Genomic DNA, 56691 nt, shown 5'->3' on the forward strand with positions numbered 1-56691 from the left:
GGCATGGCGGAGGCGATCAGCAGGCTCTTGAACGCCCCGGCGCTGAAGGCCGGAACGGTGCTGCGCGTCGGCCTTGAAGTGCGCGGCGACGTCGCCAAGGTCGTGCGCACCAGCGTCTACGACAAGACCACGCATATCGTCACCATCGCGCTCGACGATCGCGGCCAGTACGTGCCGGCGCAGGAACCGGAGCCCAATCCCGAGCTTTTGACGGCGTTCGACGATTCGCAACCCGTCGTGGTGCGCGGCAACCTGCCCAATGTCTATGACGGCATCTACCGGACCGCCTATTCCTACGGCATGTCGAAAGCGATGACGCAACAGCTGATCAAGCTGCTCGCCTCGGACGTCGATTTTCAGTCGCGGCTTTCGCCTTCCGACCGTCTCGAGGTGCTGTTCTCGCAGCCGGATGGCGACGACCAGACCTCCGACAATTCCGAGCTTCTCTACGTCTCGGCGACCTTCGGTGGGCAGACGCGCAATTTCTACCGCTTCCAGATGCAGGACGGCAGCACCGACTATTTCGACGAAAACGGCAGCAGCGCCAAGCAGTTCTTGCTGCGCAACCCGCTGCCAAATGGCCGTTTCACCTCCGGCTTCGGCGCCCGCAGGCACCCGATCCTCGGCTACGTCCGAATGCATACCGGCACCGACTGGGCCGCTCCAATCGGCACGCCGATCATTGCCGCCGGCAATGGCGTCGTCGAGAAGGCCGGCTGGGCCGGTGGCTACGGCAAGCAGATTATCCTGCGCCACGCCAATGGCTACGAGACCTCCTACAATCACCAGAGTGCATTCGCCAAAGGCATCGAGCCGGGCGTCCATGTCCGCCAGGGCCAGGTCATTGGCTATCTCGGCCAGACCGGTCTCTCGACCGGCCCGCATCTCCATTACGAGCTGATCGTCAACGGCACCAAGGTCGATTCAATGCGCGTGCGCCTGCCGGTCGGCAAGGTGCTCAAGGGCGACGACCTCGTCGCCTTCAAGCGCGAGCGCGAGCGCATCGACGATCTTTTGAAGCAGGAAGACGGCAACTCGCTGAAGGTTGCCAGCGCCAAGACTGAATCGCAGCTTCCGAACTGAGCAGTTGCCGGAAAGTTGCTCGGCGCCTTGGCCGTAACCTTCCGTCCGGAATTGCGTCAGAACCGCTCTAATCAATTGAATCATTTGACTGCCGCGGCCAAGGCGACGCCTGTCCGGGGACCGTAAACCACGCGATGGCCGACGACAGCAGGCAAAGCAGCGTCGTGACCGCCGCAACCGCGGCAAACGCCGAATCGCCTGCCGCAACTCTCGCCGCATCGACATCGGCGGCCAGTCCGGCCGGCGCCGGCTCGCCAAAACCGGGAACGCCTGACATGCCACCGGTCATGCGCGCATAGACGATCGCCGCGAGCGAACCCATCGCCGCCACAGCGATCAGGCCGCCGACGCGCGAGACCGCATTGTTGATGCCGGACGCGGCCCCGGTATCCTTGTCTTCCACGGAAGTCATGACCGCGGTCGACAGCGGCGACACGACCTGCGCCATGCCAAGCCCCATCACCGTCATCAGCGGAAAGGTCCCGATCCAGAAATCATGAATGCCGAAATGGGCAAGCAAGGCGAGGCCGGCGAAGGCGATGGCGACGACCATGCTGCCGCTGGCGATAGGGAAACGCGGACCGATCCGATCCGACCACTGGCCGGCCGGTCCGGATAAAAGCGCGATCGACGCCGACAGCGGCAGGAAGATGAAGCCGACCTCGGCCTCGCTCAGTCTCCAGCCGGCGATAAGAAGCATCGGCAGGTAGAACAGGTTGGCCGACAGCGCGAAATAGAGGAAGAACGTCGCCAGGTTGGCGCCGGCAAAGGCTCTGATCCGGAACAGGCCGAGATCGATCATCGGGTCGCGCCGCCGCCGCTCATAAAAGATGAAGACAAAAAGCAGGACCACGCCGGCGACGATCGCCGGGCCCGACATTGACCCGGCGCCTTCGGCATTCATCGCCGTCAACCCGTAGGCGAGCAAGCCGAAAGCAAGCGTCGCCAGCGCCGCACCCCCGAGATCGAGGCTGCGCTTTTCGGTCGGTTCGTCGGCCGGCACCTTGGCCAGCAGCATGTAGATCGAGATCAGCCCGAGCGGCAGGTTGATGGCGAAGATCGCGCGCCAGACCCCGTTGCCGAAAGTCGACAGGAAAAAGCCGCCCAGCACGGGCCCAAGCGCAGTGGTCAAGGCCGATGCGGCAGCCCAGATGCCGATCGCCCTGCCGCGTTCCTTCTTCGGATAGGCTTTGGCGATAATGGCGAGGCTGCCCGGCACCATGATTGCCGCACCGACGCCCTGGATGGCACGGAATGCAATCAGCACCGTAGGATCGGGCGCGACCGCGCAGGCCAGCGAAGCGGCGACGAACAGCGCGATCCCGGTGACGAAGGCGCGCCGCAGCCCGAACCGGTCGCCGGCAGCGCCGCCCGCCAGGATGAGCGCCGAGAGCGTCAGCGCATATGCATTGGAAATCCACTGCGCTTCCGCCAGGCTGGCGCCGAGATTCGCGCGCAGCGCCGGCATGGCTATCGCCAGGATCGAACCGTCGATGAAGCCGAGCGCCGAGGCAAGGATCGCCGCGACCAGCACGAATTTTCGCCGCGTCTGCGGACAGAACGTGCCGTTCGCGCGCGCGGGCGGATGCGAATCAGCAGTGGTTTCGTTCGCGGATGACATGGATCTCTGCTTAGCCCCCTGTCGTGGGCGCAACAACAAGCCAGAACATCGCTGTTCTTGACACCAGATGACAGAGCATGATGCCGAAAAGTGTGAAGCAGCTTTCGGACGACATCATGCTCTATCTTTGATTTAGAGGCGGATTCAGATTTCAGGTCGATTCGACCTGAAATCATCCGGCTCTAGCCGCATGGCGAGGTGGAGCACCAATCCTGATGCAAACCGCCAATCGCGTGCTAGGTTCCGCCATTATGCGTGAAGGGGGAAGCCATGAAGCGGCCGCTCGAACCGTCGGCGGAAGGACGCGGACGCATCGTCGGCATAACCGACGGCGTCTTCGCTATCGCCCTCACCTTGATCGTGCTGGAGATCAGGGTGCCGTCGCATGAAGCAGTGCATTCGGAAAGCGAATTGCTTGCCGCGATCCTGGCGCTTGCGCCACGATTCCTGACCTATGCGCTGAGCTTCCTGACGCTGACGATCTTCTGGTTCGGCCAGCAGGCGCAGCATGGCCTGATCGCAAAATCGGACCGCCGGCTCGCGACGCTCAACCTGTGCTTCCTTGCCTTCATCGCGCTGCTGCCCTTCTCCACCGACCTGCTTGCCGATTTTCTGGAATTCAGGGTCGCGGTGCTGGTCTATTGGCTGAACCTGCTGATGCTGGGCGCCACGCTGATTTCAAGCTGGTGGTATGCCGACAGGAACGGCATGATCGCCGAGGACGTCGATGCCGAGACACGCCGCACCGTCTACAATCGCATCGTCAAGGCGCAGATCCTCTGGGCGGTCGGCGCAGCGCTTTGCCTGATCGCGCCGCTGCTCAGCATCGTCTTCATCCTGCTGGTGCAGCTCATCTATGCCGCGGCGCCGCGCGCCTCACTGCTGCGTAAACTCATCGGTTGAGGTCCCGCCGACATCCGCGATTGTTGGTCCGCCGACGAACTCCACCGTGACGCCCGGCGACACCAGCTTGGCAAGCTCGCGCGCATCCCAGTTGGTCAAGCGCACGCAGCCATGGCTCTCGGTCTTGCCGATCTTGGAAGGGTCGGGCGTGCCGTGGATGCCGTAGGTCGGTTTGTCGAGCGCGATCCACACCGAGCCGACTGGGCCGTTCGGCCCCGGCGGGATGGTCAGGATCTTGTCGTTCTGGCCTTGCTTGAAATTGATGCTCGGGTTGTAGGTGTAGTTCGGGTCGAGCGCGATGCGCGACACCGTGTGGATGCCTGTCGGCGACGGCGTGTCGGCCGAGCCGATGGTGGCCGGATAGGCCGCGACCAGCTTGCCGCCGGCATCATAGGCAAAGACTTCCTTCCTGGTCTTGTCGGCGACGATGCGCGCCACCGGCGTCGACACCAGCTTGCCGAAATTGGCGACCTTGATGATCGTGCCGGGACGATTGAAGTCCACCCCCTTGTTGGTCGACTTTAGATAGTTCTCGTCCATATGGAAGCGCTCGGCCAGCGCCTCGGTGACCGAGGTGTAGCCCATGCGGTCGAGCCTGGCCTTCTGGCTATAGTCTTCCGGGATCGAGGCGACGTAAGGGCCGGCGACATCTTCCGGCGTGATCGTATAGGAGGCGAAGGCATCGCCGCCGGACTGGGCAAGTGCTGCCTGGATGCCGACCGCATCGGTCGACTTCAAATTGGTGCCGTTTATTTCGTTGTAGGCGGCCAGCGCCTTGTCGACATTCGAGCCGAAGCGGCCGTCGATGACGCCCGGCGAAGCGCCGCCGCGATCGAGCAGCACCTGCAGCGCCGCAACGTCCTGGCGCACCCCAAGCGACAGCGACGGATCGACGGTGGCCTTGCCTCCTGTGTTCGGCGGCAATGACGCCTGGGCGTCAGGATTGGTCTGCAGCAGTTCCCCCTGGCCAGGTTGCTCCGGATCGATCGACGCCTCGTCCAGCGGCTGGCGCTTGATGGTGTCCGACTTCGGCGCCTCCGGATAAGTGGTGGCGTAGCCTTCATCATTGTTGGGCACCGGCGGATAGGCATCGACGGAATTGCCGCCGTTGGGGTCATATTCGTCGACCGGCGGCGGGATGACCCGGCCGTTCTCCTCCAGCTGCCGCCGGCGGAAGCGAGCCATGTCTTCGGGATTGTCGAGATAATAGCGGTCGTCATTCTCAACCGGCGCGCGGCCGAGTTCCTGCATGCGCATCTGCCGGCGAAGCGCGCGGCGGTCCAGCCTGCTGCCCGGCGGCTGGATGGCGATGACCTTGCCGGTGTCGGCATCGACCAGCACGCGGTTGCCCCTGGCGTCGTAGTAGATATCGACATTGCCTTCCTGCGCCAGCATCAGCGCCCCGCGCTCGGCCGGGCGCGAACCCTGCCCGCCGTCCACGCCTGGCATGGCGAACGCACTGGAAGACACCAGCCCGGCCGCGAGTGCCGAAAGGGAGAAGATCAAGCGCAGCATGGGGGTCAAGCTCTCCGGTCGACTGGGCTTCTGGCGGGCGAATCTTTCGCCAGCAAACCAGTTACCCGGATTAAGGTTCCAACATGAAGCGGGCATGAAGATGGCGGCTTTCCGGTACCTTGGGAAATATCAGCTAATGCATGTCGCGCAAGTGTGCCGCGGTTTTGCGAGAACGACATGCATAAAATCCCTAAGACGCGGCAAGCCTCAATTCCTTGCGTGCCTGTTTGGTCAACTTCAGGACGACCAGGCGATGGCTCTCGCGCAGATAATCCTTGAGCGCCTCATCATCCACGCTTTGGCTTGTCTGGCGCTGGATCCATTTCATGCCGCGCGAGGCGAGATAGGGCGCCGGCCGGCAGCCGGGCTGATCCTTCAGTACGTCATAGCCCATCTCGGAACATTTGAATGTGACGAACAACTGACCGCCGTCGTTCCAGCCGCCAATGGCAAACACCTTGCCACCGACCTTCCAGACATGGGCGCCGCCCCACTGGACCACGTGGGTCGTCGCCGGCAGCGAAGCGCAGAAGCCGTTATAGTCGTCAAGCTCCATCGAGGCCCTCCCTTTCCCAGCCGTTCTGGATCAGCACCTGATTATGCGCGGCTACCAAGAATGGCAAAGCGCGCCGCACCTGTCCGATGCGACGCGCTTGCATTCATTCCAACATGCCCGTGGTCAGGCCGCGGCTTCCGTCGCCACCACGGTCGGCTTCGAGCGGAAGTTCAGCCGATCGGAGCCCGCCGTGACCTTGACGGTCGAACCGTCGAGGATTTCGCCGAGCAGGATCTTCTCCGCCAGCGGATCCTGCAGTTCCTTCTGCATCACCCGCTTCAGCGGCCTGGCGCCGTAGGCCGGATCGTAGCCCTTGGCCGCCAGCCACTCGATCGCGTCATGATCGAGCGATAACGTGATCTTGCGGTCGACAAGCAGGTTCTCCAGCCGCTTGAGCTGGATCTCGACGATGCGGTCCATGTCCTGCCGGCGCAGCCGGTGGAACAGGATCACCTCGTCGACGCGGTTGAGGAACTCCGGCCGGAACGAGGCCTTCACCACGCTCATCACCTCGTCGCGCACGGCATCGACATCCTGGTCGTCGCTGAGACCGACCAGATATTCGGCGCCGAGGTTGGACGTCATGATGATCAGCGTGTTGCGAAAGTCGACCGTGCGGCCCTGACCATCGGTCAGGCGGCCGTCGTCGAGCACCTGCAGCAGCACGTTGAACACATCCGGATGCGCCTTCTCGATCTCGTCGAACAGCACGACCTGGTAGGGCCGGCGCCGCACCGCTTCGGTCAGCGCGCCGCCTTCCTCATAGCCGACATAGCCGGGAGGCGCGCCGATCAGCCGGGCGACGGAGTGCTTCTCCATGAACTCCGACATGTCGATGCGCACCAGCGCCGTCTCGTCGTCGAACAGGAAGCTGGCCAGCGCCTTGGTGAGCTCGGTCTTGCCGACGCCGGTCGGCCCAAGGAACATGAACGAGCCGATCGGCCGGTTCGGATCCTGCAGCCCGGCGCGGGCGCGCCGCACGGCCTTGGATACCGCCTGCACCGCCTCGCCCTGGCCGACGACGCGCTTGCCGATCTCGTCTTCCATGCGCAGGAGCTTCTCGCGTTCGCCTTGCAGCATCTTGTCGACCGGGATGCCGGTCCAGCGCGAAACAATATGAGCGACATGGTCGGGCGTGACCACCTCTTCGACCATACCGACCTTGCCATCCTGGGCCTCGGACTCTTTCAGCTTCTTCTCCAGCTCCGGAATCTTGCCATAGGCAAGCTCGCCGGCGCGCTGGAATTCGCCCTTGCGCTGTGCGATCGCGAGCTCGTTGCGCGCCTCGTCAAGCTGCTTCTTAAGGTCGGCCGCCAAACCGAGTTTTTGCTTCTCGGCCTGCCATTTCGAAGTAATCTCGGTCGATTCCTCTTCGAGGCCGGAAAGTTCCTTCTCGAGGCGAGCCAGCCGGTCCTTCGATGCATCGTCGGTCTCGACCTTGAGCGCCTCGCGCTCGATCTTGAGCTGCATGATGCGGCGGTCGATCTCGTCCAGCGCTTCCGGCTTGGAATCGACCTGCATGCGCAGCCTGGACGCCGCCTCATCGACCAGGTCGATTGCCTTGTCCGGCAGGAAGCGGTCCGCGATGTAGCGGTTGGAAAGGGTCGCCGCCGACACCAGCGCGGAATCGGAGATGCGCACCTTGTGATGCTGCTCGTACTTCTCCTTCAGGCCGCGCAGGATCGAAACCGTGTCTTCCACCGTCGGCTCGTCGACGAAGACGGGCTGGAAACGGCGGGCAAGCGCGGCGTCCTTTTCGACATGCTTGCGGTATTCGTCGAGCGTGGTCGCGCCGACGCAGTGCAGCTCGCCGCGCGCCAGCGCGGGCTTCAACAGGTTCGACGCGTCCATCGCGCCATCCGCCTTGCCGGCGCCGACCAGCGTGTGCATCTCGTCGATGAACAGGATGATGTTGCCGCTGGCCGACGTGACTTCGTTGAGCACGGCCTTCAGCCGCTCCTCGAACTCGCCGCGATATTTGGCCCCGGCAATCAGCGCGCCCATGTCGAGCGCCATCAATTGCTTGTCCTTCAGCGATTCCGGCACGTCGCCATTGACGATGCGCAGCGCCAGGCCCTCGGCGATTGCCGTCTTGCCGACGCCCGGCTCGCCGATCAGCACCGGGTTGTTCTTGGTGCGCCGCGACAGCACCTGGATGGTGCGGCGGATCTCGTCGTCGCGGCCGATGACCGGATCGAGCTTGCCGGCGCGGGCATCGGCCGTGAGGTCGCGCGCATATTTCTTCAGCGCGTCATAGCCCTGCTCGGCGCTGGCCGAATCGGCGGTGCGGCCCTTGCGGATGTCGTTGATGGCCTGGTTGAGCGCCTGCGCGGTGACGCCTGCCTTGGACAGGATGTCGGCGGTCTTGGCCGATTTCTCCATGGCCAGCGCCTGCAGCAGCCGCTCGACGGTGACAAAGCTGTCGCCGGCCTTCTTGGCTAGGTCCTCGGCGGTCGAAAACACCTTGGCCAGCGGCTGGGCGAGATAGAGCTGGCCATTGCCGCCTTCGACCTTGGGCATGGCCTCGAGTGCCGTCTCGACGCCCAGCTTGACGTCGCGGACATTGCCGCCGGCACGCTCGATCAAGGACGCAGCCAAGCCCTCGTCATCGTCGACGAGCACCTTCAGCATATGTTCGGGGGTGAATTGCTGGTGGTTACGCGAGAGCGCCATGGTCTGCGCGGACTGGATGAAGCCGCGCACGCGCTCCGAGTATTTTTCAAGATTCATTCTTTGTCTCCTTCCATCACCGGCCCGCTTTGCGGCACCGGATCAGATTGCGGTGACGGGCCCGCTCAAAAGAGCCGGGCCCTGTTTCCTGGCGAGATATGGGGCGCGGGCGGCAGACCCTCAAGATGTCCGGCAAGAGCATGATGCCGAAAAAGTGCGAAGCGGTTTTCGGACGACATCATGCTCTGCTTCCGGTCTCAGCCGCATCATATTATTCCAACGCCGGCAAAAACGAAAACGGCGGAGAATGCTCTCCGCCGTCCGCAATGCCTGAAAGGGCGTCTGGATCAGTTGTTCGCGTCGGCAGCCACAGGCTCGCCGGGAGCCGCGGCTTCACTGGCGACCGGCGCCGGCTCGCTGGCGACCGGCTCGCTTACCGGGTTCGCCTCTTGGGCGGGCTTGGGCGCCACGTCATTGCTATCGTTCGCCGCGTTTCGCTCTTCGCCCGAATTTACGGTGCCTGAATTTTCGGAGCTTGAACCTTCGGGGCTCGCGCTCTGCGGCTGGTCGGCCTGCTCGCCATTGCTGCCGCGCGGGCGGCGCGGGCGGCGCGGGCGGCGACCGCCGCCATTGTCCATGGCGGCTTCGTTGAGCTCGGCCTGGGCGGCAAGCGCGGCCGGCGAGAAACTGTCGAACTGCGGCGCGGCCTGCTCGGCTTGGGGACCCGCCTCACCGGCGGCCTCGGGCTGTGCCGGTGCCTCATTGCGGCGGTTCTGGTCGAACTGCTGGCCGCCATGCTCGCCGCGCTGGCCGCTTTCGCCACGCGGACCGTTCTGGCCATAGCCGCCGTTGCGGCGGTCGCGATGCCGGTCGCGGCCATTGTTGTCGCGGTTGTCGCGCTGGCTATTGTCGCGCCGGTTGTTGTCGCGACCGCTTTCCTGGTTGTAGGCAAGTTCCGCCGGCGTGCCTTCGATCACCGGCTGAGGCCCCGAGCCGCTCGCCGCGGCAGGCGCCTCTGTGTTGCCGTTGTTGCTGCCGCCAGTATCGAACTCGTCACGATCCTCATCGAGATCGTCGTCGAAGTCGTCGCGGTTCTGCTGGGCGTTCTGGATCGGCATCTGCGCCTGCGCAGCGGCGATGATGCGATTGTAATGTTCGGCGTGCTGGAGATAGTTCTCCGCCATCACCCTGTCGCCGGAACTCTGCGCGTCACGGGCGAGTGTGGCATATTTTTCGGCGATCTGTTGAGCCGATCCGCGGATCTTCACGTCCGGGCCGTTGCTCTCGTAACTGCGGGTCAGGGGATTTGGTCCCTTGCGGTTGTTATTGTTGCCACCGCCGCCATTGTTGTTGCGACCGCGCATGCGCCTGTTCTGCTGTTGTGGCCTCATTAGACTCTCTTCATAGTGGATTTTCGAAAAACTCTTCACGAACGGAGGCGCTCATGCAGCCAGCCGTTTCGTCTCTTCACCGGCGTTCGCCCGCATCAATTGCGTTGGCGCCACGTGCCATCCTGTTCCGGTTACATTACTTGCCGGACGATTCCCGCACGAAGCTTGGGCGTCGTTTGCGCAAGAAGGCAGCTATTTCCACGGAAAACCGAATCGCTGGGAGCACTGCCTGCTTCGTCTCATCCGGTTGAGCCGGACCCTAACTGCATTCCCCGGTGTTGCCAAGCGGTTTTTTCGCACTGCATCAGGGCTTTCAACGCTCGAACACCAGAACTCTGTCGTTGCCGCCGAGATCGCGATAGGCCCCGGCAAACCTGTAGCCGGTTGCCGCGAATATCCCGGTTACCTCGGTTTTCTGCGTGTGGCCGATCTCGACCGCTACCTTGCCTTGCGCTTCCAGAAATCCTGCCGCTTCAGCGGCGATGACCCTGTAGGGGTCCAAACCATCCGCACCGCCATCGAGGGCCTGGCGCGGGTCGAAATCGCGGACCTGGTCCTGCAGATTTCCGATGTCTCGACTTGGTATATAGGGAGGGTTCGAGGCAATTACATGGTAGTGGCCCAAAACTTTTTCGAACCAGTTGGAATGCAAGGCTTTGAAGCGCCCGCCGAGCCCCAGATCCCTGGCGTTTCCCGCCGCGGTCGCCAATGCGTCGAGGGAAATGTCGACGCCTGTCGCGGTGGCCGCCGGAACGGCGTCAAGCAGGGCCAGCGCAATGGCGCCGGTACCCGTGCCGAGGTCGAGAATGCGGCATTCGCCCAGCCTCTCGGCAATTGTCCTGGCGAAGGGCAGGACGGCCTCGACCAGCGTCTCGGTGTCCGGCCGGGGTTCAAGCGTGTCCGGCGATAGCGACAGCCGCAGCCCGTAAAATTCGCGGTAGCCGAGAATACGGTGCACCGGCTCGCCTGCGACGCGACGCCTCAGGGCCGCTTCGATGGCCGAAAGCGCCGCGGAAGCCACCTCCCGTCCCGGTTCGGCAATGGCCTGGGTGCGGGTCGTGCCGGAGAAATGTTCGACGATCAGCCGTGAATCGAGCACCGGATCGTCAATGCCGGCGGCGGCCAGACGCTCGCGCGCTGCCCTGAGCAGCGGCCCGAGCGCGGCGGGCAGTCGATCAGCCATCGAGGCTCATATCGGCAAGCAACTTCGACTGATGGTCGGCGATCAGCGCGTCGATCACCTCGTCGAGCTCGCCCATCATCACCCTGTCGAGCTTGTAGAGCGTGAGGTTGATGCGGTGGTCGGTGACGCGCCCCTGCGGGAAATTATAGGTGCGGATGCGCTCCGAACGGTCGCCCGAGCCGACCTGCGACTTGCGCGCCTCCGAGCGTTCCTCGTCCGCCTTGCTGCGCTCCATGTCGTAGAGCCGGGCGCGCAGGATCTGCATGGCCTTCGCCCGGTTCTGGTGCTGTGACTTTTCCGCCTGCACCACCATGATGCCGGTCGGCAAATGGGTGATGCGCACCGCCGAATCGGTGGTGTTGACGTGCTGGCCTCCGGAGCCCGAGGCCCGCATCGTGTCGATGCGGATATCTTCGGCGCGGATGTCGATATCGACCTCTTCGGCTTCCGGCAGCACCGCTACGGTGGCGGCGGAGGTGTGGATGCGGCCGCTGGCCTCGGTCGCCGGCACGCGCTGCACGCGATGCACGCCGGATTCGAATTTCAGATGGGCAAAGACGCCCCTACCGGAAATGGTGGCGATGATTTCCTTGAAGCCGCCGGCATCGCCATCGCTGGCCGACACGGTCTCGAAGCGCCAGCCATGTTCGGCTGCATAGCGCTCGTACATGCGAAACAGGTCGCCAGCGAAGAGCGCGGCCTCGTCGCCGCCGGTGCCGGCACGGATTTCGAGAATGGCATTCTTGTCGTCGGCGGCGTCCCTGGGCAGCAGCAGGAGCTGGATATCCTTTTGCAGCGCCTCGATGCGCTCCTCGACACCAGGCAGATCCGCCTCGGCCAGCGCCCGCATCTCGGCATCGGTGCCCTTGTCGGCGAGCATCGCCTCGAGGTCGGCTTGCTCGTGCTCGGCAGAGCGCAGTTCCCTGACCTTGGCCACCATGTCCTGCAACTCGGCATATTCCGAGGCCATTTTCACATAGGCATCGGCCGCCGGGCCGGCCGACATCTGCGCTTCGAGCATCTCGAAACGCTTGACGACCTGATCCATACGCTCGCGGGGCAAGTTGATCATGTGGGATGCTATAGCGGAATGGAGCGGTCGTCGGCAAAGGCCTGCAGCAGCGCCCGCATCGGCAACTGGCTGGGTGCCATCAGATTGTCCCGGAAGAAGCCTTTCAGTTCCTCCAGCGGCAGTTCGGTCAGCATCGCCTTGACCGGGCCGATCGAGGCCGGAGACATCGAGATCGAGCGGAAGCCGAGGCCGATCAGCGCCATGGCGGAGATCGGCTTGCCGGCGAGTTCGCCGCAGAGCGTCACCGGCGTGTGATTGCGCGCGCCGGCATCGGCGACCGTCTTCAGGACACGCAGGAACGGCGCCGAAAGCGTGTCGAAACGGTCGGCAAGCTGGGTATTGCCGCGGTCGACCGCCATGATGAACTGGAACAGGTCGTTGGAGCCGACCGAAACGAAATCCACCGCCTTCATCAATTCGTCGAGCTGGAACAGCAGCGACGGCACTTCCAGCATCGCGCCGAGCTTGAGGCTGGTGGGCAGGTGATGGGCAAAGCGCGACAGGTGCCGGACTTCGCGGTCGATGATCTCGCGCGCCTGCGCGATCTCCGACAGCTCGGTCACCATCGGCAGCATCAGCTTCAGCTCGCGGCCGCCGCAGGCCTTCAGCAGCGCCCGTATCTGGGTCCTGAGCAGGCCGGGACGATCGAGCGTCAGCCGGATCGCACGCCAGCCGAGCGCCGGGTTTTCTTCCTGGATCGCGCCCTTGAAGTAAGGCAGCACCTTGTCGCCGCCGATGTCGATGGTGCGGAAGGTGACCGGCTTGCCGCGAGCGGCCTCGAGGACGTCTCGATATAGCCGCTCCTGCGCCTCGGCGCGCGGGAAGGTCGAGGCAACCATGAACTGCAACTCGGTGCGGAACAGGCCGATGCCTGCGGCGCCCGATTCGGTGAGTTGCGGCAGGTCGACGGCCAGGCCGGCATTCATCAGAAGATCGACGGGAACCCCGTCCTTGGTCAGCGACGGCTTCTTGCGCAGCTCGCGGTAGACCTCCTGCCGCCGGGCCCGAAAACGGACCTTTTCGGCGTAAGCGGCTTCCAGGTCGGATTGCGGCCGCAGATGGATGGTGCCTTCCTCGCCGTCGACGATGATGGCGTCACCGTTTTCCGCCATGGAAACGGCGCCCTTCATCTGCCCTGCGACCGGGATGCCCATGGCGCGCGCGACGATGACGACATGGCTGGTCGCCGCCCCATCCTCCAGCACCAGCCCGCGCAGCTTGTCGCGCGGATAGTCGAGCAGTTCGGCCGCGCCCATCGAGCGGGCGACGATGATGGCGTCCTTGGGCAGCGAGGCGGCGACATCCTCTGGACCGCGCCCCATCAATTGGCGCAGCAGCCGGTTGGCGAGATCGTCGAAATCGCTCATCCGCTCGCGCAGATAGGGGTCTGTCATGTGCAGCATGCGCGCGCGCATGTCGCTCTGCACCTTCTCGACGGCGGCTTCCGCTGTCAGGCCGTTGCGGATCGCCTCTTCCAGCCGGCGGACCCAGCCGCTGTCGTTGGCGAACATGCGATAGGCCTCGAGCACCTCGCGGTGCTCGCCCTCGAAGGCGACCTCGCGCCGCTCCAGCATGTCGTCGATCGACAGCCTGAGCGAGCCGAGCGAGGCCTGCAGCCGCCTCACCTCTTCCTCGCTGTCCTCGTTGAACAGGTTGGTAACGACAATGCGCGGCTCGTGCAGCACGACATGGCCGAGCCCGACGCCTTCGTTGAAGGAAAGGCCGGTGAAGCTCGCCGGGCGGCTGAGATCGAGTTCCAGGCCCGGACGGGTGAGGCGGGCGAGATCGCCGGTGGCGATCATCTCGGCGATCACCATCGCCGTCGTTTCCAGCGCCTCGACCTCGTCGTCGCGGTAGTGACGCATGGTCTTGTTCTGCACCACCAGGACGCCCAGCGTGCGCCCTGCCCTCAGCACCGGCACGCCGAGGAAGGAATTGTAGATCTCTTCGCCCGTCTCCGGCAGGTAGGCGAAAGCCGGGTGCTCCTGCGCGTTGGACAGATTGAGCGGCCGCGCGCTGGCGGCGATCGTGCCCACCAGGCCCTGCCCCAGCCTCAGCTGCGCCAGGTGGACGGCGTTCGGGTTCAGACCCTCGGTGGCGTAGAGCTCGAGCACCGAGTCCGCGCGCAGCACATAGAGCGAGCAGACTTCGGCGACCATGTTGGAGGCGATGTCGCGCACAATACGGTCGAGCCGCTCCTGCGGCTCCAGCGGCTCCTGCATGAGCTCGCGGAGCCGTTTGAGCAGAACGCGCGGGCCGCCGGCCATGTCACGCATCGCGGCTTCTTCTCCAATGGGCACGTTGCCCGCCGCAGTTTCTCCCGCGGCCGGCGCTCACGCAACAACTGACTCAGTTCTTGCTATTGCTTATCCAGACCGTAGACGGAATGCAAAGTGCGAACCGCGAGTTCCGTGTAGGGACCGTCGATCAGTATCGAGATTTTGATCTCGGACGTGGTGATGGCGCGGATGTTGATCGCCTTGTCGGCCAGCGCCTTGAAGGCCGTGGCGGCGACGCCGGCATGGCTCCTCATGCCGATGCCGATGACCGAGACCTTCGACATGCCGGCTTCCGACTGCACGACATCGTAGCCGACATCGGGTTTCAGCCTCTCCAGCACGGCAAGCGCCTTGTCGACGTCGCCGGAGGGCACGGTGAAGGTCATGTCGGTGAACTTGCCGTCCTCGGAGATGTTCTGGACGATCATGTCGACATTGATGTTGGCTTCGGCCAGCGGTCCGAAGATGCCGGCGGCGACGCCTGGGCGATCGCCGACGCGGCGCAGCGAAATCTGCGCTTCGTCCTTGGCGTAGGCAATTCCGGTGACGACCTGCTGTTCCACGATCTCTTCCTCGTCGCAAATAAGCGTTCCGGGCGGATTGAGCAAATCCCCCATTCCGGGCGCATCGGGATCGTCGAAGGACGACCGCACGAAGGTACGCACCCTGTGCACCATGGCAAGCTCGACCGAGCGCACCTGCAGCACCTTGGCGCCGAGCGAGGCCATTTCAAGCATTTCCTCGAACGAAATCTTGGCCAGCCGCCGGGCTTTCGGCTCGATGCGCGGGTCGGTCGTGTAGACGCCGTCGACATCGGTATAGATGTCGCAGCGGTCGGCCTTGACCGCCGCGGCGATCGCTACGGCGCTGGTGTCGGAGCCGCCGCGGCCGAGCGTCGCGATACGGTTGTCCGGTCCGATGCCCTGGAAACCGGCGATGACCGCCACCTGGCCCTCGCCGAAGCGCTTGATCAGGAAAGCGCCGTCGATGTCGAGGATGCGCGCCGCGCCATGGGCGTTGTCGGTCTTGATCGGGATCTGCCAGCCCTGCCAGGAGCGGGCATGGACGCCCATGTTCTGCAAAGCGATCGCCAGCAGGCCTGCTGTGACCTGTTCGCCCGAGGCGACGACAGCATCATATTCGCGCGCGTCGTGCATCGGCGAGGCTTCGCGCGTCCAGCCGACCAGCTCGTTGGTCTTGCCGGCCATGGCCGAGACCACCACGGCAACGTCATGGCCGGCATCGACCTCGCGTTTGACATGGCGCGCCACATTGCGGATGCGGGCGATGTCGGCGACCGAGGTTCCGCCGAATTTCATCACGATACGCGCCATGGAAGCGAAATGCCTTTGACTGAAGCCGGCTCAAGGCCGGAACCGGAGGAAACGCCAGGGTGACCAAGCGCGGAAATGCGCGGCCTCCTTAGCCAAAACGGCAAGGCTTCGCAAGCGAACGCGGCTTTAGCCGGCCCGGCACCGCTCATCCTGACGGATTCCTGGCGCCAGCCATGCCATAAGACTGCCCGAAACCGGCCTTTGGAGATTCTCATGACCGAGACCCTGGAAATCGTCACCTTCCGCCTCAAGCCCGGCACTGAAGCCGGCTTCGTCGCCAGCAACGGCGTCATGACCGACTGGCTTGCCCGGCAGCCGGGCTTTCTCGGCAGGCAGCTCGGCAGACGCGAGGATGGGGCCTGGGTGGATGTCGTGCGGTGGCAGAGCATGGAACATGCCCGGGCGGCGGCGGACCGCATCACGGCCGAGATCGGCGATAGCGAGGCCATGCAGGCGATCGAGCCGGCCAGCGTCGCCATGAGCCACGCGGCGGTTGTGCTGTCGCGTTGAACGTCGGCGGCAGTTAGCCCGCCTTTTGGCCGGCTGTTGAAATATCCCAGTCCGGATCGACCTTGCCCAGCCCGGCAACGACCCGGTCACGCCCGTCGGCCTTCGCCTGGTAGAGCGAACGATCCGCCGCATTGACGATTTCGACCCATGAGGCGCCGAGATCGGGGAAGGCGGAAACACCAAAAGAGGCGGTGATGGTGCCTAAAGTGCGGCCACGATGCGTCAGATGCAGCTGCTTGATCGCCTTGCGCAGCGCCTCGGCGCGCTCTGCCGCGTCGGCGAGCGATGTCCCCGGCATCATCAGCGCGAACTCCTCGCCGCCGTAGCGCGATACCACATCGCTTTCGCGGGCGTGATCGAGCAGCGTGCTGGCGACCTGCTTGAGCACGAGATCGCCGGCCTCGTGACCGAACGTGTCGTTGAATTGCTTGAAATGGTCGACATCGAGCATGACCATCGCCATGGGCTGCCCTGAACGCTCCATGCGCCGCAGCTCGCGACTGCTGGTTTCTTCGAGATAGCGGCGATTGTAGAGGCCGGTATTGGGGTCCCGGATCGATTGCTGGCGCAGCGTTTCGCGCAGGCGCAGATTGGCCAGCGCCAGCGCCAGCGTATCGACGACGCCGCGCAACACTTGCTGCTGCTCGACGAGCCAGTCCGGACTGTCGGCGGCAGCTGGCTCGCACAGATGCACGATGCCAAGCGTCTCGCCCTGTGCCGCCAACGGCATGCAGACATAGCCACGGCCGCCATTTTCGACGATATGGTTGCAGCGCGGAGTGAGCATGCCGGGACCCGCGACATGCTGCTGGCCACGGCGCAGCGCCCAGCAATCCTCGGGCGAGAATTGTCCGACGCTTGAACGGATGTCGCCCCAATGCGCCATCTCCTCGACCAGGTTGCGCGAGGCGCTGGTCAGATGCACGGTGCCGCTCAGGCCGCCGAAAAAGTCCGGCATCGCCGAGCCGACGACGGAAAACGCCTCCTGGAAGGTGACGCATGCCTGCAGCAGCTCGCCAAGCTTCACCAGGCGGTTGGTGGCCTGCGAGGTCTCTTTAAGCTCACGATTGAGCACCGCCAGTTCTTCGGCGCGGTCGCTCACCGCCCGTTCGGCGCTGCGCAGCTCGCTGATGTCGCTCAGCGTCAGCACGATGCCGCCGCCGGCGCGGTTGAGCGGGTTGCAGCTTGCGACCACCGGCATCTGCGATGCGTCGGGCTTTGCCAGTCGCACCTCCGCCTGATGCCGACGGCCGGTGGCGAGCGCCAGCTCGACCGGGGACGCGCCCTGCGCCAGCCGGTCTCCCGATGGTCCGCGCATCTCCAGCACCGAGCGCCAGTCGTGCCCTTCGATCTTGCTGGCATGCCGCCCGGCAATGTCGGCGGCGGCCGGATTGACCGATACGATCCGCCCCTCGCCGTCGATGACGACGATTCCCTCGGCCACCGTGTGCACGATATCCTCGATATAGGCCTTCTGGTCGACGAGTTGCCGGCGCGACGATTCGAGCTCCGAGGCCATATTGTCGAAGCCTCGCGCCAACTTCCCGAACTCGTCCTTGGAGACGCGGCCGATCCGCGCGCCTGCCTCTCCGCGCGCCAGCGCTTCGATGCCTTTGTTGAGACCCGAAAGGCCGGCGCCAAAACGGCTGAGCAGCAGGAAAGCCGAGAGTGTGGCAATGAGCATGGCGGCGGCTGTGGAAAGGCCGACGACCCACAGCATTGTGTTGGTGCGGTTCTGAGCCGCGCGCAGCAGCGGTGTATACTCGAACAGAACGGCCCCGACGACCTTGCCGGGCGCGACCACGATCGGCACCGCAACCAGGTCGATCGCCTCCGATACATCCTTGCTGTCTTCGACGAAGTCGCGCGGCTGGCCGTCGTCAAGCGTGCGGCCGACTTCATTGCCGCTGTCGTGGTCGAACGGCTTGCCGAGATTTTGTTCCTCACCCGGGACATCGGCCAGGATGATCTTGCCGCGATCGACGACGACAAGATCGCGTTTCGAAAGGCGATGCTGCGCGGTCACGAAGTCACGCAGCGCCTCGAGCCTGTCGAACAGCGGGCGTGGCGCATCGGAGGCCTTGAAGGCGATTGTCTCGGCAAGCTGCTGCCCCACGCTTGTCGCTTCGGCGAGCGCAGCGGACCTGGTCAGCGACATCTGTGAAAATATCGCGATGACGCCCACCAGCCCGATCAGGGTCGCGGCGCTCAGCAGAGTGGCAATGATCTGGGTTCTGATCCGCACCAGGTCGTCCCGATACTCGGACTGGCAATGTACATGCCAAATCCCGATCACGCCCGCGAAATCGCCAAGCCAGTGAATTTGATGTTAAGAACCGCACAGCTGCGCCAACGGCTCAACCCGGGCGCGCGACGCACATCCACAGGCCGGGATAGTCGAGAACGAAGCCGGCCGGAGAGACTTCCAGGACGGCATCGTAGCCGAACATCGGCGCCGCGTAGGCATAGCGGCTCTCGTCAAGCCGCCTGTAGCTCTGCTCCAGACTCGAAAGCCTGAGTTCTGGAAAGGCGAGATAAGCCGCGGGCGCTGGCGTCGCCATGCCGACGCCTAGATCGAAGCGGCGGATCGGCAGCAGGTTCGTTGCCGGCGTGAAACCGAGATCGATGTCTATGAGGCCGGCAGCCTCCGCCTGGCTTGCGCCGTTCAGCAGCCACTGGCCGTCGGCAAGCCGCTCAATCCGGTAGTGCAGCTCCCGCGTGCCGCAAAAACCGTCGACTCGTGCACTGCGCGTGCGCCAGCCGGTGTCGCAATCCACCTCGTAGGCAAGGCTGCACGGGCCGCTTTCATGCCCGAAAAGCGCGTGGCCTTTAAGGATCAGCCCGCCCGCCGTCTCGGCAAGTCGGCAAGCGTCGTGACCCTCCGGATCGAGCCGTTTCCAGAACATCGAAGCCAGAATTCGCATCTGCCACCTCTCGTCTCAGCCCGCGCCAGGCTCTGGTTCATGCTAGCTTTTCGTTCGCCCGCGCGATTTGTTTCGGCCGCGAAGCGATCGAGCTGCCAGATGCTGACAGAACGAGGCCCGCACCCTCCGCCTCCGCTCAGGTGGCCAGCGTGCTCGTGGCAGCAGTCGAAAAACCTGGCTTGACTTTCCCAGCCCAGGACCCGACTTGCTAGCGTTCCCCGACTTCTTCGAGGAGACCCGCCTATGCCAGAGCCCCGCCGATCGACCATCGATGCCGGAGAAGTCGAGCGCTTCTCCGCCCTTGCCGCCGAATGGTGGAACCCGAACGGCAAGTTCCGTCCGCTGCACAAGTTCAATCCGGTGCGGCTTGCCTATATCCGTGATCAGGTGGCGGCGCGCTTCGGCCGCGATCCACGCGCGGCGCGGCCCTTCGAGGGCCTGCGCTTCCTCGACATCGGCTGCGGCGGCGGGCTTTTGTGCGAGCCGATGGCCAGGCTTGGCGCCGATGTCGTCGGCGCCGACGCTTCCGCCACCAACATAGAAGTGGCGAAGCTGCATGCCGCGGAAGCCGGCGTCAGCGTCGACTATCGCGCCACCACGGCCGAGGCGCTGGCGGATGCCGGCGAAACCTTCGATGTCATCCTGAATATGGAAGTGGTCGAGCATGTCGCCGATGTCGACCTGTTCGTCGCCAAATGCGGCCAGATGGTCCGCCCGGGCGGCATCATGTTCGTCGCCACCATCAACCGCACGCTGAAAGCGCTCGGCCTCGCCATTATCGGCGCCGAATATGTCCTGCGCTGGCTGCCGCGCGGCACACATCAGTTCGGCAAGCTGGTGCGGCCGGAGGAACTGGCAAAGGCGCTGGGTGCCGCTGGCCTCACGGTGATCGACCGCACCGGCGTCATCTATCATCCGCTGGCCGATCGCTGGCAGAGGTCCAGGGACATGGACGTCAATTACATGGTGCTGGCGGAGAAAGCTTCGGTCTGACCAGTCCTCCCGAAGGTTGCCCAGGGAGTGTTGAGATTCAGGTGAGGCCGAGTCGAAAATGGCGGGGTCCGAGAACCGGAGCGGAGCGTACTTTTCGTACGTGAGCACCGGAAGCGCAGGAAGTCGCCATTTGCAGGCCGGCCTCACCTGAATGTCGACACTCCCTCAGGCTTCCAAGGGTCTGTAGCCGCCGCGCCAGTAGATCAGCGCCTGGCCGGCGTCCCGGGTCCTGACCGCTTCGACCGAGCCGATGACGATCGAATGGGTGCCACGGTCGATCATCTCGTCGAGGCTGCAGTCGAAAGCGGCCACCGCGTCGGTAAGCAGCGATGCGCCGGTCTTCAACGTCGTCCATTCGGCGCCCTCGTAGCGGTCCTTTCCCTTGATGCCGCCGAAGCCGGAAAAGCGCTCGGCGACCCGTTGATGCTGGGGACCGAGCGAGTTGACGCCGAAATGCCGGTAACGCTCGATGATCGGCCAGGTCGACGACGAGCGGTTGACGCAGGCGATCACCTTCGGCGGCTCCGCCGACAGCGACACCACGGAAATGACGACGAGGCCGGTGCGGTCATCGCCGACGCCTGCGGTGATGACGCTGACATTGCCGACGATGAGCCGCATCGCGGCGCGGAAATCCGCGACGCTGACGGAACCCTCGGTTTGAGATGTGGACATTGCGTCTTCCTTCGCTTCAGGCGCCGATCGCAGCACGCCAGGTATCCGCCGAATGGCTTTCCGCCCGAGGATAGGCAGGACGAGGGCAAGGAAATAGGGCAATCATCGACATGGTCGATAAAGGATGCGACGAACCGCGAAGAGCTGCGTCACGCGGATCGATAACTTTGCGCCGGCTGCGGCTTCGCGCCGCTCTGGCTTTGCGCCTTGGTCGTGATGAAGACACCGGCTGTGATGATGGCGGCACCCAGCCAGGTCAGAAGCTGGTAGTGCTCGCCGAGGAAGATCGTGCCGGCGAACAGGCCGACGGCCGCCGCCACATAGCCGATCTGGCTGAGATAGACCGGGCCGCCGACCGCTTGCAGGCGGAAGAAGAAGGCGAACATCGCCGAGGCCGACGCAACCTGACCAGCCACCACCAGCGGCACGCCGCCGAGCGGAACGAAGGCTTGCCAGCCGAATAGCGCCAGGATGCCAAGGAGAAGCAAGGTCGCCGACGCCAGATGGCTGCCGACGGCAAGCTCTATCGGGCCAGTGCCTTCCGGCCAGTCGACGGTGCGGTAGATGTTGCCGGCGGCCAGGCTGACCGGGATGAGCAGCCCGATCGCCACCCAGAAATAATCGGCCGGCTGGCCGGCCTCGCCGCGCGTCAGCGCGACCATCACCGCGCCGACGAAACCGACGGCGATGCCGAGGACGCCGAGCAGATTGGGGCGCCTGACGCCGAGCAGGATCGAGAACACCAGCGTGACGACCGGCGACAGCGTGAACATGATGCCGGTGTAGCCGGCGCCGAGATGCGGAATGGCCGAGAACATCAAAAGATTGGGAACGGCATAGGAAATCGCGGCGGTGACGAAGAAATAGCGCAGCTTGTGCGGCGTCAGCCGGATGCGCTCGCCGCGCAGCAGAAGCGCCAGAAGCAGCACACCACCGGCACCCAGCGAAATGATGAACGCCCAGACCATGGCCGGCACGCCGGCGGCGGTGGCGAGCTTGCCGAACGGCAGCGTCATGCCGAGCAGTCCGCCTGTCACCACCAGAAGGCCAATCGCCGAATCCCAGAGAAATCTCATCGGTCCTTCTTTCACACCTACCTCCTCCACATCCATCTTGGCCGCCGCCTGATCTTCAGGTAAGATAGCATAAAGATTCTTAATATTAAGATACTTTTCGGTGAGACATATGGATCGCGCGACAAGGGCCATCGAGCAGTGGCAAAAAGAACGGCCGGATCTCGACGTATCGCCGATGGGGGTGATCGGACGGCTGAACGAAGCCTCGTCGCTGATCGCGCGCGACCGCCTCGCGCCGGTTTTCGCCCGCTTCGGGCTGCAATCCGGTGAATTCGACGTTCTGGCCACGCTGCGCCGGTCGGGTAAACCCTACGCGCTGACGCCGACCGAGCTCTATGAGGCGACGATGGTGACATCGGGCGCCATGACCGCCCGCCTCGACCGCCTGGAGAAGGCAGGCCTGACCCAGCGCGCGCCGCATCCCAGCGACCGGCGTGGCGTTGTCGTGCAACTGACCGTGAAAGGCCGCGAGCTCACCGACGAGGCGCTCACCGCCCACGTCGCCAACGAGCATGAAATCCTCGCCGGCTTGACGCGCGAGGATCGGGAGACGCTGGCGAAACTGCTGGAAAAACTGATCGTCAGCCTAGGCCAGGCCGCTGCCTAGAGCACGCCTTTGTCCTGATTCCTATCTTCGTGAACTTGCACTAAGGCGTGTCGAGATTCAGGTCAGGCCGAGTCGAAAATGGTGGCTTCCGAGAACCGGAGCGGAGCGTACTTGAAGTACGTGAGCACCGGAAGCGCAGGAAGCCGCCATTTGCAGGCCGGCATCACCTGAATATCGACACGGCTCAGTTCCGGTCGTCCGGAAAGCTCGGGATCGGCATGAATTCGACACCGTCCTCGATGAGGCTTTGCGCTTCTTCCCGCGTCGCCTCGCCATAGATGCCGCGCGGATCGGTCTCGCCGAAATGGATTTTGCGGGCCTCCTCGGCGAACTTGTCGCCGACATAGTCGGCGTTCTCGCGCACCTTCTCGGCCAGCGCCTTCAGCTGCGCCAGCGCCCGCTTTTGCGCCTCGCCCATCGCGAGCGCCACCTTTTCCTGCTTGCGTGAGGTCGAGACGGCCGGCGCCATCAGCGCCTTCTCTATCTTGTGCGAGCCGCAGCTCGGGCAATCGACGAAGCCACGCTTCTTCTGGGTATCGAAGTCGTCATTGCTGCGGAACCAGGCCTCGAATTCGTGCTCGTGTTCGCAGATCAGGGAAAAGCGGATCAAGAGGCAGCACCCCTAAGGCGCGGCGCTTCGCTTGTCCCGGCGTTGACGGAGAAATCCCGCGCGTTCTTCAGATTGGGGATCTTGCGGCGCGCGGCAGAGGACTGCGCCGGATCGATCTCGGCGACGATCACCCCGGGTTCGTTATGGGCGGCCTCGGCGATGATGCGGCCCCATGGGTCGATGATCAGCGAATGGCCATAGGTCTCGCGCCCGTCCTCATGCAGGCCGCCCTGCGCGGCGGCGATGACATAGGCGCCGTTTTCGATGGCGCGTGCGCGCAACAGCACATGCCAATGCGCCTCGCCGGTCTGGCGCGTGAAGGCGGCGGGAACGGTCAGCACCTCGGCCCCGGCCATCGCCTCGGCGCGGAACAGCTGCGGGAAGCGCAGGTCGTAGCAAACGGCAAAGCCCAGCTTCGCTCCGTCGATGTCGGTCACCATCGCTTCCGTTCCCGGCTCGTAGGACGCGGATTCACGCCAACTCTCGCCATTGTCGAGGTCGACATCGAACATGTGGATCTTGTCATAGCCGGCGATCAGGGCGCCGTCCGGCGAAAACAGGAACGCGCGGTTGGCCAGCTTGCCGTCTGCGCGCAGGATCGCGGTCGAGCCGACATGCAGATAAATGCCGAGCTCGTTCGCCAGTCTGCGCGCGGTCGCGGCGACCACGTCCTTGTCCTCGGTGGTGAAGGCGGCCGCCCCCGCCTGCTTGTCGCGGATCAGCGCGCCGGTCATTTCCGGCGTCTGGACGTAGGTGGCGCCTTGGCCCGCGGCCTGCCGGACCAGTACCTCCATGTCGGCGGCGTTGCGCTCCGGGCTTGTGCCCGAACGCATCTGCACGGCGGCGGCCTTGAAAGTACCCATGATCATCTCCCGTTGGCGAGCAGAGTGTCCAGCCGGCCCTGCGACTCCAGCTCGTGGAGGTCGTCGCTGCCGCCGACATGCGTGTCGCCGATGAAAATCTGCGGAAAGGTCGCTCGCCCATGCGCCTTGGAAATCATTTCCTGGCGCAGTTCCGGCGAAAACGAGGCATCATGCTCCTTATAGGCCACGCCCTTGCGGTCGAGCAGCCGCTTGGCGGCGCTGCAGTAGCCGCACATCATGCGGGTATAGATCGTCACATCAGCCATTGACCGGCAATCCTCATACATGCCGTCCAATGAGGGTAAGAGAACGACATGCAGCAAAACAACAACTCAAACCTATATAGTCGCGGACTCATCGGGCCGAAAGTCCCCAGGCAGGACGCGGGCGAACGTGAGGATGTCGACCGCTCCGGCGCCACCCCTCTTCAGCGCCTTGGCGACCGCTCTTACCGTGGCGCCGGTGGTGTAGACGTCGTCGACGACCAACACCCGGCGGCCCGAGATCTCGATTTCGGCGTCCGGCGGCACGCGAAAGGCGGCGCGCACATTCTCCTCGCGCTCATGCCGTTCGAGCCCGACCTGCTGGCGCGTCAGCTTCACGCGCCGGACCGCGGCTGGCGAGAACGGCAGCCCGCTGAGCTTTGAAACAGCCCGCCCGAGTTCCGCCGACTGGTTGAACTGGCGCCGGAAGAAGCGCCGCCAATGCAGTGGCACCGGCACGACCAGATCGGCCTCCGCGATCAGTTCCGTCCCGGCGCGGATCATCCAGTTTGCCATCCAGGGCGCAAGGTCGGTGCGGTCCTGGTATTTCAGCCCCTGCACCATCTGCCGCGCGACGCCCGAATAGACGACAGCGGCGCGCGCCCGCTCGAAGGGCGGAGGATCGGCGATCGCCTCCGCCGAAAGAAATCCTTCGCCCATGTCATGGGAGAAGGGCGTGCCCATCACCGGGCACCAGGGTTTCTCCAACAGCCTCAGCTTCGGCCAGCAGGCGCCGCACAACACGCCAGGCTGCGACACATGGCGACGGCAGCCGGCGCAAACCGGCGGAAACAACAGGCGCGCCGGCCAGGCCAGTGCCTGCCGCGTCATATCTTGGACCGCGCTGGTCTTGATCTTGCGCACCGGATCAGCCACGTGATTGGAACCCCGCACCACCTTAACATCACTCCGGCACGTGCGGACAACAGGAAGCTTTTCATTGCAGCCCTTGATCGACACTGAGCTCTGGCTCGCGCGCAAGCGCCGGGCTCTCGCACGCCCCGTCGAAGGCGCCGATTTCCTGATGCGGCGAGCGGCGGAAGATCTTGCCGACCGGCTGGACGCGGTCGAGCGCCGCTTCGGCAAGGCGGCCGCGCTGTTTTGTCAGACGTCGGCGGCGGCCGATGTGCTCGCCGGCAGCGGCAAGGTCGGCGAAATCATGCGTGTCGAGATCGACGAAGCGCTTCTGGCCGACGGCCCCGGCCTGGTAGCGCCGCCGGAGACCGTGCCGTTCGAAGGGGGCAGCCTCGACCTTGTCGTCTCCCTGCTCTCGCTGCACGCGATGAACGACATTCCGGGCCTGCTCGCGCAAATCCGCCGGGTGCTGAAACCGGACGGGCTGTTCCTCGGCGCTCTCGCCGGCGCCGGCACATTGGCGGAATTGCGCGAGAGCATGCTTGCGGCAGAGACGGAGCTTTACGGCGGCGCGAGCCCGCGCATTCTTCCTTTCACCGACGTGCGCGACGCCGGTGCGCTGCTGCAGCGCGCCGGTCTTGCATTGCCCGTCGCCGATGTCGAAACGGTCACGGTGCGCTACGATACGCTGTTCGATCTCGCCGCCGATCTGCGCGCCATGGGTGAAACCAGCGCGCTCATCGATCGCAGCAGGCGGCCAGGAAGCAGACGCTTGTTTGCCCGCGCCGCCGAAATCTACGCCGAACGGTTCTCGGACCCGGACGGCCGTATCCGCGCCAGCTTTTCGATTGTCTGGATGTCCGGCTGGGCGCCGGATGCCTCGCAGCAAAAGCCGCTCAAGCCCGGATCGGCCAAGGTCTCGCTGAAGGCGATCCTGGAGAACCCGCCGAAGCGTTGACGGCTACGCCCTTGAATACCTAACCGGCGTCGTCAGTGGGCGAAGGCGTTGACCAGCCTGCTGTTGTTGTCGCTGAACAGCCACTGGAGCGCATCCGCGGCCCTGCCGACGCCGCCAATGATTACAAGCGACAGCACGGTAAGGATCAGGCCATATTCAATAGCCGTAGCGCCCGTTTCATCTTCAATGAATTGCTGCAGCAGGTTTTTCATGGTCATCGATCCCTCATGCAGGAATTCTAATGTCCTACCCGTTAAGAAAGGTTAACGGGAAAGGCTTAACGGCGAGTGAAACGCCGCTATCCCAGGAAATCGTTAACCACGTCAGCACTCGCCGCTGCGGCTGCCGTCATTGCGGATGACGCAGATTGAACTGGGAAACGGCTGCAGCACGCTGCGGCGCACCGTATATGTATTGGTGCGATGGCCGATCGATCCGGTCGCTGCCATGTCGAGCCCGCCGGCGAAGCCGTCGCGGGCGCTCTGCGACCGGGTCTGGTTGTCCAGGAAAGGCGTTGCGATCAGCGCCAGCGCCACCGCGGCCGAGCCGAAGAGAAGCGTGACCCGCAGGATGCCCATGCCCGCGTCCACCGCGCGAAAGCCTCGGTCGGGCCGGATCGAGTCCCAGTCTCTTTCAAGGCTCATGCCGTGTTTCCCAGTCGAATCGACGATATCGCCGCGCGAAACGGCTTCGCGCAATTTTTCATGTCGAGATAAATCTTCCATTAACGCTGGCTAAAGCAGCTCCAGGAAAAGGTGTGAAACGTCGCCGTTCCGGGGAAACGGCGAACCGCCGCAAACGCAGGCCGCGAAATTACAAAAGGTCGATGAGGAACTGGATCAGCGGCGCGTCGGCCGGCGGCATCGGATAGTCGCGCATCTGCCGCGGCCTGACCCATTTGAGCCCTTGCCCTTCCCTCGGCTGCGCGATGCCACGGAACCGCCGGCAGACATAAAGCGGCATCAAGAGATGGAAATCGTCATAGGAGTGGCTGGCGAAGGTGAGCGGCGCCAGGCACGGAATCTCCGTCTCTATGCCGAGTTCCTCATGCAGCTCGCGGACAAGGCACTCCTCCGGCGTCTCGCCGGGCTCGACCTTGCCGCCTGGAAACTCCCAGAGGCCCGCCAGCTGTTTTCCCTGCGGGCGCTGCGCCAGAAGCACGCGCCGGTCGGTATCGACTAGCGCGCAGGCGGCGACCAGCAGCAGGCGCTTTCCGGCTGGCTTGACCTCGCTCATGCGCCCCGCGGCCGTCGATAATGGTAGCGATAGACTTCCTCGAAGCCGAGCGACCGGTAGAGCGAGAGCGCCGGCACATTGCTGGCCTCGACCTGCAGCCAGGCCTCGCGCGCGCCGCGCAGCCGGGCCCATTTCAGCGCCGACAGGATGAGATTGCGGCCATGGCCTTTCTTGCGCGCCGATTTTTCGGTGGCGACCTCGAACAGGCCGGCAAGATCGCCGTCATGAACGCAGATCAGCGTCGCCAGCGGCTCGTTGCCGTCCTCGAGCGCGAACAGCCCCGCTTCCGGCTGGATGGCGCCGATGACCTCGGACAGGCCGGGCCGAAGGGCGGCATCCGAGCCGCCCGTCCTGAGCGAAGCGCCGATGAAGCGGCTGATGTCCTTGAGCGGAATCTGATCCATGGCCGCGCCGAGCTCGAGCTCTTTCAACGGCAGCCGCATGACCAGGGATTCGTCGAACCTGTTCCAGCCGTTCTTGTCGAGATGCGTCGACAGCACCTGCCCCGACAGCGGTGACATGCGAAAGGTCAGCGGCCGGCCATAGGCATCGAAGCGCCTTGCGGCGCGACCGATGCGCTCTTCGATGGCGTGCGTGTCGCCGGGATCGAGCGGATTGACCGAGTTCAGGCGCTTGGCGGGGTGCCCGGCCGTGAGCCGCACCACCCAGGTCCCGTCATAATGGACGGCCGCCGCCGGCCAGGCGCGAAAGCCGGCCGCCTCGTAGCGGCGCACGACCGCAAGCACACTCGTCGGATGTCTGGACACCGGCGCCATCAGCTCCGGTAATCGCCATTGATGGCGACATATTCCTTGGTGAGGTCGCAGGTCCACACCGTCGCCTTGCCGCGGCCGATGCCGAGATCGGCGCGGATGCTGATATCGTCGCGCTTCATGTAGGCCGAGGTCGCTTCCTCCGAATATCCAGGATCGCGCTCGCCCTCATGCGCGAGCCGATTGTCGCCGAACCAGATCGACAACCGGTCGCGGTCGGCCGGCTCGCCGGCCTTGCCTACCGCCATAACGACGCGGCCCCAATTGGCGTCCTCGCCCGCGACTGCCGTCTTGACCAGCGGCGAATTGGCGATCGAGAGCGCAACGCGCTTGGCCGAGCGCGCCGATTTGGCGCCGGTCACGGTGACCTCGACCTGCTTGCGCGCGCCCTCGCCGTCGCGCACCACCTGCAGCGCCAGTGACTTCAGCACCTTGCCGAGCGCCCGGCGGAACGCGCCGAGCCGCGCGTCCTTGGCATCGCTGATCGCCGGCGCGCCGCGCGCGGCGGCCTTGCCGGTGGCGAATAAAAGCAGCGTGTCGCTGGTCGAGGTGTCGCTGTCGACGGTCACGGCATTGAAGGTCTTGGCGGTGCCGCGGGACAACAGGTCCTGCAGCACGGGTGCCGCGATCGGCGCGTCGGTCGCGATGAAGGAGAGCATCGTCGCCATGTCGGGCGCGATCATGCCGGCGCCCTTGGCGACGCCGTTGATTGTGACGTCGGCGTCGCCGAGCTTGACCGTCGCCGTCGCGACCTTCGGATAGGTATCGGTGGTCATGATGGCCTTGGCCGCCTCGGTCCACAGGTCCGGCTTGCCGTCCTTGACCAGCCCGGCGAGCAGATGGCTGAATTTGGTGGCGTCGAGCGGTTCGCCGATGACGCCGGTCGAGGCCAGGAACACCTCGCTCTCGGAGCACCCGGCGGCCTTGGCCGCCGCCTCGCCGGTCAGCGCGGTCGAAGCCTTGCCCTTCTTGCCGGTGAAGGCGTTGGCATTGCCCGAGTTGACCACCAGGACGCGCGCCTTGCCCGCAGGCAGGTTCTGGCGGCAAAAGTCGACCGGCGCCGAGGGGCATTTCGACCTGGTGAACACGCCGGCGACGGCCGTGCCCGGATCGAAGACCATGGCAAGCAGATCGGTACGATTCCGGTATTTGATGCCGGCTTCGGCGGTCGCGATGCGGACACCCTCGATGACCGGCATCTTCGGGTATTTCTTCGGTGCGAGCGGCGAAATCGTAGCGGACATCGTGACCCCGGAGCGGCAATAAAGCGAAAGGAAGGCCGGTTTGCCCGATAGCGGGCCCCGGCGCAAGGGCGTTCTGGCCGCGCCTCACCGGCCGGACCAGCCATCTCGCAACCCAAAACGGATCGTTTCGTTTCAGCGGCGAAGCCAATATGATCGGCGACAGATTCACCGGCTAAGGAAGACCCTGATGGGCGAGGCCGCAGCGCGCGGGCGTAAATCGATCGGCGCCAGGCGCAATCCCGAGAGCGCCGACGCCATCATCGAGGCCGCCGAGACGGTGCTGCGCGAGGCCGGCTATGCCGGCTTCTCGATCGAGGCCGTCGCCCGGCGGGCGCGGGCAGGAAAACCGACCATCTATCGCTGGTGGCCGAACAAGGCGGCACTGCTGATCGAGGTCTACCAGCGGCAGAAGCACGTCGAGACGCCCGACACCGGAAACATCGAGGACGATCTCGCCGGCTTCCTCGAGAACCTGTTCGCGCATTGGCGCGACACCCCGTCCGGCAACATCTTCCGCTCGTTGATCGCCGAGGCGCAATCGGACGAGACAGCCGCGGCAGCACTTGCCGAATATTCAAAAGGCCGCCGCACTCATACCGGCCGAATGATCGAGCGCGCCAAGGCGCGAGGCGAGGTGGCGGCAGATGTCGATGCCGGGATTGTCGCCGACCTGGTCGCGTCCTTCGCCTGGCGGCATCTGCTCACCAAACGGCTCGACGAGGACGCGGCGGCGATCCACGCCGCCGTGCGCTACATCACGCGAGGAATAATGACCGCCTGACCCTTCAAGCGAAAGGGCGCCCGAAGGCGCCCTTTGCGGGATGACCCTGCCGGTAGCGGATTACTTGCCGGCTTCCAGCGCGTCGATGTCCTTCTTGAGCTTCTCGTCCGGGATCTCGACCTTGGCGGCGGCGCGCAGATCCTTGACCATGGCGAAATACTTGTCGCGGATCACCGCCTGCTTGGCCTGGTCCTTGACGTCGTCGAATGCCGGCGGCTGCTTGGCGCGCTTGTCCTCGAGCTTGATGACGTGCCAGCCGAACTGCGACTGCACCGGCTCCTTCGAATATTTGCCGACGTCGAGCGCAAAGGCCGCCTTGTCGAATTCCGGCACCATCTGTCCCGGGCCGAACCAGCCGAGGTCGCCGCCATTGGTCTTGCCGCTCGGATCGCTGGTGTGCTCGTTGGCGAGCTTCTGGAAGTCGGCGCCGCCGTCGAGCTGCTTAATGATCGCCTCGGCCTCTTCCTTCGTCTTCACTAGGATGTGACGGGCGTGGATTTCATTGACCGGCGGCGTGTTGGCGATTTCCTGGTCGTAGCGGGCGCGCACGTCGGCGTCCGTCACCTTGTCGACGACTTCCTTCTCGACGACCTCGCCATGCAGCGCGCGCGACTGCAGGAAAGCCATGCGGCGCTGGAAATCCGGATCCTTGTCGAGGCCCGCATCGACCGCCTTCTTGGCCATGACGCGGATTTCGATCGCCGCCGAAAGAGCCGCGGCGCGACGCTGTTCAGGCGGCATTTGCGCGAACTGCTGCGAAAGTTCGCCTTCGGCGAGCCGAAGATCGGCCTCGGTCAGCTTCTCGCCATTGACGGTGGCAACCACGGCATCGGGATCAACCGGCGCGGCGGGAGCAGTTGCAGGCGCCGTGGCGTCCGGCTGGGCGGGCTTGGTCTCCTGCGCCATCAGCGGCGACAGGCAAAGAGCCGAGAACCCGAAGGCCAGACCGAGGCTGGCGAGCGAGGCGCGGCGGAACGACAGGGACATCAAGATAAACTCCAATGGGGATTGCCAATAAGGTTCGCGTGAGCGAAAGGGTTCCAGATCAGTCGGATTATGGCGGAATTTGGCGCTGCCCATACGGCTAACGCGGCGTTGACATCGATTGAGCCCCCTCTTATCTGTCCAACGACTTGGCGTCCAGAACCGTTTTCCGGGCGCTTTTTGCGTTTGTCCGCATTCACGCGGATTTGATGGACCCGCCCGGTGTCCGCCTCAAACGACTAAAATTGCTATCGAAAGGACCATTGGATGGTCAGTCTCGGCGGTCTCGCCCGTAAGGTTTTCGGTTCCTCCAACGACCGCCGCGTCAAGTCGACCCGGCCCAGGGTCGAAGCCATCAACGCCATGGAAAACGAGATGCAGGCGCTTTCCGACGCCGATCTCAGGGGCCGCACGGAAAAATTCCGCCAGGATCTCGCCAACGGCGCTTCGCTCGAAGACCTCCTGGTCCCAGCCTTCGCCACGGTGCGCGAAGCGGCCCGCCGCGTGCTTGGCATGCGGCCCTTTGACGTCCAGTTGATCGGCGGCATGGTGCTGCACAATGGCGGCATCGCCGAGATGCGCACCGGCGAGGGCAAGACGCTGGTCGCCACTCTCCCGGTTTATCTCAATGCGCTCGCCAGCCAGGGCGTCCACGTTGTCACCGTCAACGACTATCTCGCCACCCGCGACTCCGAATGGATGGGCCGCGTCTACAAATTCCTCGGCCTCTCGGTCGGCGTTATCGTCCACGGCCTCTCCGACGAGGAACGCCGCGAGGCCTACGCCTGCGACGTCACCTACGCCACCAACAACGAGCTCGGCTTCGACTATCTGCGCGACAACATGAAGTACGAGCGCGCCCAGATGGTGCAGCGCGGCCACAATTACGCGATCGTCGACGAGGTCGATTCCATCCTGGTCGACGAGGCCCGCACGCCGCTGATCATTTCCGGTCCGCTCGAGGACCGCTCGGAGATGTACAACACCATCGACGCCTTCATGCTGAAGCTCGGCCCGGCCGACTACGAGGTCGATGAGAAGCAGAAGACCACGATCTTCACCGAGGAAGGCACCGAGAAGCTCGAAAACTTGCTGACCGCGGCCGGCTTGCTCAAGGGCGAGTCGCTCTACGACGTCGAGAACGTCGCCATCGTCCACCACGTCAACAATGCGCTCAAGGCGCATCTCCTGTTCCAGAAGGACAGGGACTACATCGTGCGCAACGGCGAGATCGTCATCATCGACGAGTTCACCGGCCGCATGATGCCCGGGCGCCGCTATTCGGAAGGCCTGCACCAGGCGCTCGAAGCCAAGGAGCATGTGCAGATCCAGCCGGAGAACCAGACGCTGGCCTCCGTCACCTTCCAGAACTATTTCCGTCTCTACAAGAAGCTCGCCGGCATGACCGGCACGGCGCTGACCGAGGCCGAGGAATTCGGCAACATCTACGGCCTCGAGGTCACCGAGATCCCGACCAACCTGCCGGTCATCCGCAAGGATGAGGACGACGAGGTCTATCGGACGGTCGAAGAGAAGTACAAGGCGATCGTCAAGGAAATCCGCGAGGCCAGCGCCAAGGGCCAGCCGACGCTGGTCGGCACCACCTCGATCGAGAAATCCGAGCAGTTGGCCGAGCGTCTGCGCAAGGACGGCTTCAAGGATTTCGAAGTTCTGAACGCCCGCCACCATGAGCGTGAGGCGGCCATCGTCGCCCAGGCCGGCAAGCCCGGCGCCATCACCATCGCTACCAACATGGCCGGCCGCGGCACCGACATCAAACTCGGCGGCAATGCCGAGATGCGCATCGCAGATGAACTGGGCGACATACCCGCAGGGCCCGAGCGCGAGGCACGGGAAAAGGAAATCATTGCCGACGTCGAGCGCCTGAAGGAAAAGGCGCTGGCCGCCGGCGGCCTCTATGTCCTGGCCACCGAGCGCCATGAATCGCGCCGTATCGACAACCAGCTCAGAGGCCGCTCCGGCCGTCAGGGCGACCCGGGCCGCTCGAAATTCTTCCTGTCGCTGCAGGACGATCTGATGCGCATCTTCGGCTCCGAGCGCATGGACGGCATGCTGCAGAAGCTTGGCCTCAAGGAAGACGAGGCGATCATCCACCCCTGGATCAACAAGGCGCTGGAGAAGGCGCAGAAGAAGGTCGAGGCGCGCAACTTCGACATCCGCAAGAACCTGTTGAAATATGACGATGTCTCGAACGACCAGCGCAAGGTGGTGTTCGAGCAGCGCATCGAGCTCATGGACGGCGAAGGCCTGTCGGAGACGATCGCCGAGATGCGCGAAGGCGTCATCGAGGAGGTCGTCGCCAAGAACATCCCCGAAAACGCCTATGCCGAGCAGTGGAACGTCGCTGGCCTCAAGGAGGAAGTGGCGCAGTACCTAAACCTCGACCTGCCGATCGAGGACTGGGTCAAGGAAGAGGGCATCGCCGAGGACGACATCCGCGAGCGCATCACGGCCGCGGCCGACGCCGCCGCCAAGGAGCGCGCCGATCGCTTCGGCCCCGACGTGATGAACTATGTCGAACGTTCGGTCGTGCTGCAGACGCTCGACCATCTGTGGCGCGAGCACATCGTCAATCTCGACCATTTGCGCTCGGTCGTCGGCTTCCGTGGCTATGCCCAGCGCGACCCGCTGCAGGAATATAAGAGCGAGGCCTTCGAGCTGTTCCAGGCCATGCTCGGCAATCTGCGCCAGGCCGTCACCGCGCAGCTGATGCGCGTCGAGCTGGTGCGCCAGGCAGCGGACGCGCCACCGCCCGAAACCCCGGAGATGTTCGGCAGCCATATCGACGGATCCACCGGCGAGGACGATTTCCAGGGGGGCGAGACCGCGCTTCTCGTGCGTCAGGAATCAAATGCCATCGTCGCACCCGAAAACCGCGACCCGAAGAACCCCTCGACCTGGGGCAAGGTCGGCCGCAACGAGCTCTGCCCCTGCGGCTCCGGCAAGAAGTACAAGCACTGCCACGGCACCTTCGCCTGACGCTTATTTCCTTCTCCCCGCTTGCGGGGAGAAGGTGCCCGAAGGGCGGATGTGGGGCGGCGCCGGCGTAGCGATCTAAACGCCGGACTTGTTTCAGGCTTCCCCACTTACCAAGACTCACACCAGCCCCGACGCACGCGCCGCGGCCGCGGCCTCGCCGCGCGAGACCGCCTCCAGCTTCCCCAGCACCGCCGAAACATGGTGATCGACCGTCTTCGGCGAGATGGCCATATGCGCGGCGATCTTCTTGTTTGAGAAGCCTCGCTCGATAAGCTGCAGGACCTCCATCTGGCGCTGCGTGAGGCCCGCCTGGTTGGCGCGCGTCGCCTGCCTCGGCCCCCTCGCAATGTGGATCACACCGCTTTGTCGCATCATGCAGCGCACATGCTGCGCCACCGGCGTTGCGCCGAGCGCCTCGAAAATGTCGAGCGCCTCGCGCTGCGCCGGTTCATCGCCTTGCAACAAGGCAAGCGCCCGTTCGAACGGAGCGTCCATCTTTGCCCAGAGCGCGGCGGCGGCGCGCCAGTCGCCGACCAATTGCAGGCGGTGCGGCTCTGCCATGCCGTCGGTCTCGCCGGGATCGCTTTCGGGCGACAAAAGCTGCCGCCAGGTCGCCAGCTCACCGAACACCGCCCGCGTCGGCGACAGGCCTTCGGCAAGGGCGATCAGGCGCAGCGCTTCATCCGGGTCGCCCTCGCCAAGCCACGCCAGCTCGGCCATAACCTCGGCGAAGGGCACGAGGCGCTGCAGCTCCAGGCCATTGTCCAGGAACAGCTTCGTCTCTTCGAGAACCGGCTCGGCCGACGGATCCCCCCGGCGGATGCGCAACCTCGCCAGCGCGATGAGTGACGGATAGCGCACCAACGGTGTCGTTGCCTCGTCGTCGACAACCTCATGCGCCATTGCCGCGGCGTCGTCCCAAAGGCCGAGCCTGAGCAGAAGCTGCGCCTGCATGCCACGCATGTAATCGCGCCAGGTAGCGAGATCGTTCTCGACGCAATAGCCGATGCCGCGATCCAGGAACGCCGCCGCCTCCTTGAGGTTGAGCCTGTTCATCTCGACACAGGCGCAGTTCGTGAAGGCGCGCGCGGCATGCTCCTGGAAGTTGCCAGTAAGGGCAATTCCAAGGCTGCGGGCGAGATCGCGCCGCCCCTTGGCGAAGTCCAGCCATTGCCCGGCTGCCCCGACATTGTTGAGGGCGTGACAAAGGATGTCGGGCCGGTTGAGCCGCTCCGCCAGCTCGACGGCCTTGCCGCCGAACATCAGCGTGTCCTCGAGCCGCTCGGCCAGCATCGCGAGCTGCGACAGGTTGGAATAGGCCATGGCGAGTTCGGCACTGTCGGGCGCCGTTTCCAGAAGCTCCACGGCCTGTCCTGCGAACCGGTCCGCGGCCTTGCGATCGCCGAGCAGATAGGCAAAGCGCGACAGGCATCTGAGGCCGTCACCCTCCTTGACCCGGTCGCCCAGCGTCTGGCGCAACTGGCGCGCCTGTTCTTGCGCCTCCATCGCCGCTTCAATGCGGCCGATCAGGTGGCACTCGAACGCATGTCCTTCATAAAGCTCCGCCCGCTCCGCAATCGGGAGGGCGTCTCCATATCGCAAGGCAACCTCGTAGTGGCCGGCCGCATCGCGATGCGCGCTGATGCGGGAGGCCTCGCGCGCCGCGAGCGGCGCCAGCTCGCGCACCGCTTCAAAATTCTGCGCTTCGACGGCGTGGTGCACCAGCCTCGCGGTGGCGACGTGAGGATTTTCCTGCAGCGCTGCAAGCGCGCGTTGATTGTATTCACGCCGGCGGCTCGGCGTCAGCGCCATCTCTATGGTGGTGCGCGCGATCTCGTGCCGGAAGGCGTAGCCGTCGCCGAAATCCTCGAGCAGGCCGTTGGAGACGCATTCGGCGAGTTGGCCGGCAGCGGCAATTCCGCAAAGCCCGCTGAGCGCCCATGCGTCCGCGCGGCGCGGAAACACCGAGACCGCGTCGAGCATCGAGCGGGCGCCCGGCGACAATTTTTCGGCGCGCGCCAGCACGGCGTCACGCACGCTCGCCGGCAATGCGCCATCGCATTCCGCGGCGAGCAGCTCGGTGACGAAGAACGCATTGCCGGCGCTCGCCCGGTAGATTGCGTCACCGTCGCGCTCGGCGGCCGCGGCAAGCGAGAGCACCGCGCTTTCGCTGAGCAACGGCACTTCGATGCGCTGGATATTGCCGGCGGGGATTTCGCCGAGCGCCCGGCGCACGCGCATCTGCCCTTCGCTGCGGTCGGTGCGTGCCGTGATCAGAAGCAGGATGTGGGTGTTCGCAATACGCCGGCCGAGGAAGCGCACGAAATCGAGCGTCGCGTCATCGGCCCAATGCAGGTCTTCGATGACGAGCACGCTCGAGCCATTTGCCTCGAAGACGTCGAGCGCCTCGGAAAACAGTGGCAGCCGCTGCACCTGGCGGCCATCGAGCGCTCGCGGCATTTCCCACTGCGCTTCGCGGGCCAGGTCGTAGAGCGGCCCCAGCGGATCCGGAATGGACAGGTCCTCGCAGGCGCTGCGAAGCACGGCAGGACCCTCACCCAGCCGGCTCGCGAACGCCTCGACCAGCGCCGTCTTGCCGGCGCCGGCCTCACCCGACAGCGCCACAATGCGGCCGCGTCCCCCTGTTGCCTCTGCCAATAAGGCGTCCATCTGCTGCAGCTGCGGCTGCCGTTCCAGAAGCATCGTCACACTCTCGCGAAACCGGAATTTCCATCTTGGCGGGTCGCCGCCGCGATAAACTGGGAAACGGCACAGCAATGTGACTTTCCACACATTGAAGTGCCATCTTCCACATAAAACGTCCCAAAGATAGGGAATCGTCCCGGCCAAAATGGGGAATGGCTCCGATGCACGGCGTTTCCGGACATGGTGGGATTGCCTCGCTCGAAACGAGCCTGGTGCATGTCGCCCAAACCGCGCAGCGGTTTTGGGCGAATGACATGCATCAAAACAGGGACTTAAGGCGCGGCGCTTGAATCCATTTCGGCGCGACGCGCTTTCGTCCAATCACGAAAGGAAAGACGATCGTGCCACGTTATCTCGTTGAACGCACCTTCCCGGAAGGCCTGAACGTACCCATGAACGATGCCGGCGCCACCGCGGTGGGCGGCGTCATCGCCCGCAATGCCGAGAAGGGTGTCACCTGGGTGCAGTCCTTCGTCTCGCCCGACAAGGGCAAGAGCTTCTGCATCTACGACGCGCCCTCGCCGGAGGCGATCCGCAGCACGGCGCAGAAGAACTCGCTTCCCGTTGACAAGATCACGGAGGTGCGGGTCCTTGACCCTTACTTTTATCGCTGATCCGGCGGGCGAACGGCAGAGCGATGAGGACCATGTCGTTCCTGTCTATGGCGGACCTGATGTCCTGCCGGACAGCGCGGGAATATCCGCCACGGCGGATTTTCCCGCGCCACGGCGCGGCTTCCTGCGACGGGTCCTGTCGGCACTGTTTTCGCCACTGCGGAACCGGCGTCGGCTGCTGCCCCCCCGGGACGACCATCTGATGCGCGACATCGGGCTGAGCGAGCGCGAGTTGCCCCGCGAATACTGGGAATATTGGTGGCATCACTACTGATCCGCGACAGATGGATCAGCGTCCGCCCCCTTTTTACCGACAGGCATCGCCGGCGTGCGGAGTTTGGCCTTGACAGGCCGGCCCGCCGCTTGCGCGCCTCCACCCCAATTGGAGAGACAAATGAGTATTCAAACCTTGACCAGATGCTTCATCGGCGCTTCTGCCTCGATCGTCATGCTGATAGCCGGCGCTGCCACGGCCGAAACCGTCAATCCGCTCGCCGAAAAGGTGCGGGCGGTGGACAGCCGCTTCGAGGACATCGCGGTTGCCAAGGCCGAAGGCTATGCGCCGATCCCTTGCGCCAGCGGCCTCACCGGCGGCGCCATGGGCATCCACTACGTCAACGCCGCCTATCTGAAGGACGACGCCGTCGACGTCGCCAAGCCGGAAGCGGTGATGTACGAACCGATGGCCAACGGCAAGCTGAAGCTGATCGCCGTCGAATATATCACCGCGAAAGGCCCGGCCTCCCTCGAAGGCCATCTGTTCAATTTCAACACCGCGCCCAACCGCTACGGTCTCGGCCCGTTCTACGAGCTGCATGTCTGGGCCTGGAAACGGAACCCGACCGGCGCCTTCGCCGATATGAACCCGAACGTCTCGTGCGACGCGATGCAGGGGATGTAAGCCCGTTCTCCCTGTGGAACATCGAACATCGGGCTTTGCCCCGGTGTCGCGCCCTCCCCTTGGCAGGGGAGGGGCGAGCGAAGCGCCGGCTGGCTCCCCTTGCCTGCGGGCAATCCCCGGCGCTCGCTCGCCTTTCTAGCTTTCGGCGGCTACGCGCACCGGCTCTCCACCCAACCGTTTCTTAATGTGTTTCGCATACACCGAAACCTTGGAAACAGGCGGAAAACGGAGACTATTCGGGGTGCGCTTTTCCGCGGCAACGACTGCCGGGCGGTTCCTGCCGCAGCGCTGGGCGCTGCGCATGCGGCCGCTGCTTGGCCGTATCGATGCCGTCCTCTCCACCGCCGACGAGCGCGGCGAAGCCGGGCGCATGTCGCTGATTGCCTTCTCGATCCGTATCGTCAGCGCCTTCATCGCCTTTGTCAGCCAGGTGCTGATGGCGCGCTGGATGGGCTCGTTCGAATACGGCATATCGGTGCTGGTCTGGGTGACGATGGTCATCGTCGGCAATATCGCCTGCCTCGGCTTCCATACCTCGGTCATCCGTTTCATTCCCGAATATCGCGAGCGCGGCATGCTGGCCGAGCTGCGCGGCATCGTGCTCGCCAGCCGCCTGTTCGTGCTCATAGCCTCGACCCTGATCGCCGGGCTGGGCGCGCTTGGCGTCTGGCTATGCTCGGGCTGGATCGAGAGCTACTACGTCATTCCCTTCATCCTCGGCGTCATCTGCCTGCCGATGATTGCGCTCGGCGATCTCATGCAAGGGCTGGCACGCGCCAATTCCTGGGCGCTGCTGGCTTTGTCGCCAACCTATCTGGTGCGGCCGGTGCTGATCCTGGCGTTCATGGCGCTGATGCTGGCCATGCACTACGTGCCCGACGCCAAGACCGCGATCTTCGCCTCGATCGCCGCCACCTATGTCACGACGCTCGGCCAGTTGATGGCCGTCACCTCGCGCATGGAGAAAAAGATCCCGGCGGGGCCGATGGCCGTGCATTTCGGCCATTGGATCCTCGTCTCGCTGCCGATCTTCCTTGTCGAGGGCTTCTTCTTCCTGCTCACCAATGCCGACGTGCTGATGGTCGGCGCCTATCTCAAACCCAATGATGTCGCTGTCTATTTCGCCACGGTGAAGACGCTGGCGCTGGTGCATTTCGTCTATTTCGCGGTCAAGGCCGGCGTTGCCCAGCGCTACGCGCAGTTCACCCATGGCGAGCCGCACAGGCTTGCCGCCTTCGCCCGCGAGACCGTCTCCTGGACCTTCTGGCCGTCGCTGCTGATGGCGCTGCTGGTGCTGGCGTTGGGCGAGCCGATGCTGGTGCTGTTCGGCCCTGAATTCACCGCCGGCTATCCGCTGCTGTTCCTGCTGGTGCTGGGCGTGGTGGCGCGCGCCGCCGTCGGCCCGTGCGAAAGCCTGCTCACCATGAGCGGCAACCAGAACATCTGCGCCGCCGTCTATGCCATGACGCTTGCCCTGAATATCAGCCTCAACGTGCTGTTGATCCCGCTCTTCGGCCTCTGGGGCGCGGCAATCGCCACCAGCCTCGCCATGGTCTTCGAGGCCAGCGCGCTCTCCTTCACCGTCTGGCGCAAACTCGGCATCGTGATGGCGATCTTCGTGCCCGCAAAAAAGGAAGTCGCCTGATGGCCGCCGTCCCGTTGCTCGAAGAGACCAGCGGCGGCCCGGCCGGCGCCATGGTCTCCAACCTTGCCGGCCTGGCGCGCGAAGTCGACCCCGCCCATATCGAGCTCTTCGCCAGCAACAGGCCGGAGCGCAAGCTCGCCATCTATCCGGCTTCGGCCGGCTTCGACCTTGTCGAGGAGCTCGACTATCTCAGCGCCCGCACGATCGAGCCCAACGTCTTCTTCAACCCGCGCTTCCTGGCGCCGGCGATGCCCCGGCTGGAAGACCGGGAAGTGCGGCTGGCCGTCATCCGCGACGGCGACGAGTACCGCAACCGGTTGCGGCTTCTGGTGCCGTTCTCGGTCGAGCGGCCGGCGATCCCGCTCGGCGTCCCGGTGATGCGCACATGGTCGAGCCCGTTCGGCCCGCTGGGCACGCCGCTGGTCGACCGCGACGATCCGATCGGCGTCATCGAGGATTTCTTCTCGATGCTGTCGAGGCCGCATCTCAAGCTGCCCAGGGTCTTCGTACTGCCCGACATCAAGCTCGACGGCGCGGTGGCGAGCCTGCTCACCTCCTTTGCCGACAGCCGCAGTCTGACCATGGTGACCACCGGCAAGGTCGAGCGTCCGGTGCTTGAAAGCGATGCCGACAGCGAAGACTATCTCAAGGCCTCGCTGCGCGCCCACCATTATCGCGAATTCCGCCGCCTGAAGCGGCGTCTAGCCGATCTCGGCAAGCTCGAGCACATTGTGGCGCGCGGGCCGGACGAGATCCGCCACGCTATCGAAAACTTCCTGACACTGGAGGCGGCCGGCTGGAAAGGCCGCGAACGCACCGCGATGGCGATCGACCGCTACCGCGCCGCCTTCGCCCGCGAGGCCGTGCACAAGCTGGCCGAACACGACATGTGCCGCATCCATTTGCTGACGCTCGACGGCCGCGCCATCGCCTGCCTGGTCGTCTTCGTCGAGGCCGGCGTCGCCTACACCTGGAAGACGGCCTATGACGAAACGCTGGCCGCCTTTTCGCCGGGCACGCTTTTGATGATCGAGGTGACCAGGCAGCATCTCGACGATCCCAACATCGTCATGACCGATTCCTGCTCGGTTCCGGACCATCCGGTGATGAGCCGCCTGTGGAGCGAACGCAAGCCGATGGGCACGCTGGTGATCGGGCTGACGCCGGACGCCGACCGGCTGGCCCGGCAGGCGGCCTCGCAGCTGCACCTCTACCGCGAGACCCGCAACATGGCGCGCATCCTGCGCAACCGCATGCGAAGCCTCTTGAAAAGGCGCTAGATCAACGGCGGGACACAAGCTATGGCTTGCGGCGGCCAGACCCGGCCGGCCTTCACCACAAAGCACTTCCGAATGATCGAAATCGTCCTGCGCTTCGCCCGCCTCTGTGCGCCGCTTGTCCTACTCGCCATGCTTCCAGCCCGAGCCCTGGCCGGCTCCTGCCCGGAGGATTGCAGCGATCCGGCGCCTGCGCAGGTCAACATCTACAGCCAGACCACGGCCGGCCATCTCAGTCCCGCCACGGCCGGCGCGCTGCCGCGCGTCTACGTGCCCAACCGCTCCTCCAACAGCGTCTCGGTGATCGACACGCTCACCCTGAAGGAGGTCGGCAGGTTTTCGGTCGGCAGCAAGCCGCAGCACGTCGTACCGTCCTGGGACCTGAAGACGCTCTGGGTTGCCAACAACGGCACCGGCAAGAATGGCAGCCTGACGCCGATCGATCCGATGACCGGCAAGCCCGGCCTGCAGATTGCGGTGGACGACCCCTACAACATGTATTTCATGCCGGACGGCAGCGCTGCCATCATCGTCGACGAAGCCATGCAGCAGCTCGATTTCCGCGACCCGCACACCATGGCGTTGAAATCGAGCCTGCCGACGCCGACCTGCCCTGGCATCAACCATGCCGATTTCTCGAGCGACGGCTCTTATGCGATCTTCACCTGCGAATACGGCGTCGGTGGCCTGGCCAAGATCGACCTGAAGAACCAGAAGGTGCTCGGCCACCTCGACCTCTCCAGGATGGGCATGCCGCAGGACATCCGCCTCTCGCCCGACGGCAAGGTTTTCTACGTTGCCGACATGATGAATGACGGCGTGTTCCTGATCGACGGCGACAATTTCAAGGAAATCGGCTTCATCCCGGCCGGCATCGGCACGCATGGTTTCGTCGTCAGCCGCGACGCCAAGCGGCTCTATGTCTCGAACCGCGGCTCGCACAAGATGGAGCAGGGCAAGGCCAAGGGTCCGGGCAGCGTGACGGTGATCGACTTCGCCACCCGCGCCGTGGTGGCGCAATGGCCCATCCCCGGCGGCGGCAGCCCCGACATGGGCAATGTCAGCGCCGACGGCAGGCAGCTGTGGCTCTCCGGCCGTTTCGACCGCGAGGCCTATATGATCGACACGACGAGCGGCGCCGTGACCAAGATCCGCGTCGGCGCCGAGCCGCACGGCCTGACGGTGTGGCCGCAGCCGGGGCGGTACTCGCAAGGGCATACGGGGAATATGCGGTAGGATGCCTTTAGGTGGCCCTGCCACCCGAAGCTCGTAAGGGTGGCCTGTCACTGAAGCTCGTAAGGGTGGCCTGTCATTGAGGCTCAGGAAGGATGGCCTGCCATCCGAAGCTCGAAGAGCGAAGGATTGTGCCCCTGGCCGGGATCGAACCAGCACTCCTTGCGGAACTCGATTTTGAGCGGCCCAAAGAGCGCCAATCTGAACACCGCCATGCTGAAAATCACGCCGGCGGGCGGCAAGATCTTCATGTTGCGATACGTGACCAACTCCGGCGTCCGTCGGAAACCCGCGCTAGGTCGGTTCGGAGAACTTGCCGTCGACCAGGCCAGAAAGCTGGCGCAGGACTGGCTGGCAGAGGTTCGCCATAACCGTGACCCGTGTGCTGGTGTCTTCAGCAATGCGACATTGGTCACTGCTGTAGAGGAGGCATTGCGCCTGCATCGCGAAAGGTGACGAGGCGTTGGCAGCGCTCGTCCCAAAGCACCAACCTTACGCACCGGATGCTTTCCGCGATTGTGATGCGGCCGATGCCGCGTAGCTCCGGGTAATCGCGCAGCACTTCCGGAAGCCGGTAGTATGGCACTTTGCTGGAAAGGTGGTGGACATGATGAATGCCGATGTTGGCGGTGAGCCATCGCAGGACCGGCGGCAGTTCATAATAAGAGGAGCCGTGCAGAGCGGCGTCCTGAAACCGCCATTGCGGAACGTGCGACCAGTGTGTCTCCTCGAACTGATGCTGGACATAGAATAGCCAGATGCCGGCCGACCCTGCCAATACCACGATTGGCAACTGCACCAGAAGGATCGACCCGAAGCCGACGAACCAGATGAGGCCTAGGGTCAGAACCAGGATTGCCAGATTGGTGGCCATGGTCGAGACCCATGGCTCCGCGCCTGAGCGCATCATGCCGAAGGGCAGTCTTTGCTTGATCAGAAAAAGCCAGATGGGCCCGATGCCGAACATCACAACAGGATTGCGATAGAGCCTGTATGCGAGGCGGCGCGAGCGCGACAGGGAATGGTATTCGGTCACGGTCAGCGTCGTGATGTCACCCACGCCGCGCTCGTCGAGATTGCCGGCAGAGGCATGATGGGCCGCATGCGCGCGGCGCCAGTAATCATATGGCGTGAACGTAAGGACACCGATCAGGCGACCGGTCCAATCATCCGCCCTGCGGTGAGCGAAGAACGAGCCGTGACCGCAATCGTGCTGAATCATGAACAGACGAAGCAGGAACCCCGCCGCCGGAACTGTCAGCGCCGTCCCCCACCAAAAGCCATGATGCACCGCTGTCGCGGCAAGCGTCCAAAGGCCGAGAAACGGGACAAGCGTGACCATCAGTTCATTCAGGCTGCGTCCCCTGTGTGGCTGCCGGTAGCCGGCGAGAACCTTGGGCCAGGTCGGTTCGCCGCCCTGGAGCGGGGAGATGGATTTGGCGGCTTGCGTCAATGACAATGGGCGGGCCTTTACGGGTTTGGAGGCTGCTGCACGGACGATTCGGCAGACCGAAGCCTAGAGACGAGACATGGTCGAGCTTCAGTTTTCACATGAGGCGGTTGTCCTCGGCCGTCTGGCGAGCGCGCCGCCGTGTGCCGTCGGTGTCTGCATTCCTGCATCGTTCCGCTGCCGCATCGTGGATGCTTTCAAAGCGGTTTTTGTCGTTCTGTTCAGTTGCAGGTTTCGGATCGGCTTTCTTGACACACGCGATCATCAAATGGACTCCTTTTGCTGGCCTGTCAACGACCGCCGGAGTTCTGTCCGGCGATCAGCGATCTCGCCTCAACGCCTATGCGGCGAGAGTCTTGGAGCAGCCTTGGGCGCCTGTCAGGGCTGGTTTGTCCGGGCATCGTCACAGCCGCCCGTTCGATAACTGTGGTTTCGTGTAGCGGTCGGCCAAGGCCTTCAAGTCAGCAAGTTTCGCCGCCTTTGTCTGGCGCCGCGTTGCAATGCGTCGAGATCGAGAACTGAAATCTTGCCCAACAGTTTGGCACGCTTGGCAACCAACACGGGTATGACGTGCGGCTCTCCCATGCACCGGATCTTATGGGAACCCACTAAGTCGCGGCAATTGGAATGTTGGTGCTTTTGCTACATAAGGCCGCATTGGCGGATGGTTCGCCAACCCATTTCCTTCGTATTCTCTCGTATGGTCGGGCGAATCTGAGGACCGTTTCGCGCGGTCTCGAATACGCCCGATGCGTTGGCGCATTTGCCGGGCAATTATCGCGTATCGCAGGTGCTGCGTACCGATCGTTTCCACATTCCGGCAAAGCAGGCGTCACGCTACCAGACCGCCGGCGTCTTCCTCGGCGGCGATGCGGCGCATGTCCACTCGCCTCTTGGCGCCCGCGGCATGAATCTCGGTATCGAGGATGCCGCTTCCTTTGCCCGGCGTTTCGGCGACGGCATGCTGGCTGGATATACGGATGAACGCCGGCCGGCAGGGCATCGCTGGATCGAGCTCAGCGAACGCATTCTGTCGACGGTGCAGTCGACCAACAGATTCATTCAGACGTTCCGCAACCTCGCGATGCGGACCATCGGCGCGGTTCCCGCCCTGCAGCGACAGAGCGCGTCGCGGGCCTGAAGGGAGTAATAGGAGGCGCGGTCAACCGTCGTCTCATGCTCAAGTGATCAACTGCTCGATCCTGATCGGCAGGTCGCGGATACGCTTGCCGGTCGCGTGATAGACCGCACTTGCAACGGCGGCGGCCGTGCCGACATTGCCTAGTTCGCCAAGCCCCTTCACGCCGGCAGGATTGACCGCGTGGTCGACCTCTGGGACCAGGATCACCTGCAGGTCCTTGATGTCGGCATTGACCGGCACGAGATAGTCCTGCAGATCGCGGTTCACATAGCGGGCGTAGCGCCGGTCGACTTCGGTCGCCTCATGCAGCGCCTGGCCGATGCCCCAGATCATGCCGCCCATCAGCTGGCTGCGCGCGGTGCGCGTGTTCATGATGCGGCCCGCCGCGAAGGCCCCGACAATGCGCGGCACGCGAATTTCCTTTGTGTAGCTGTTGACGCGGACTTCGACGAATTCGGCACCGAAAGCGTATTTGACCGACTCCTCGTCGGACTCACCGCCATGGAATTCCGGCTGGCCGGCATAGAGTTTTTTCAACGCCTGGGGCGTCGCGCTCTTGGGCGCGAACTCGGCGTACTCCTCGATCGCGCCAACCTGCATGGTCTTGAAGACGTCCTCGACCTTGGCCGATGCGCCGCTCTTCGCCACGATCTTGCCGCCACGAACGTCCAATTCCTCGTTGTGGGAGCCGGCAAGGGAGCTGCCCTCGCCAGTGGCTGCCGCGAAAAGCTTCGTGCGGATCGCGTCGCACGCCTTCAGTACGGCCGAGCACACGCTCGCGGTCGAAATCGAGCCGCCCGAAACCGGAGCTGGAGGCAGGCTGCTGTCGCCCATCTCGACTTCCACCTTGTCGATCCCGGCGCCAAGCCGCTCGGCGGCCATCTGGGCGGCCACGGTGCGAACGCCGGTGCCGATCTCGTGCGAACTGCATTGCACGCGAACGCCGCCGTCTACGGTCAGGCGCACACGCGCCGCGCACGGCGCCGCGGCGGTCGGATATATGGCCGTTGCGCAGCCCATACCGATCAGCCAATCGCCATCGCGCATCGCACCGACCTTCGGATCTCTTTTGGCCCAGCCGAAAGCGTCTGCCGCCTGCTCGTAGCACTGGATGAGCGAACGACTGGAGAACGGCTTCTTCCCGATCGGCTCAGTCTTCGGCTCATTGATCCGGCGGAACTCGACCGGATCCATGCCAAGCGCTACCGCCATTTCGTCCATCGCGTTTTCCAACGCGTAGACGTAAGGCGTCTCGGGAGGAGAACGCATATAGCCCGGTGTGTTGCGGTCTGCCTGCACGAGCGAGACATGCGTCAGCACCGAGCCATAGTCGTACATGCGCCCCGTCGCCGAGGTGCCGCCGACGACATAGGCATCCGGACGTGACGTCACCTCCCAGCCCTCATGGGCGAAGGCCGTGATACGCCCGTCCTTGCCGGCGCCGATCCGGATGCGGTGCCGGGTTTCGGCGCGATAGGTCTGGGTCCCGAACGCCTGCATGCGGCTCGTCACGCAACGCACCGGACGGCCGAGACGCTTGGCGGCAACGGCGACGATCGCGGTGCGCGTGGTCATGGGTCCTTTCGAGCCGAAGGCGCCGCCGATATAGGGGCTGACGATCCGCACCCTGGCCGGATCGATCTTCAGTTGCCTGGCAAGCTCGACCTTCCAGCCGGTGACGTTCTGCGACGGCTCGTGAACGATGAGCCGATCGCCTTCCCACATGGCGGTCGTCGAGAACAACTCGATCGGATTGTGGTGCTGCGTGGGCGTCGAGTAGCGCTGGTCGATCTTGACCGGAGCGGCGGCATAGGCGGCCTCGAAATCGCCCGCCTTGACGTCCTCCTTGAACAGCGGGCTCTTGCCGGCGGCGGGGATGGTCTTCGTGCCCGGACTGTCGAAGCTAGCGGTAGGCTTCTCCTCCTCGTAATCCGCGCGGATCAATTGCGCGGCCTCTTCAGCCGCCTCGAATGTCTCGGCAACCGCGAGCGCGATGATCTGGCCGTCATGGAAAATCGTCCTGTCATGCAGCGGTCCGATCGAGGTGGCGCCAGTGTTGCCGAATTTCGGCCTTTCGAACTTATCCATGTCGCCATAGGTGACGATATCGAGCAGGCCGGGCACCGCGCGGGCGTCATCGAGATGAAGCTTGGTCACCCTGCCCTTGGCGATGCTGCTGGTTGCCAGCGCACCGTAGGCGATGTTGGCCGTCGGCAGATCCGCGGGATAGTGGGCCTGGCCGGTGACTTTCAGCCGCGCATCGATGCGCGGCAGCGGTTCGCCCATGTTCTCCTTGGGCTTCGGAGCGGCTGCATCCATGTCTCACACCTTCATGTCACGGGTTTCGAGCAGCGCCCGCACCAGCGTGCGCTTGCCGAGCTCAATCTTGAACGCATTGTCCCGGCGCGGTTCGGCATCGGCAAAGGCAGCCTCCGCCGCTGCCTTGGCCGACGCCTCGTCGAGGGCCTTGTCCTGCAAGGCCTGTTCTGCGGTCCGCGCCCGCCACGGCACGGTGGCGACGCCGCCAAGCGCGATCCGTGCCTCGCGGACCTTGTCGCCGTCGAGGTCGAGCGCAACGGCGGCCGAGGCCAGCGCAAAGGCATAGGATTCACGGTCGCGGATCTTCAGGTATAGCGAACGCCTAGCCCATGGGATGGCGGGCACTTCGATGGCGGTGATGATTTCGTCGGCGGCCAGATCGGTCTCGATATGCGGCGTATCGCCGGGCCGCCGATGCAGCTTGGCGAACGGGATCTTGCGCGCGCCGCGCGAGCCCTCGGCGTGAACCACGGCGTCGAGGGCGATCAGCGCCTGGGCGAAGTCGCCGTGGTAGGTGGCGATACACGCGTCACTGGCCCCCAGAACCGCATGCTGCCGGTTGAAACCTTCCATGGCGGCGCAGCCCGACCCCGGCACGCGCTTGTTGCAGGGCCAGGACGTCTCGCGGAAATATTCGCAGCGCGTGCGTTGCAGGACATTGCCGGCAAGGCTCGCCATGTTGCGGATCTGGCCGCTTGCCGCCAGCTTAAGACTGCCGGCGACGACCGGATAGCGCCGCTTGACTTCGCTGTTGTCGGCGGCCTCGCCCATCCGCACGAGAGCGCCGAAGCGAATACCATCGTCGGTGATCCTGATTTGCCTGAGCGCCGGCTCGGCGAGACGGTTGAGATCCACCAACCGGTCAGGCTGCGCCACACCGAGTTTCATATAGTCGGCCAGATTGGTGGCGCCGGCGATGAACTGTGCATTCGCCCGCGTTGGGGCGTCGTCCGAATTGGTAAATCGGGAAGCAAGCGCGACGGCGGCGGATATGTTTGTAGGCTGCTCGTAGACGAAGGGACGCATGTCAGGCCCCCTTGGTTTCGTCACGCGCCTGGATGATGGCGGCGACAATATTGGGATAGGCGGCGCAGCGGCAGATGTTGCCGCTCATAAACTCGCGGATATCGTCCTCGGAACCGGCATGACCTTCATTGACGCAGCCGATCGCCGACATGATCTGGCCCGGCGTGCAGTAGCCGCACTGGAAGGCATCGTGATCGACGAAGGCCTGCTGCATCGGATGCAGGACACCATCCGTCGATGACAGCCCTTCGATGGTCGTCACCTCCTTGCCGCCGTTCATCACCGCGAAGCTCAAGCAGGACAGAACACGTTTGCCGTCGACCAGCACCGTGCAGGCCCCGCACTGGCCGTGGTCACAGCCTTTTTTGGTGCCGGTCAGTCCAGCGTGATCGCGAAGGGCGTCGAGCAGACTCGTCCGCGGGTCAAGCGAAAGCTCGTATGGTTGCTTGTTGATCCGCAGCGACGTGACGGCCGGCTCCCTTGGTCCTGTGTCGGATCGGCCCGCTGTTTCGGCTTTCGCTGGTGAGCCCAGCAAAGGGACAGCCGCAACGGCCGAGACAGTACCTGTCATAAAGCTTCGCCGGTTGAGATCGGTTGCGGGTAAGGCCGAAGGCTGGGACATGGCTCGCTCCGTCGCTGGCTGGGTCATTGGCGCTAACCATCGAGCCGAAGCATTGTTCCGAATTGCCGATCAAACAACGACGCCTCACAAAAACGTGCTCCGAGCGGCTCGGTTTCAACCGGGGAACATGCACGCCGATTTCGAGTTCTGCATCCGAGAACCAACGGGCATCGAAGCAGGCTGATCATGAAATCGAAGCTGGTGGCAAAAACGTCGGGACAAAGGACCTTTGTGGTCGTGCTGGATCCAAACGAAGAAGCAGTCGAAGCATTGACGATTTTTGCCGGTCGTAACGGAATTGCCGGCGCTTCATTGGCGGCGATCGGCGCGTTCGAAAAAGCAACGGTCGGCTGGTTCGACTTTCAGTCGAAATCCTACCGCAAGATTCCTGTCCTGGAGCAGTGCGAAGTTGTGAGCGCGATTGGGGACATTGCCATCGACGAGGAGGACAAGCCGAGCCTTCACATTCACGCAGTGCTTGGTCTCAGTGACGGATCGACGCGAGGCGGTCATTTGTTGCAAGGTTTTGTGCGGCCGACGCTGGAAGTTACCGTACTGGAATCGCCCGGCCACTTGCGTCGCAGGAAGCGTTCCGAGCTCGGCATTGCACTGATCGACCTAGAGGCCTCATAACAGCCTTCGTCAGGCCCAAGCCGAGAGCACGACCTCCATTTCGACCGTCTCGACCTGCTGGGCAAAGCGCTGATGGTATACGGTCATCAACGCGTCATGGGTGGCGTCAGAAGAACTGCAAAGCGCATCCGTAACCAAGATGACTCGGTAGCCGATCTCGATCGCCACTCTCGGAAGCACCCTGGTGATCCAGGGCGTCGCCCATTCAGAGAGCTCGGCGAATAGTTCTTGCATGTCTACGCAAAGATGCGCGCAATGCTTGCCAAAGCGACCCGTAGTTCAAGCCTTGAGCCGCCATCACACTGCCCGGCAGAATCGATCCGGCCGCGTCGAGGCCAAGTGGGGAAGCGCGTATTTCGACGAGCCCGAGCGACGCTTGAGATTCAAGATTTGATCCTCTAAACGTTTGGACAAACGCATTGCCAAGACACGCAGGCCACCCCTACGAAGGTTAGTGGTAGTAGATGCCGCCGTCGACGTTGAGCGACTGGCCGGTGACGAAGGCCGACAGGTCGGACGCGAAGAACAGCACCGGCCCGACGACATCTTCCGGCGCGCCGAGGCGCTTCAGCGCGGCGACCTCCTCCCAATGGCGGATCGCGGCTTCGCTGCCCAGATTATTCTTGCCCATCTCGGTCAGGATGATGCCGGGACAGATCGCATTGACGGTGACGCCGTCCATGCCGACTTCTTGCGCCAGCACGCGGGTCAGCGTGATCACCACCGCCTTGGTCGCCGCGTAATGGCCCTGAGTCGGCACGCCCTGGCGGCCGGCGATCGAAGCGATGTTGATCACCCGGCCCGATTTCCTGGCGCGCATATGCGGCAGCACCGCCTGGCACATCATCAGCACGCCCTTGGCGTTGACGTCGAAATGCGCGTCCCAGTTGGCCTCGTCGAGGTCCTGGAGCAGGCTGGGCTTCAGGATGCCGGCATTGTTGACCAGCACATCGATGCTGCCAGCGGCCTCGAGCAGAGCCTGCGCGGTCGCCTCGATGTCCTTTTTCCTGCTGACATCCATCGTGTAGACATAGGCCCTGCGGCCGGCCGCCTCGATCTCGCCCCTGGTCACGTCGAGTTCCGCCGCCTGCGACGGCAAATCGGTGATGGCGACATCGAAGCCAGCTTCGGCGAGCCCTTTCGCAAGAGCCCTGCCGATACCGCGACTGGCGCCAGTGACGAGGGCCGTCTTGCCCTTGGCTTCAGGAAGGATGGTCATGCTGCTTGAACCTTTGATGTCTTGACCGGGAGCGAGTTCATCGCAGCGATCGTGTCGTCGAATGAAACGAGCTTGCCGTCGGAACCGAGTCCCATCGCCACCTTGGCGGCGACGGCGCTGGCAAAGCGCGCGGACTGCGTGAGGTCCCAGCCTTTGACGATGCCGACGATGATACCGGCGGTGAAGGAGTCGCCGCAGCCCGTGGTGTCGAAGACCTCGACCTCGAAGGCCGGCAGATGAAAATCCTCGCCATGCTCGGGCGAGACGTGAACGCCGTCGGCGCCGAGCGTCAGGATGCAGTTCTTCACGCCCCTGGCCTTGAAGAAGGCGGCGACGCGGGCCGGATCGCGGTCATGCGCCATCTCGCCGGCCTCGTCGATGCTCGGCACGAAATAGTCGATGTAAGGCAGGCACGGTTCGACCAGCTTCCACGTTTCGGGCGTCGCCTGGATGAGATCGAAGGTGGTGACGCGGCCAAGCTCCTTGGCGCGCTTCAGCAGCCTGACGGTCGGCTCGCCGTCGAAGCGCTTCAGCAGGCCGGTGCCGCCGACATGGACGACGGTTGCATCCAAGGCAGCGTCGAGATCGGCGTCCGCGACTTCGAACAAAGTGGCAGTCCCCGGCACATGCAATGCCGGACGCTCGCCGTTCGGCCGCACCGGCAGGATGGTGGAGGACGTCTGCACGCTGCCGTCACGGCACACGAGGCCGCACTCCAGGCCATATTTCCCAAGCTTGGCGAGGAACCAGTCGCCCATGTCGTCGGTGCCGAGCGTGGTCACGGCCCGGGTCTTCAGCCCGAGAATGGCGCAGTCCATTCCGGTCGCGCCGGCCGTGCCGGCGACGGTCATGCGGATCTCCTCGATAAAGTCGGCGCGGCCGCCTTCGGGGATGCGCGACACCGGCCGTCCGAGGATATCGAGGACGTAGAAGCCGATCGAGCTGACGTCGAATTGTGGCATGATGGACTGACCTTTCGAACTCAATGGGCGGCGCGGCGCAGGCCGAAGCTCGCGGCCAGCACGAGGAAGACCAGCACGCCGATGCCGACCTGCTGCCAGTAGAAATTCCAGCCGACGAGCAGCAGCCCGTTCTTGACGATGGCGAGCAGCAATACGCCGAGCAGCGTGCCGACCACCGAAGGCTTGCGTTCGCGGCTGAGCGTCGTGCCGATGAAGGTGGCGCCGATCGCATCGAGCAGGAAGGCATTGCCGGAGAGCGGCACGTAGGACTTCACCGTCGCCGACAGCAGGATGCCGGTGACGCCGGCCAGCAGCGCGCAAAGCACATGCACCATCGACAATTCGCGCGGCACGCGGATGCCCGAATACCAGGCGACGCCGGGCTGCGCTCCCATTGCCTGGACGTAACGGCCGAAGACCGAGCGATGCAGCAGGACATGGACCGCGATGGCCAAGACGATCAGCACGATCACCGGTGTCGGCACACCGAACAAAGCTGTGCGGGCAATGGCGTTGAACTGGTCGCTGGCATAGCCGCTGGTGAGGTAGATCGGCTGGCCGCCGCTGGTGGCAAGCTGCTGTGTGCTCTGGCCGATGAACAGCACGCCAAGCGTCGCCAGGAACGGGCTGATGTTCAGCCTGGTGATGAGGATGGCGTTGAGGATACCGACAATGAGGGCGGCACCCAGCCCGCCGGCGACACCGGCCACGCCGCTGTAGCCGCCGGCGAGAAGCATGACGAAAACCATGCTTGCCACGTCGACGGAGACACCGACCGAGAGATCGATGCCGCCCGACGAGATGACGATGGTCAGGCCAAGCGCCACGATCGCCAGCATGACGACATTGTTGACCAGCACGTTGAACAGGTTTGCCGGCGTCAGGAAGGTCGGGCTCGCGACGGCGAAGAAGACAACGATGGCGGCGAAGGCGATCAGCACGCTGTATTTGGCGAGGAAACCGCGCACACTCACCTTGGTTGAGTTGTCGTTGGCCGAGACGCTCATCGAGAACCCTCCGAACCGCGGGCAAAGGATGTGATGGCTACCACCAGCAGGATCAGCGCGCCCTGCACGCCGTTGACCCAGTAGCTGGAGACGTTGAGCAACTGGAAGCCGTTGGCTAAAAGACCGATGAACAGCACGCTGAGCAGCGTTCCGCCCATGGTCGGCACGAAGCGGCGGGAAAAGACGGTGCCGAGCAGCGCCGCCGCCAGCACCGACAGAAGCAACTCGCCGGAACCGGGCGTGCTGGCCGACAGGCGCGAGACGGTGAGGATGCTGGCCACCGCCGCGCAGAAGCCGCTCAGCACATAGGTGAACGACACATAGAAGGGCACGCTGAGGCCAGCCGCGCGCGCCGCCTCCGGGTGGCCGCCGACCGCGTAGAGCCGCAGCCCGAACGCGGTGCCGTGGATGACAGCGATCACGATCGCGGAGAAGACGATCAGCGCCCAGGCAAGCGCGGAGATGCCGAGGAAGCTGCCTGAGACCAGCAGGCCGAGCAGCGGGGAGGATGCGCCGACGACCGTGTTCTGGGTGAGCGTGAGTTCCATGCCGGCCGCGACATTGAGCACGGCAAGCGTGGCGAGCAGCGGCAGGATGCCGAGTCCGACCACGGCAAGGGCGTTCAGCGCGCCGACCGCCATGCCAACGGCGATGGCTGCGAGCACCGAGAGGAGGTCGCCATAGCCCATCGACAGCAGCGTGGCGTAGACGGCGGCGCAGAGCCCCATATTGGCGGCGATCGAAAGGTCGATGCCGCCTTCGGTGACATCGGAGCCGCCGCCAATGATGACAGCCGTCATGCCATAGGCGAGCACGCCCAGGATCGCCGACTGCTCGACGACGTTGATCAGGTTGAAGGTCGAGGTGAAGCCCGGCGCGAAGATGACGAAATAGGCCATGATCGCGGCGAAGGCGGCGATCGCGCCGAGCCGCACGACCAGGGCGCCAAAGCGCCGGCCGGCACTCTTTGCGGCAGCCTGTTTTTCGTCGGAAACGCCGACTTCGGGGTGGAGAGCAGTCGCGCTCATGCGGCTACTCCATCGGTGTTCGAACGTGCACCGGACGAAGCCGCCAGCAGCGCGTCGCTGTTCATCGAAGGACCGGAGAAGCTGCCGGCAAGCCTGCCGCGATAGACGACCAGCACCCGGTCGCAGACGCCGACCAGTTCGAGCAGGTCGGACGACAGAAGCAGGATCGCCGCGCCCTCGCCCGCCAGCCGGTTCAACAGATTGTAGATCTCGACCTTGGCGCCGACATCGACGGCAACCGTCGGCTCGTCGAGCACATAGACGCGCGACTGACAGCTCAGCCATTTGGCTAAAGCCACCTTTTGCTGGTTGCCGCCGGACAGTTCGCGCACCAGTGCGTCGCGATGCGGCGTCTTGATCGACAATTCCTTGATCAGGCCGTCGACGGCCTGGTTCTCCAAGCCACGGCTGACCATGCCGCTCCGCGAATAGCGGCGCAGGCTGGCTAAGGAGATGTTCTCGCGCACCGAAAGGCCAAGCGCCACGCCATGCGCGCGGCGATCCTCCGGCAGCATGGCGATGCCGTCGCGCACGGCCTTGACCGGCGTCGACAGCGACAGCTCCCTGCCCTCGACCTTGATCGAGCCGCCATCAGCGGTCTTGAGGCCGAACAGGCACTGGACGATTTCCTTGGCACCCGACCCGAGCAGGCCGGTGAGGCCGACGATCTCGCCGGCGCGCACGTTGAAGCCGACGTTCTCGAAACTGCCGCCGAGGCGAAGATTGGCGACTTCCAGCACCGGAGCGCCTAAAGTGACTGAACGCTTGGGAAACATCTCGCCGACATCGCGGGCGATCATCATCGAGATGATCTCGTCGATCGGCGTCTGGCGCGGATCGACGGTGCCGACATCGGTGCCGTTGCGCATCACGGTGACGCGGTCGCAAAGCTTCTCGATCTCCTGCATGTAATGGGAGATGAAGACGACGGCGATGCCGTCGTCACGCAGACGGCGCAGTACGTCGAAAAGGCTGTCCACCTCGCGCTTGACCAGCGCCGCCGTCGGCTCGTCGAGCACCAGCACCGATGCCTTCTGCGCCAGCGCGCGGGTGATCTGGACGACCTTCTGCTGCGCGGTGGTCAGGTCCTTCACAAGAGTTCCCGCCGGCAGCTCCATGCCGAAGAACCGCTTCAAAAGGTCGGCTGCCTTGCGCTCCATGCCGCGGCGGCTGACGAACGGGCCAAGGCCGATTTCGTGGCCGAGGAAGACGGCTTCGCCGACGGTCGCGGTCGGCACCAGGAGCCTGTCCTGGTGGATGAAGTGCACGCCGAGCTTCTCGACCGACGCCGGGGTCAAAGAGGTGACGGTCTCGCCATTGATGACGATAGTGCCGCTGTCCGGTTTGACGATGCCGGCCAGCACCTTGATGATGGTCGACTTGCCGGCGCCGTTCTGGCCGACAAGGCCGAGGATCGAGCCGCGCGCGATCTCGAGGTTCGCGTTTTCCAATGCGCGCACCGGGCCGAACCGCTTCGACATGCCCGTCATCGATACAGCAATTTCACGCTTTGCTGTTTGCATGGCCGTCAATCCTGGTTGGATGTGACGGGCAGCCACATGGGCATGGCCGCCCGTCGTTTCGTTCAGCCTTATTTAACGCCAGCCTTCTCGGCGGCGTCGAGGAAAGGTTTACCCTTTTCGGCGGCGTTTTCCTTGTTGATCAGCACCGCCGGAACGAAGGTGAAAGGCGCCACCTTCTGGCCGGCAAGGTACTTGGCGGCATTGTCGACCGAGGTCTTGCCAATCTCATAGGGCTGCTGGGCGGCGACCGCGCCGGCCGACGATTTCGGGTCCATCACCATCTTGACGACTTCTGGGCTGCCGTCGATGCCGTAGGTCTTGACCTCGTTGCGGCCGGCGGCTTCGACCGCCTGCGTGGCGCCGATCTGCGGCACGTCCCAGCAGGCCCAGACCGCGCCGATCGAACCCTTCTCGGGCGACTTGGTCAGCATGTCGGTGACGTTGGAATAGGCGCTCTGCACCGTGTTCGGGATGACGTCGCGCAGCTCCGGCTCGACGATCTTCACATCCGGGAACGAGGTCAGCACATATTTCAGCTGGTCGTAGCGGATCTTGCAGACCGGCACGCTGTAGAAGCCGTTGAACACCAGCACATTGCCCTTGCCGCCCATGTCGGCGACCATCTGCAGCGCGATCTCGGCGCCGATATTGTAGTTGTTCGACGTGGTGTTGTTGATGGCGTGTGGGGTGGCGGTGTCGACCGTGAACAGCGGGATGCCGGCGTCGCGGATCTTCTGCAGCCACGGGTTCAGCACTTCGAGGTTGCCGAGCTGCTCGATGATGGCGTCCGGCTTCTGCGCGATCAGCGTCTGCAGCTGCGCGATCTGCTGCTGGTCCTTGCGGCCGGCGTCGAGCGCGATGACCTCGCCGCCGAGTTCCTTCACACGATCCTGGATGCCGCGAAACGCCATCAGGTCCCAATAGTGGTCGGTACCGATGGCGGACACGCCGATGCGCTTGCCCTTGAGCGACAGCTCCTCGGCGGTCGCGCCAGAGATGGCTGCAAGGCTGCAAGCCGCCGCCAAGCCCAAAGCGAGCGCCTTGACAAGGCCTTTCATTGATCTGGTCATTTTTCATTTCCTCCCTTGTTGATCGCTCCGGGCCTTCCCGGAGGATATGCGAAACTGTGGATTGCTGCTCCTCAGGCAGCGGCGTCATTGTCGCGCAGGCCGTAGCTCGCCATGCGCTTGATGACGTTTTCGATCTCCTCGTCGGACAGGACCGGCGGCTCGCCGATCTGCAGGGAGCCATGATATTGGCGCGCCAGCGTCTCGACCTCGACGGCAAGCCACATCGCCTGGGCGAGGCTCGATCCGACGGCGATCATGCCATGTTGGGCGAGCAGGCAGGCCTTGCGATCGCGCAGCGCCTCCACGGCATGCGCCGAAAGCTCCGCCGTGCCGAAGGTGGCGTATGGCGCGCAACG

General features: G+C 64.2%; 53 protein-coding genes and 2 pseudogenes (2 of these 55 cut by a window edge). 17 read left to right on the plus strand and 38 right to left on the minus strand.

Features of this window, described 5'->3' with window-relative positions:
* Positions 1-1083: the 3' portion of a M23 family metallopeptidase gene (locus YU3_RS0116970; protein ID WP_036258795.1), read on the plus strand. It extends 897 nt beyond the left edge of the window; 1083 of the gene's 1980 nt are visible here — the last part of the coding sequence; its start codon lies off the left edge, out of view; the stop codon is at positions 1081-1083.
* A gap of 67 nt (positions 1084-1150) precedes the next feature.
* On the opposite strand, the gene YU3_RS0116975 is transcribed toward YU3_RS0116970, so the two are convergent.
* Complete coding sequence (locus YU3_RS0116975; RefSeq protein WP_036258746.1) at positions 1151-2704, minus strand: MFS transporter; 1554 nt, start codon at positions 2702-2704, stop codon at positions 1151-1153.
* 270 nt (positions 2705-2974) lie between these two features.
* Between YU3_RS0116975 and YU3_RS0116980 the strand changes: the two genes are divergently transcribed.
* The gene (locus tag YU3_RS0116980) at positions 2975-3607 is read left to right on the plus strand and encodes a TMEM175 family protein (protein WP_027167371.1); all 633 of its coding nucleotides are present in this window, start codon (positions 2975-2977) and stop codon (positions 3605-3607) included.
* Here YU3_RS0116980 and YU3_RS0116985 read toward each other — a convergent pair.
* The 8 genes from YU3_RS0116985 to YU3_RS0117020 form a co-directional block, all read right to left on the minus strand.
* Positions 3581-5122: a L,D-transpeptidase family protein gene (locus YU3_RS0116985; protein ID WP_027167372.1), complete on the minus strand. Its 1542-nt coding sequence runs from the start codon at positions 5120-5122 to the stop codon at positions 3581-3583. The two genes, YU3_RS0116980 and YU3_RS0116985, sit on opposite strands and share 27 nt — an antisense overlap.
* 190 nt (positions 5123-5312) lie before the next feature.
* Complete coding sequence (locus tag YU3_RS0116990) at positions 5313-5678, minus strand: MmcQ/YjbR family DNA-binding protein (RefSeq protein WP_027167373.1); 366 nt, start codon at positions 5676-5678, stop codon at positions 5313-5315.
* A gap of 123 nt (positions 5679-5801) precedes the next feature.
* Entirely contained in the window at positions 5802-8408 is a 2607-nt protein-coding gene (gene clpB, locus YU3_RS0116995; RefSeq protein ID WP_027167374.1) for an ATP-dependent chaperone ClpB, read from the minus strand.
* A gap of 287 nt (positions 8409-8695) precedes the next feature.
* Positions 8696-9739 carry a DUF4167 domain-containing protein gene (locus tag YU3_RS36690; protein WP_156913499.1) on the minus strand — a complete coding sequence of 348 codons (1044 nt, stop codon included), beginning with the start codon at positions 9737-9739 and terminating at the stop codon, positions 8696-8698.
* Between the two features lie 313 nt (positions 9740-10052).
* Positions 10053-10922 carry a peptide chain release factor N(5)-glutamine methyltransferase gene (gene prmC / locus YU3_RS0117005; protein WP_027167375.1) on the minus strand — a complete coding sequence of 290 codons (870 nt, stop codon included), beginning with the start codon at positions 10920-10922 and terminating at the stop codon, positions 10053-10055.
* Positions 10915-11994, minus strand: a complete 1080-nt coding sequence (gene prfA / locus YU3_RS0117010; RefSeq protein WP_027167376.1) for a peptide chain release factor 1 — start codon at positions 11992-11994, stop codon at positions 10915-10917. Before prfA ends, prmC begins: the two co-directional genes overlap by 8 nt.
* Before the next feature lie 8 nt (positions 11995-12002).
* Positions 12003-14270 (minus strand): phosphoenolpyruvate--protein phosphotransferase, encoded by a 2268-nt coding sequence (gene ptsP, locus YU3_RS0117015; RefSeq protein ID WP_027167377.1) that lies wholly within the window; start codon positions 14268-14270, stop codon positions 12003-12005.
* A gap of 83 nt (positions 14271-14353) precedes the next feature.
* Positions 14354-15607: an aspartate kinase gene (locus tag YU3_RS0117020; RefSeq protein ID WP_027167378.1), complete on the minus strand. Its 1254-nt coding sequence runs from the start codon at positions 15605-15607 to the stop codon at positions 14354-14356.
* Between the two features lie 213 nt (positions 15608-15820).
* On the opposite strand from YU3_RS0117020, the gene YU3_RS36695 reads away from it, so the two are divergent.
* Positions 15821-16117 (plus strand): antibiotic biosynthesis monooxygenase, encoded by a 297-nt coding sequence (locus YU3_RS36695; RefSeq protein WP_051333972.1) that lies wholly within the window; start codon positions 15821-15823, stop codon positions 16115-16117.
* Between the two features lie 13 nt (positions 16118-16130).
* Here YU3_RS36695 and YU3_RS38660 read toward each other — a convergent pair whose 3' ends face one another.
* Positions 16131-18362: a diguanylate cyclase gene (locus tag YU3_RS38660; RefSeq protein WP_156913501.1), complete on the minus strand. Its 2232-nt coding sequence runs from the start codon at positions 18360-18362 to the stop codon at positions 16131-16133.
* A 112-nt stretch (positions 18363-18474) separates the two neighbouring features.
* The gene (locus YU3_RS0117035; protein ID WP_027167379.1) at positions 18475-19041 is read right to left on the minus strand and encodes a putative glycolipid-binding domain-containing protein; all 567 of its coding nucleotides are present in this window, start codon (positions 19039-19041) and stop codon (positions 18475-18477) included.
* Between the two features lie 243 nt (positions 19042-19284).
* Here YU3_RS0117035 and ubiG point away from each other — a divergent pair, with 243 nt between their 5' ends.
* Entirely contained in the window at positions 19285-20034 is a 750-nt protein-coding gene (gene ubiG / locus YU3_RS0117040; protein ID WP_027167380.1) for a bifunctional 2-polyprenyl-6-hydroxyphenol methylase/3-demethylubiquinol 3-O-methyltransferase UbiG, read from the plus strand.
* 165 nt (positions 20035-20199) lie between these two features.
* Here ubiG and YU3_RS0117045 read toward each other — a convergent pair whose 3' ends face one another.
* Together YU3_RS0117045 and YU3_RS0117050 are read right to left on the minus strand one after the other, a co-directional pair.
* Positions 20200-20709 carry a flavin reductase family protein gene (locus YU3_RS0117045; RefSeq protein WP_027167381.1) on the minus strand — a complete coding sequence of 170 codons (510 nt, stop codon included), beginning with the start codon at positions 20707-20709 and terminating at the stop codon, positions 20200-20202.
* 149 nt (positions 20710-20858) lie between these two features.
* Positions 20859-21785, minus strand: coding sequence for a DMT family transporter (locus YU3_RS0117050; RefSeq protein WP_027167382.1), 927 nt, complete (start codon positions 21783-21785; stop codon positions 20859-20861).
* 109 nt (positions 21786-21894) lie between these two features.
* Here YU3_RS0117050 and YU3_RS0117055 point away from each other — a divergent pair, with 109 nt between their 5' ends.
* The gene (locus tag YU3_RS0117055) at positions 21895-22392 is read left to right on the plus strand and encodes a MarR family transcriptional regulator (RefSeq protein WP_027167383.1); all 498 of its coding nucleotides are present in this window, start codon (positions 21895-21897) and stop codon (positions 22390-22392) included.
* A gap of 184 nt (positions 22393-22576) precedes the next feature.
* Here YU3_RS0117055 and YU3_RS0117065 read toward each other — a convergent pair whose 3' ends face one another.
* From YU3_RS0117065 to YU3_RS0117080, 4 genes are all read right to left on the minus strand, one after another.
* Positions 22577-23002 carry a DUF1178 family protein gene (locus YU3_RS0117065; protein ID WP_027167384.1) on the minus strand — a complete coding sequence of 142 codons (426 nt, stop codon included), beginning with the start codon at positions 23000-23002 and terminating at the stop codon, positions 22577-22579.
* Positions 22999-23865, minus strand: coding sequence for a carbon-nitrogen hydrolase family protein (locus YU3_RS0117070; protein WP_027167385.1), 867 nt, complete (start codon positions 23863-23865; stop codon positions 22999-23001). The genes YU3_RS0117065 and YU3_RS0117070 overlap by 4 nt, the downstream gene beginning before the upstream one ends.
* 2 nt (positions 23866-23867) lie before the next feature.
* Entirely contained in the window at positions 23868-24131 is a 264-nt protein-coding gene (gene grxC, locus YU3_RS0117075) for a glutaredoxin 3 (protein WP_027167386.1), read from the minus strand.
* 72 nt (positions 24132-24203) lie between these two features.
* A complete protein-coding gene (locus YU3_RS0117080; RefSeq protein ID WP_027167387.1) occupies positions 24204-25004 on the minus strand; it encodes a ComF family protein in 801 nt (266 codons plus the stop codon).
* A 64-nt stretch (positions 25005-25068) separates the two neighbouring features.
* Between YU3_RS0117080 and YU3_RS0117085 the strand changes: the two genes are divergently transcribed.
* Positions 25069-25941: a methyltransferase domain-containing protein gene (locus tag YU3_RS0117085; protein WP_027167388.1), complete on the plus strand. Its 873-nt coding sequence runs from the start codon at positions 25069-25071 to the stop codon at positions 25939-25941.
* A 32-nt stretch (positions 25942-25973) separates the two neighbouring features.
* On the opposite strand, the gene YU3_RS0117090 is transcribed toward YU3_RS0117085, so the two are convergent.
* The 5 genes from YU3_RS0117090 to argJ form a co-directional block, all read right to left on the minus strand.
* Positions 25974-26159, minus strand: a complete 186-nt coding sequence (locus YU3_RS0117090; protein WP_027167389.1) for a Flp family type IVb pilin — start codon at positions 26157-26159, stop codon at positions 25974-25976.
* A 105-nt stretch (positions 26160-26264) separates the two neighbouring features.
* Positions 26265-26585 carry a hypothetical protein gene (locus tag YU3_RS0117095; RefSeq protein WP_027167390.1) on the minus strand — a complete coding sequence of 107 codons (321 nt, stop codon included), beginning with the start codon at positions 26583-26585 and terminating at the stop codon, positions 26265-26267.
* A 169-nt stretch (positions 26586-26754) separates the two neighbouring features.
* Positions 26755-27177 (minus strand): (deoxy)nucleoside triphosphate pyrophosphohydrolase, encoded by a 423-nt coding sequence (locus tag YU3_RS0117100; protein WP_027167391.1) that lies wholly within the window; start codon positions 27175-27177, stop codon positions 26755-26757.
* Positions 27174-27953 (minus strand): GNAT family N-acetyltransferase, encoded by a 780-nt coding sequence (locus YU3_RS0117105; protein ID WP_198021672.1) that lies wholly within the window; start codon positions 27951-27953, stop codon positions 27174-27176. The genes YU3_RS0117100 and YU3_RS0117105 overlap by 4 nt, the downstream gene beginning before the upstream one ends.
* On the minus strand, positions 27953-29194 hold the full coding sequence (argJ, locus tag YU3_RS0117110; RefSeq protein WP_027167393.1) for a bifunctional glutamate N-acetyltransferase/amino-acid acetyltransferase ArgJ: 1242 nt from the start codon (positions 29192-29194) through the stop codon (positions 27953-27955). Before argJ ends, YU3_RS0117105 begins: the two co-directional genes overlap by 1 nt.
* A 187-nt stretch (positions 29195-29381) precedes the next feature.
* Here argJ and YU3_RS0117115 point away from each other — a divergent pair, with 187 nt between their 5' ends.
* The gene (locus tag YU3_RS0117115; protein ID WP_027167394.1) at positions 29382-29975 is read left to right on the plus strand and encodes a TetR/AcrR family transcriptional regulator; all 594 of its coding nucleotides are present in this window, start codon (positions 29382-29384) and stop codon (positions 29973-29975) included.
* Between the two features lie 60 nt (positions 29976-30035).
* Here YU3_RS0117115 and YU3_RS0117120 read toward each other — a convergent pair whose 3' ends face one another.
* The gene (locus tag YU3_RS0117120; RefSeq protein WP_027167395.1) at positions 30036-30962 is read right to left on the minus strand and encodes a peptidylprolyl isomerase; all 927 of its coding nucleotides are present in this window, start codon (positions 30960-30962) and stop codon (positions 30036-30038) included.
* A gap of 264 nt (positions 30963-31226) precedes the next feature.
* Between YU3_RS0117120 and secA the strand changes: the two genes are divergently transcribed.
* Positions 31227-33959: a preprotein translocase subunit SecA gene (gene secA / locus YU3_RS0117125; protein ID WP_027167396.1), complete on the plus strand. Its 2733-nt coding sequence runs from the start codon at positions 31227-31229 to the stop codon at positions 33957-33959.
* A 117-nt stretch (positions 33960-34076) separates the two neighbouring features.
* On the opposite strand, the gene YU3_RS0117130 is transcribed toward secA, so the two are convergent.
* Complete coding sequence (locus YU3_RS0117130) at positions 34077-36662, minus strand: LuxR family transcriptional regulator (RefSeq protein WP_027167397.1); 2586 nt, start codon at positions 36660-36662, stop codon at positions 34077-34079.
* Positions 36663-37006: 344 nt separating this feature from the next.
* Between YU3_RS0117130 and YU3_RS0117135 the strand changes: the two genes are divergently transcribed.
* The 6 genes from YU3_RS0117135 to YU3_RS0117155 all read left to right on the plus strand — a co-directional run bounded on the left by YU3_RS0117135 (position 37007) and on the right by YU3_RS0117155 (position 42338).
* Positions 37007-37279, plus strand: a complete 273-nt coding sequence (locus YU3_RS0117135) for a DUF4242 domain-containing protein (RefSeq protein ID WP_027167398.1) — start codon at positions 37007-37009, stop codon at positions 37277-37279.
* Positions 37257-37553, plus strand: coding sequence for a hypothetical protein (locus tag YU3_RS40640; RefSeq protein ID WP_156913502.1), 297 nt, complete (start codon positions 37257-37259; stop codon positions 37551-37553). Before YU3_RS0117135 ends, YU3_RS40640 begins: the two co-directional genes overlap by 23 nt.
* Before the next feature lie 174 nt (positions 37554-37727).
* A complete protein-coding gene (locus tag YU3_RS0117140) occupies positions 37728-38180 on the plus strand; it encodes a hypothetical protein (RefSeq protein WP_156913507.1) in 453 nt (150 codons plus the stop codon).
* Positions 38181-38421: 241 nt separating this feature from the next.
* Positions 38422-39825: a lipopolysaccharide biosynthesis protein gene (locus YU3_RS0117145; protein ID WP_027167400.1), complete on the plus strand. Its 1404-nt coding sequence runs from the start codon at positions 38422-38424 to the stop codon at positions 39823-39825.
* A complete protein-coding gene (locus YU3_RS0117150; protein WP_027167401.1) occupies positions 39825-41105 on the plus strand; it encodes a GNAT family N-acetyltransferase in 1281 nt (426 codons plus the stop codon). Before YU3_RS0117145 ends, YU3_RS0117150 begins: the two co-directional genes overlap by 1 nt.
* 72 nt (positions 41106-41177) lie before the next feature.
* The gene (locus YU3_RS0117155) at positions 41178-42338 is read left to right on the plus strand and encodes a YncE family protein (RefSeq protein ID WP_027167402.1); all 1161 of its coding nucleotides are present in this window, start codon (positions 41178-41180) and stop codon (positions 42336-42338) included.
* An 83-nt stretch (positions 42339-42421) separates the two neighbouring features.
* On the opposite strand, the gene YU3_RS41275 is transcribed toward YU3_RS0117155, so the two are convergent.
* Positions 42422-42604, minus strand: coding sequence for a hypothetical protein (locus YU3_RS41275; protein ID WP_027167403.1), 183 nt, complete (start codon positions 42602-42604; stop codon positions 42422-42424).
* Here YU3_RS41275 and YU3_RS39370 point away from each other — a divergent pair.
* Positions 42549-42701 (plus strand): annotated as a pseudogene (locus tag YU3_RS39370) (Arm DNA-binding domain-containing protein); the annotation flags it as partial. The gene YU3_RS41275 and the pseudogene YU3_RS39370 overlap by 56 nt on opposite strands.
* A gap of 46 nt (positions 42702-42747) precedes the next feature.
* Here YU3_RS39370 and YU3_RS0117165 read toward each other — a convergent pair.
* Together YU3_RS0117165 and YU3_RS41280 are read right to left on the minus strand one after the other, a co-directional pair.
* Entirely contained in the window at positions 42748-43794 is a 1047-nt protein-coding gene (locus YU3_RS0117165; protein ID WP_051333974.1) for a fatty acid desaturase, read from the minus strand.
* An 88-nt stretch (positions 43795-43882) separates the two neighbouring features.
* Complete coding sequence (locus YU3_RS41280) at positions 43883-44050, minus strand: hypothetical protein (protein WP_198021673.1); 168 nt, start codon at positions 44048-44050, stop codon at positions 43883-43885.
* 525 nt (positions 44051-44575) lie between these two features.
* Here YU3_RS41280 and YU3_RS0117175 point away from each other — a divergent pair.
* A complete protein-coding gene (locus YU3_RS0117175; RefSeq protein ID WP_245273527.1) occupies positions 44576-44926 on the plus strand; it encodes an FAD-dependent monooxygenase in 351 nt (116 codons plus the stop codon).
* Between the two features lie 39 nt (positions 44927-44965).
* Here the strand turns inward: YU3_RS0117175 and YU3_RS0117180 are convergent, their stop codons facing one another.
* From YU3_RS0117180 to YU3_RS0117190, 3 genes are read right to left on the minus strand one after another with little or no spacing between them, the layout of a single operon-like run.
* A complete protein-coding gene (locus tag YU3_RS0117180; protein WP_027167406.1) occupies positions 44966-47245 on the minus strand; it encodes a xanthine dehydrogenase family protein molybdopterin-binding subunit in 2280 nt (759 codons plus the stop codon).
* A gap of 3 nt (positions 47246-47248) precedes the next feature.
* Positions 47249-48271: a xanthine dehydrogenase family protein subunit M gene (locus YU3_RS0117185; protein ID WP_027167407.1), complete on the minus strand. Its 1023-nt coding sequence runs from the start codon at positions 48269-48271 to the stop codon at positions 47249-47251.
* A gap of 1 nt (position 48272) precedes the next feature.
* Positions 48273-48893, minus strand: a complete 621-nt coding sequence (locus YU3_RS0117190; protein ID WP_027167408.1) for a (2Fe-2S)-binding protein — start codon at positions 48891-48893, stop codon at positions 48273-48275.
* A 186-nt stretch (positions 48894-49079) separates the two neighbouring features.
* Here YU3_RS0117190 and YU3_RS0117195 point away from each other — a divergent pair, with 186 nt between their 5' ends.
* Positions 49080-49526, plus strand: coding sequence for a PPC domain-containing DNA-binding protein (locus YU3_RS0117195; RefSeq protein WP_027167409.1), 447 nt, complete (start codon positions 49080-49082; stop codon positions 49524-49526).
* Positions 49527-49535: 9 nt separating this feature from the next.
* On the opposite strand, the pseudogene YU3_RS0117200 reads toward YU3_RS0117195, so the two are convergent.
* From YU3_RS0117200 to YU3_RS0117235, 8 genes and pseudogenes are all read right to left on the minus strand, one after another.
* Positions 49536-49824, minus strand: a pseudogene (locus YU3_RS0117200) (hypothetical protein).
* Positions 49825-49977: 153 nt separating this feature from the next.
* Positions 49978-50745, minus strand: coding sequence for an SDR family NAD(P)-dependent oxidoreductase (locus tag YU3_RS0117205; protein ID WP_027167411.1), 768 nt, complete (start codon positions 50743-50745; stop codon positions 49978-49980).
* Positions 50742-51707, minus strand: a complete 966-nt coding sequence (locus YU3_RS0117210; RefSeq protein ID WP_027167412.1) for a sugar kinase — start codon at positions 51705-51707, stop codon at positions 50742-50744. The genes YU3_RS0117205 and YU3_RS0117210 overlap by 4 nt, the downstream gene beginning before the upstream one ends.
* A 20-nt stretch (positions 51708-51727) precedes the next feature.
* Positions 51728-52714: an ABC transporter permease gene (locus tag YU3_RS0117215; RefSeq protein ID WP_027167413.1), complete on the minus strand. Its 987-nt coding sequence runs from the start codon at positions 52712-52714 to the stop codon at positions 51728-51730.
* Positions 52711-53742 carry an ABC transporter permease gene (locus YU3_RS0117220; protein ID WP_027167414.1) on the minus strand — a complete coding sequence of 344 codons (1032 nt, stop codon included), beginning with the start codon at positions 53740-53742 and terminating at the stop codon, positions 52711-52713. Before YU3_RS0117220 ends, YU3_RS0117215 begins: the two co-directional genes overlap by 4 nt.
* Positions 53739-55265 carry a sugar ABC transporter ATP-binding protein gene (locus YU3_RS0117225; protein WP_245273528.1) on the minus strand — a complete coding sequence of 509 codons (1527 nt, stop codon included), beginning with the start codon at positions 55263-55265 and terminating at the stop codon, positions 53739-53741. Before YU3_RS0117225 ends, YU3_RS0117220 begins: the two co-directional genes overlap by 4 nt.
* 68 nt (positions 55266-55333) lie before the next feature.
* Positions 55334-56335, minus strand: coding sequence for a sugar ABC transporter substrate-binding protein (locus YU3_RS0117230; RefSeq protein WP_027167416.1), 1002 nt, complete (start codon positions 56333-56335; stop codon positions 55334-55336).
* A 71-nt stretch (positions 56336-56406) separates the two neighbouring features.
* Positions 56407-56691, minus strand: the 3' portion of a protein-coding gene (locus tag YU3_RS0117235; RefSeq protein WP_027167417.1) for an L-fuculose-phosphate aldolase. Its footprint extends 375 nt past the window's final position; only the last 285 of its 660 coding nucleotides appear in the window; the start codon falls outside the window, past its right edge; the stop codon is at positions 56407-56409.

This window comes from Mesorhizobium sp. WSM3224, assembly GCF_000427725.1.
GTDB lineage: Bacteria > Pseudomonadota > Alphaproteobacteria > Rhizobiales > Rhizobiaceae > Mesorhizobium.

Excerpts from the sequence above, each read along its gene's own strand:
- YU3_RS0117180 (WP_027167406.1), bottom strand. The coding sequence starts at position 47,245 with ATGGATGCAGCCGCTCCGAAGCCCAAGGAGAACATGGGCGAACCGCTG.
- YU3_RS0117210 (WP_027167412.1), bottom strand. The coding sequence starts at position 51,707 with ATGCCACAATTCGACGTCAGCTCGATCGGCTTCTACGTCCTCGATATC.
- YU3_RS0117095 (WP_027167390.1), bottom strand. The coding sequence starts at position 26,585 with ATGAGCCTTGAAAGAGACTGGGACTCGATCCGGCCCGACCGAGGCTTT.
- YU3_RS0117140 (WP_156913507.1), top strand. The coding sequence starts at position 37,728 with ATGCTGATAGCCGGCGCTGCCACGGCCGAAACCGTCAATCCGCTCGCC.
- YU3_RS0117150 (WP_027167401.1), top strand. The coding sequence starts at position 39,825 with ATGGCCGCCGTCCCGTTGCTCGAAGAGACCAGCGGCGGCCCGGCCGGC.
- YU3_RS41280 (WP_198021673.1), bottom strand. The coding sequence starts at position 44,050 with ATGATCGCGTGTGTCAAGAAAGCCGATCCGAAACCTGCAACTGAACAG.
- YU3_RS0117215 (WP_027167413.1), bottom strand. The coding sequence starts at position 52,714 with ATGAGCGTCTCGGCCAACGACAACTCAACCAAGGTGAGTGTGCGCGGT.
- YU3_RS0117100 (WP_027167391.1), bottom strand. The coding sequence starts at position 27,177 with ATGAGCGAGGTCAAGCCAGCCGGAAAGCGCCTGCTGCTGGTCGCCGCC.
- grxC (WP_027167386.1), bottom strand. The coding sequence starts at position 24,131 with ATGGCTGATGTGACGATCTATACCCGCATGATGTGCGGCTACTGCAGC.
- YU3_RS0116975 (WP_036258746.1), bottom strand. The coding sequence starts at position 2,704 with ATGTCATCCGCGAACGAAACCACTGCTGATTCGCATCCGCCCGCGCGC.
- clpB (WP_027167374.1), bottom strand. The coding sequence starts at position 8,408 with ATGAATCTTGAAAAATACTCGGAGCGCGTGCGCGGCTTCATCCAGTCC.
- ptsP (WP_027167377.1), bottom strand. The coding sequence starts at position 14,270 with ATGCGTGACATGGCCGGCGGCCCGCGCGTTCTGCTCAAACGGCTCCGC.
- YU3_RS0117230 (WP_027167416.1), bottom strand. The coding sequence starts at position 56,335 with ATGACCAGATCAATGAAAGGCCTTGTCAAGGCGCTCGCTTTGGGCTTG.
- YU3_RS0117130 (WP_027167397.1), bottom strand. The coding sequence starts at position 36,662 with ATGCTTCTGGAACGGCAGCCGCAGCTGCAGCAGATGGACGCCTTATTG.
- YU3_RS0117050 (WP_027167382.1), bottom strand. The coding sequence starts at position 21,785 with ATGAGATTTCTCTGGGATTCGGCGATTGGCCTTCTGGTGGTGACAGGC.
- YU3_RS0116990 (WP_027167373.1), bottom strand. The coding sequence starts at position 5,678 with ATGGAGCTTGACGACTATAACGGCTTCTGCGCTTCGCTGCCGGCGACG.
- YU3_RS0117220 (WP_027167414.1), bottom strand. The coding sequence starts at position 53,742 with ATGAGCGCGACTGCTCTCCACCCCGAAGTCGGCGTTTCCGACGAAAAA.
- prmC (WP_027167375.1), bottom strand. The coding sequence starts at position 10,922 with ATGGCTGATCGACTGCCCGCCGCGCTCGGGCCGCTGCTCAGGGCAGCG.
- YU3_RS0117190 (WP_027167408.1), bottom strand. The coding sequence starts at position 48,893 with ATGTCCCAGCCTTCGGCCTTACCCGCAACCGATCTCAACCGGCGAAGC.
- secA (WP_027167396.1), top strand. The coding sequence starts at position 31,227 with ATGGTCAGTCTCGGCGGTCTCGCCCGTAAGGTTTTCGGTTCCTCCAAC.
- YU3_RS0117105 (WP_198021672.1), bottom strand. The coding sequence starts at position 27,953 with ATGGCGCCGGTGTCCAGACATCCGACGAGTGTGCTTGCGGTCGTGCGC.
- YU3_RS0117185 (WP_027167407.1), bottom strand. The coding sequence starts at position 48,271 with ATGCGTCCCTTCGTCTACGAGCAGCCTACAAACATATCCGCCGCCGTC.
- YU3_RS0116980 (WP_027167371.1), top strand. The coding sequence starts at position 2,975 with ATGAAGCGGCCGCTCGAACCGTCGGCGGAAGGACGCGGACGCATCGTC.
- YU3_RS0117035 (WP_027167379.1), bottom strand. The coding sequence starts at position 19,041 with ATGCGAATTCTGGCTTCGATGTTCTGGAAACGGCTCGATCCGGAGGGT.
- YU3_RS0117195 (WP_027167409.1), top strand. The coding sequence starts at position 49,080 with ATGAAATCGAAGCTGGTGGCAAAAACGTCGGGACAAAGGACCTTTGTG.
- argJ (WP_027167393.1), bottom strand. The coding sequence starts at position 29,194 with ATGTCCGCTACGATTTCGCCGCTCGCACCGAAGAAATACCCGAAGATG.
- YU3_RS0117225 (WP_245273528.1), bottom strand. The coding sequence starts at position 55,265 with ATGCAAACAGCAAAGCGTGAAATTGCTGTATCGATGACGGGCATGTCG.
- YU3_RS0117120 (WP_027167395.1), bottom strand. The coding sequence starts at position 30,962 with ATGTCCCTGTCGTTCCGCCGCGCCTCGCTCGCCAGCCTCGGTCTGGCC.
- YU3_RS0117155 (WP_027167402.1), top strand. The coding sequence starts at position 41,178 with ATGATCGAAATCGTCCTGCGCTTCGCCCGCCTCTGTGCGCCGCTTGTC.
- YU3_RS0116985 (WP_027167372.1), bottom strand. The coding sequence starts at position 5,122 with ATGCTGCGCTTGATCTTCTCCCTTTCGGCACTCGCGGCCGGGCTGGTG.
- YU3_RS0117055 (WP_027167383.1), top strand. The coding sequence starts at position 21,895 with ATGGATCGCGCGACAAGGGCCATCGAGCAGTGGCAAAAAGAACGGCCG.
- YU3_RS0117070 (WP_027167385.1), bottom strand. The coding sequence starts at position 23,865 with ATGGGTACTTTCAAGGCCGCCGCCGTGCAGATGCGTTCGGGCACAAGC.
- YU3_RS0117045 (WP_027167381.1), bottom strand. The coding sequence starts at position 20,709 with ATGTCCACATCTCAAACCGAGGGTTCCGTCAGCGTCGCGGATTTCCGC.
- YU3_RS36690 (WP_156913499.1), bottom strand. The coding sequence starts at position 9,739 with ATGAGGCCACAACAGCAGAACAGGCGCATGCGCGGTCGCAACAACAAT.
- YU3_RS36695 (WP_051333972.1), top strand. The coding sequence starts at position 15,821 with ATGACCGAGACCCTGGAAATCGTCACCTTCCGCCTCAAGCCCGGCACT.
- YU3_RS0117205 (WP_027167411.1), bottom strand. The coding sequence starts at position 50,745 with ATGACCATCCTTCCTGAAGCCAAGGGCAAGACGGCCCTCGTCACTGGC.
- YU3_RS0117090 (WP_027167389.1), bottom strand. The coding sequence starts at position 26,159 with ATGACCATGAAAAACCTGCTGCAGCAATTCATTGAAGATGAAACGGGC.
- ubiG (WP_027167380.1), top strand. The coding sequence starts at position 19,285 with ATGCCAGAGCCCCGCCGATCGACCATCGATGCCGGAGAAGTCGAGCGC.
- YU3_RS0117020 (WP_027167378.1), bottom strand. The coding sequence starts at position 15,607 with ATGGCGCGTATCGTGATGAAATTCGGCGGAACCTCGGTCGCCGACATC.
- prfA (WP_027167376.1), bottom strand. The coding sequence starts at position 11,994 with ATGATCAACTTGCCCCGCGAGCGTATGGATCAGGTCGTCAAGCGTTTC.
- YU3_RS0117115 (WP_027167394.1), top strand. The coding sequence starts at position 29,382 with ATGGGCGAGGCCGCAGCGCGCGGGCGTAAATCGATCGGCGCCAGGCGC.